The 54,730-nt window shown below is 69.6% G+C and carries 55 protein-coding genes (1 of these 55 cut by a window edge); 25 read left to right on the top strand and 30 right to left on the bottom strand.

Annotated elements, in window-relative coordinates:
* Positions 1-1,479: ATP-dependent helicase HrpB (hrpB, locus tag ABS73_RS02340; protein ID WP_286693388.1), on the bottom strand; the 1,479-nt coding region annotated here is incomplete at its 3' end.
* 116 nt (positions 1,480-1,595) lie between these two features.
* Between hrpB and ABS73_RS02345 the strand changes: the two genes are divergently transcribed.
* Together ABS73_RS02345 and ABS73_RS02350 are read left to right on the top strand one after the other, a co-directional pair.
* Entirely contained in the window at positions 1,596-2,963 is a 1,368-nt protein-coding gene (locus tag ABS73_RS02345; protein WP_277020513.1) for a YcjX family GTP-binding protein, read from the top strand.
* 50 nt (positions 2,964-3,013) lie between these two features.
* Positions 3,014-4,042, top strand: coding sequence for a YcjF family protein (locus ABS73_RS02350; RefSeq protein ID WP_277020581.1), 1,029 nt, complete (start codon positions 3,014-3,016; stop codon positions 4,040-4,042).
* On the opposite strand, the gene ABS73_RS02355 is transcribed toward ABS73_RS02350, so the two are convergent.
* Together ABS73_RS02355 and ABS73_RS02360 are read right to left on the bottom strand one after the other, a co-directional pair.
* Positions 4,039-4,482 (bottom strand): GNAT family N-acetyltransferase, encoded by a 444-nt coding sequence (locus tag ABS73_RS02355; protein ID WP_277020516.1) that lies wholly within the window; start codon positions 4,480-4,482, stop codon positions 4,039-4,041. The two genes, ABS73_RS02350 and ABS73_RS02355, sit on opposite strands and share 4 nt — an antisense overlap.
* Positions 4,482-5,924: an MORN repeat-containing protein gene (locus ABS73_RS02360; RefSeq protein WP_277020519.1), complete on the bottom strand. Its 1,443-nt coding sequence runs from the start codon at positions 5,922-5,924 to the stop codon at positions 4,482-4,484. Before ABS73_RS02360 ends, ABS73_RS02355 begins: the two co-directional genes overlap by 1 nt.
* 123 nt (positions 5,925-6,047) lie before the next feature.
* Here ABS73_RS02360 and ABS73_RS02365 point away from each other — a divergent pair, with 123 nt between their 5' ends.
* Complete coding sequence (locus ABS73_RS02365; RefSeq protein WP_277020522.1) at positions 6,048-7,706, top strand: NAD+ synthase; 1,659 nt, start codon at positions 6,048-6,050, stop codon at positions 7,704-7,706.
* 1 nt (position 7,707) lies between these two features.
* Here the strand turns inward: ABS73_RS02365 and ABS73_RS02370 are convergent, their stop codons facing one another.
* Both ABS73_RS02370 and ABS73_RS02375 read right to left on the bottom strand, forming a co-directional pair.
* Positions 7,708-8,403, bottom strand: a complete 696-nt coding sequence (locus tag ABS73_RS02370; RefSeq protein ID WP_277020525.1) for a hypothetical protein — start codon at positions 8,401-8,403, stop codon at positions 7,708-7,710.
* A gap of 67 nt (positions 8,404-8,470) precedes the next feature.
* A complete protein-coding gene (locus ABS73_RS02375) occupies positions 8,471-10,117 on the bottom strand; it encodes an MFS transporter (RefSeq protein ID WP_277020528.1) in 1,647 nt (548 codons plus the stop codon).
* A 363-nt stretch (positions 10,118-10,480) separates the two neighbouring features.
* Here ABS73_RS02375 and ABS73_RS02380 point away from each other — a divergent pair, with 363 nt between their 5' ends.
* From ABS73_RS02380 to ABS73_RS02390, 3 genes are all read left to right on the top strand, one after another.
* Positions 10,481-11,422 (top strand): L,D-transpeptidase, encoded by a 942-nt coding sequence (locus ABS73_RS02380; RefSeq protein ID WP_277020530.1) that lies wholly within the window; start codon positions 10,481-10,483, stop codon positions 11,420-11,422.
* Between the two features lie 141 nt (positions 11,423-11,563).
* Positions 11,564-12,586, top strand: a complete 1,023-nt coding sequence (locus ABS73_RS02385; protein ID WP_277020533.1) for a hypothetical protein — start codon at positions 11,564-11,566, stop codon at positions 12,584-12,586.
* Between the two features lie 53 nt (positions 12,587-12,639).
* The gene (locus ABS73_RS02390; RefSeq protein ID WP_277020536.1) at positions 12,640-13,575 is read left to right on the top strand and encodes a lytic transglycosylase domain-containing protein; all 936 of its coding nucleotides are present in this window, start codon (positions 12,640-12,642) and stop codon (positions 13,573-13,575) included.
* On the opposite strand, the gene ABS73_RS02395 is transcribed toward ABS73_RS02390, so the two are convergent.
* Entirely contained in the window at positions 13,576-15,774 is a 2,199-nt protein-coding gene (locus tag ABS73_RS02395) for a primosomal protein N' (protein ID WP_277020539.1), read from the bottom strand.
* Positions 15,775-15,893: 119 nt separating this feature from the next.
* Here ABS73_RS02395 and fsa point away from each other — a divergent pair, with 119 nt between their 5' ends.
* Genes fsa through ABS73_RS02420 form a run of 5 tightly spaced genes read left to right on the top strand, consistent with a single transcriptional unit; the run spans position 15,894 to position 19,681 of the window.
* Positions 15,894-16,547 carry a fructose-6-phosphate aldolase gene (fsa, locus tag ABS73_RS02400; RefSeq protein WP_136854729.1) on the top strand — a complete coding sequence of 218 codons (654 nt, stop codon included), beginning with the start codon at positions 15,894-15,896 and terminating at the stop codon, positions 16,545-16,547.
* A 24-nt stretch (positions 16,548-16,571) separates the two neighbouring features.
* Positions 16,572-17,252 carry a DUF484 family protein gene (locus ABS73_RS02405; RefSeq protein WP_277020542.1) on the top strand — a complete coding sequence of 227 codons (681 nt, stop codon included), beginning with the start codon at positions 16,572-16,574 and terminating at the stop codon, positions 17,250-17,252.
* Positions 17,249-18,184 carry a tyrosine recombinase XerC gene (locus ABS73_RS02410; protein WP_277020545.1) on the top strand — a complete coding sequence of 312 codons (936 nt, stop codon included), beginning with the start codon at positions 17,249-17,251 and terminating at the stop codon, positions 18,182-18,184. The genes ABS73_RS02405 and ABS73_RS02410 overlap by 4 nt, the downstream gene beginning before the upstream one ends.
* A gap of 52 nt (positions 18,185-18,236) precedes the next feature.
* Positions 18,237-18,812 carry a peptide-methionine (S)-S-oxide reductase MsrA gene (gene msrA, locus ABS73_RS02415; protein WP_136854732.1) on the top strand — a complete coding sequence of 192 codons (576 nt, stop codon included), beginning with the start codon at positions 18,237-18,239 and terminating at the stop codon, positions 18,810-18,812.
* Complete coding sequence (locus tag ABS73_RS02420; RefSeq protein ID WP_277020549.1) at positions 18,812-19,681, top strand: 50S ribosomal protein L11 methyltransferase; 870 nt, start codon at positions 18,812-18,814, stop codon at positions 19,679-19,681. The genes msrA and ABS73_RS02420 overlap by 1 nt, the downstream gene beginning before the upstream one ends.
* Before the next feature lie 88 nt (positions 19,682-19,769).
* Here ABS73_RS02420 and ABS73_RS02425 read toward each other — a convergent pair whose 3' ends face one another.
* Positions 19,770-19,964, bottom strand: a complete 195-nt coding sequence (locus ABS73_RS02425; RefSeq protein WP_136854734.1) for a DUF1127 domain-containing protein — start codon at positions 19,962-19,964, stop codon at positions 19,770-19,772.
* A gap of 191 nt (positions 19,965-20,155) precedes the next feature.
* Entirely contained in the window at positions 20,156-20,875 is a 720-nt protein-coding gene (locus ABS73_RS02430; RefSeq protein WP_277020553.1) for a 16S rRNA (uracil(1498)-N(3))-methyltransferase, read from the bottom strand.
* Positions 20,876-20,890: 15 nt separating this feature from the next.
* Here ABS73_RS02430 and ubiA point away from each other — a divergent pair, with 15 nt between their 5' ends.
* From ubiA to ABS73_RS02445, 3 genes are all read left to right on the top strand, one after another.
* Positions 20,891-21,829: a 4-hydroxybenzoate octaprenyltransferase gene (gene ubiA, locus ABS73_RS02435; RefSeq protein ID WP_277020557.1), complete on the top strand. Its 939-nt coding sequence runs from the start codon at positions 20,891-20,893 to the stop codon at positions 21,827-21,829.
* A 61-nt stretch (positions 21,830-21,890) separates the two neighbouring features.
* Positions 21,891-24,056 carry an OmpA family protein gene (locus ABS73_RS02440; RefSeq protein WP_277020560.1) on the top strand — a complete coding sequence of 722 codons (2,166 nt, stop codon included), beginning with the start codon at positions 21,891-21,893 and terminating at the stop codon, positions 24,054-24,056.
* A complete protein-coding gene (locus tag ABS73_RS02445) occupies positions 24,053-24,382 on the top strand; it encodes a hypothetical protein (RefSeq protein WP_277020563.1) in 330 nt (109 codons plus the stop codon). The genes ABS73_RS02440 and ABS73_RS02445 overlap by 4 nt, the downstream gene beginning before the upstream one ends.
* A gap of 18 nt (positions 24,383-24,400) precedes the next feature.
* On the opposite strand, the gene ABS73_RS02450 is transcribed toward ABS73_RS02445, so the two are convergent.
* From ABS73_RS02450 to smpB, 3 genes are all read right to left on the bottom strand, one after another.
* On the bottom strand, positions 24,401-25,582 hold the full coding sequence (locus tag ABS73_RS02450; protein ID WP_277020567.1) for an amino acid aminotransferase: 1,182 nt from the start codon (positions 25,580-25,582) through the stop codon (positions 24,401-24,403).
* Positions 25,582-26,433 carry a 3-mercaptopyruvate sulfurtransferase gene (sseA, locus tag ABS73_RS02455; protein WP_277020570.1) on the bottom strand — a complete coding sequence of 284 codons (852 nt, stop codon included), beginning with the start codon at positions 26,431-26,433 and terminating at the stop codon, positions 25,582-25,584. Before sseA ends, ABS73_RS02450 begins: the two co-directional genes overlap by 1 nt.
* A gap of 62 nt (positions 26,434-26,495) precedes the next feature.
* A complete protein-coding gene (gene smpB / locus ABS73_RS02460) occupies positions 26,496-26,969 on the bottom strand; it encodes an SsrA-binding protein SmpB (RefSeq protein WP_136854741.1) in 474 nt (157 codons plus the stop codon).
* Between the two features lie 97 nt (positions 26,970-27,066).
* Here smpB and ABS73_RS02465 point away from each other — a divergent pair, with 97 nt between their 5' ends.
* The 4 genes from ABS73_RS02465 (at position 27,067) to ABS73_RS02480 (ending at position 31,728) form a co-directional block, all read left to right on the top strand.
* The gene (locus ABS73_RS02465) at positions 27,067-28,725 is read left to right on the top strand and encodes a thiamine pyrophosphate-binding protein (RefSeq protein ID WP_277020575.1); all 1,659 of its coding nucleotides are present in this window, start codon (positions 27,067-27,069) and stop codon (positions 28,723-28,725) included.
* Positions 28,722-29,711 carry a P1 family peptidase gene (locus ABS73_RS02470; RefSeq protein WP_277020578.1) on the top strand — a complete coding sequence of 330 codons (990 nt, stop codon included), beginning with the start codon at positions 28,722-28,724 and terminating at the stop codon, positions 29,709-29,711. Before ABS73_RS02465 ends, ABS73_RS02470 begins: the two co-directional genes overlap by 4 nt.
* A gap of 190 nt (positions 29,712-29,901) precedes the next feature.
* Positions 29,902-31,374 carry an NAD-dependent succinate-semialdehyde dehydrogenase gene (locus ABS73_RS02475; RefSeq protein ID WP_286693394.1) on the top strand — a complete coding sequence of 491 codons (1,473 nt, stop codon included), beginning with the start codon at positions 29,902-29,904 and terminating at the stop codon, positions 31,372-31,374.
* A 99-nt stretch (positions 31,375-31,473) separates the two neighbouring features.
* Positions 31,474-31,728, top strand: coding sequence for a GlsB/YeaQ/YmgE family stress response membrane protein (locus ABS73_RS02480; RefSeq protein ID WP_136854745.1), 255 nt, complete (start codon positions 31,474-31,476; stop codon positions 31,726-31,728).
* 161 nt (positions 31,729-31,889) lie between these two features.
* Here the strand turns inward: ABS73_RS02480 and ABS73_RS02485 are convergent, their stop codons facing one another.
* A complete protein-coding gene (locus ABS73_RS02485) occupies positions 31,890-32,648 on the bottom strand; it encodes a DUF1013 domain-containing protein (protein ID WP_277020164.1) in 759 nt (252 codons plus the stop codon).
* A gap of 188 nt (positions 32,649-32,836) precedes the next feature.
* On the opposite strand from ABS73_RS02485, the gene ABS73_RS02490 reads away from it, so the two are divergent.
* A complete protein-coding gene (locus ABS73_RS02490; RefSeq protein WP_277020161.1) occupies positions 32,837-33,472 on the top strand; it encodes a ribonuclease T2 family protein in 636 nt (211 codons plus the stop codon).
* Here the strand turns inward: ABS73_RS02490 and ABS73_RS02495 are convergent.
* Both ABS73_RS02495 and ABS73_RS02500 read right to left on the bottom strand, forming a co-directional pair.
* Complete coding sequence (locus ABS73_RS02495; protein ID WP_277020158.1) at positions 33,469-34,455, bottom strand: NAD(P)H-quinone oxidoreductase; 987 nt, start codon at positions 34,453-34,455, stop codon at positions 33,469-33,471. The genes ABS73_RS02490 and ABS73_RS02495 overlap by 4 nt on opposite strands.
* Positions 34,456-34,464: 9 nt before the next feature.
* Positions 34,465-35,118, bottom strand: coding sequence for a COQ9 family protein (locus tag ABS73_RS02500; protein ID WP_277020156.1), 654 nt, complete (start codon positions 35,116-35,118; stop codon positions 34,465-34,467).
* Between the two features lie 92 nt (positions 35,119-35,210).
* On the opposite strand from ABS73_RS02500, the gene rpsU reads away from it, so the two are divergent.
* On the top strand, positions 35,211-35,417 hold the full coding sequence (gene rpsU / locus ABS73_RS02505) for a 30S ribosomal protein S21 (protein ID WP_081994671.1): 207 nt from the start codon (positions 35,211-35,213) through the stop codon (positions 35,415-35,417).
* A gap of 83 nt (positions 35,418-35,500) precedes the next feature.
* On the opposite strand, the gene ABS73_RS02510 is transcribed toward rpsU, so the two are convergent.
* Positions 35,501-36,154 (bottom strand): hypothetical protein, encoded by a 654-nt coding sequence (locus tag ABS73_RS02510; protein ID WP_277020149.1) that lies wholly within the window; start codon positions 36,152-36,154, stop codon positions 35,501-35,503.
* Positions 36,155-36,221: 67 nt separating this feature from the next.
* Positions 36,222-36,683, bottom strand: a complete 462-nt coding sequence (locus ABS73_RS02515) for an Lrp/AsnC family transcriptional regulator (RefSeq protein WP_277020148.1) — start codon at positions 36,681-36,683, stop codon at positions 36,222-36,224.
* A 132-nt stretch (positions 36,684-36,815) separates the two neighbouring features.
* On the opposite strand from ABS73_RS02515, the gene ald reads away from it, so the two are divergent.
* On the top strand, positions 36,816-37,934 hold the full coding sequence (gene ald, locus ABS73_RS02520; RefSeq protein WP_277020146.1) for an alanine dehydrogenase: 1,119 nt from the start codon (positions 36,816-36,818) through the stop codon (positions 37,932-37,934).
* A 4-nt stretch (positions 37,935-37,938) separates the two neighbouring features.
* Here ald and mscL read toward each other — a convergent pair whose 3' ends face one another.
* The 3 genes from mscL to ABS73_RS02535 form a co-directional block, all read right to left on the bottom strand.
* Complete coding sequence (gene mscL / locus ABS73_RS02525) at positions 37,939-38,385, bottom strand: large conductance mechanosensitive channel protein MscL (protein ID WP_277020144.1); 447 nt, start codon at positions 38,383-38,385, stop codon at positions 37,939-37,941.
* Between the two features lie 105 nt (positions 38,386-38,490).
* The gene (locus ABS73_RS02530; RefSeq protein WP_277020142.1) at positions 38,491-39,108 is read right to left on the bottom strand and encodes a DsbA family protein; all 618 of its coding nucleotides are present in this window, start codon (positions 39,106-39,108) and stop codon (positions 38,491-38,493) included.
* Positions 39,109-39,137: 29 nt separating this feature from the next.
* Positions 39,138-39,662 carry a DUF721 domain-containing protein gene (locus ABS73_RS02535; RefSeq protein ID WP_277020168.1) on the bottom strand — a complete coding sequence of 175 codons (525 nt, stop codon included), beginning with the start codon at positions 39,660-39,662 and terminating at the stop codon, positions 39,138-39,140.
* An 85-nt stretch (positions 39,663-39,747) separates the two neighbouring features.
* Between ABS73_RS02535 and ABS73_RS02540 the strand changes: the two genes are divergently transcribed.
* From ABS73_RS02540 to ABS73_RS02550, 3 genes are all read left to right on the top strand, one after another.
* The gene (locus ABS73_RS02540) at positions 39,748-40,773 is read left to right on the top strand and encodes an A/G-specific adenine glycosylase (protein WP_277020141.1); all 1,026 of its coding nucleotides are present in this window, start codon (positions 39,748-39,750) and stop codon (positions 40,771-40,773) included.
* A gap of 10 nt (positions 40,774-40,783) precedes the next feature.
* Positions 40,784-41,917, top strand: coding sequence for an alkane 1-monooxygenase (locus ABS73_RS02545; RefSeq protein ID WP_277020139.1), 1,134 nt, complete (start codon positions 40,784-40,786; stop codon positions 41,915-41,917).
* Positions 41,918-42,189: 272 nt separating this feature from the next.
* On the top strand, positions 42,190-42,633 hold the full coding sequence (locus ABS73_RS02550) for a BLUF domain-containing protein (RefSeq protein WP_277020138.1): 444 nt from the start codon (positions 42,190-42,192) through the stop codon (positions 42,631-42,633).
* Between the two features lie 105 nt (positions 42,634-42,738).
* On the opposite strand, the gene ABS73_RS02555 is transcribed toward ABS73_RS02550, so the two are convergent.
* From ABS73_RS02555 to ABS73_RS02575, 5 genes are all read right to left on the bottom strand, one after another.
* Complete coding sequence (locus ABS73_RS02555) at positions 42,739-43,869, bottom strand: site-specific DNA-methyltransferase (RefSeq protein ID WP_277020136.1); 1,131 nt, start codon at positions 43,867-43,869, stop codon at positions 42,739-42,741.
* Positions 43,870-43,958: 89 nt separating this feature from the next.
* A complete protein-coding gene (gene rnhB, locus ABS73_RS02560; protein ID WP_277020134.1) occupies positions 43,959-44,585 on the bottom strand; it encodes a ribonuclease HII in 627 nt (208 codons plus the stop codon).
* Positions 44,585-45,064 carry an ureidoglycolate lyase gene (locus ABS73_RS02565; RefSeq protein ID WP_277020132.1) on the bottom strand — a complete coding sequence of 160 codons (480 nt, stop codon included), beginning with the start codon at positions 45,062-45,064 and terminating at the stop codon, positions 44,585-44,587. The genes rnhB and ABS73_RS02565 overlap by 1 nt, the downstream gene beginning before the upstream one ends.
* Positions 45,065-45,074: 10 nt before the next feature.
* Positions 45,075-46,775 (bottom strand): glycosyl transferase family 90, encoded by a 1,701-nt coding sequence (locus ABS73_RS02570; RefSeq protein ID WP_277020131.1) that lies wholly within the window; start codon positions 46,773-46,775, stop codon positions 45,075-45,077.
* Positions 46,772-47,980 carry an MFS transporter gene (locus ABS73_RS02575; protein ID WP_277020129.1) on the bottom strand — a complete coding sequence of 403 codons (1,209 nt, stop codon included), beginning with the start codon at positions 47,978-47,980 and terminating at the stop codon, positions 46,772-46,774. The genes ABS73_RS02570 and ABS73_RS02575 overlap by 4 nt, the downstream gene beginning before the upstream one ends.
* 196 nt (positions 47,981-48,176) lie before the next feature.
* Here ABS73_RS02575 and ABS73_RS02580 point away from each other — a divergent pair, with 196 nt between their 5' ends.
* Entirely contained in the window at positions 48,177-48,932 is a 756-nt protein-coding gene (locus ABS73_RS02580) for a GntR family transcriptional regulator (RefSeq protein WP_277020127.1), read from the top strand.
* A gap of 4 nt (positions 48,933-48,936) precedes the next feature.
* On the opposite strand, the gene ABS73_RS02585 is transcribed toward ABS73_RS02580, so the two are convergent.
* The 6 genes in view from ABS73_RS02585 to ABS73_RS02610 are tightly spaced (at most 4 nt apart) and all read right to left on the bottom strand, a layout consistent with a single transcriptional unit that may run on beyond the window.
* The gene (locus ABS73_RS02585) at positions 48,937-50,439 is read right to left on the bottom strand and encodes a class I adenylate-forming enzyme family protein (RefSeq protein WP_277020126.1); all 1,503 of its coding nucleotides are present in this window, start codon (positions 50,437-50,439) and stop codon (positions 48,937-48,939) included.
* Positions 50,436-51,245, bottom strand: a complete 810-nt coding sequence (locus tag ABS73_RS02590; RefSeq protein ID WP_136854763.1) for an oxepin-CoA hydrolase, alternative type — start codon at positions 51,243-51,245, stop codon at positions 50,436-50,438. Before ABS73_RS02590 ends, ABS73_RS02585 begins: the two co-directional genes overlap by 4 nt.
* Positions 51,242-51,640, bottom strand: coding sequence for a PaaI family thioesterase (locus ABS73_RS02595; protein WP_277020124.1), 399 nt, complete (start codon positions 51,638-51,640; stop codon positions 51,242-51,244). Before ABS73_RS02595 ends, ABS73_RS02590 begins: the two co-directional genes overlap by 4 nt.
* A complete protein-coding gene (locus ABS73_RS02600; protein WP_277020122.1) occupies positions 51,637-52,635 on the bottom strand; it encodes an acyl-CoA dehydrogenase family protein in 999 nt (332 codons plus the stop codon). The genes ABS73_RS02595 and ABS73_RS02600 overlap by 4 nt, the downstream gene beginning before the upstream one ends.
* 4 nt (positions 52,636-52,639) lie before the next feature.
* Positions 52,640-53,821: an acyl-CoA dehydrogenase family protein gene (locus tag ABS73_RS02605; protein WP_277020120.1), complete on the bottom strand. Its 1,182-nt coding sequence runs from the start codon at positions 53,819-53,821 to the stop codon at positions 52,640-52,642.
* Positions 53,821-54,730, bottom strand: the 3' portion of a protein-coding gene (locus tag ABS73_RS02610; protein WP_277020119.1) for an acetyl-CoA C-acyltransferase. The gene runs 266 nt beyond the window's last position; the window shows 910 of its 1,176 coding nt (coding positions 267-1,176); its start codon lies beyond the right edge, outside the window — the gene reads right to left on this strand; the stop codon is at positions 53,821-53,823. The genes ABS73_RS02605 and ABS73_RS02610 overlap by 1 nt, the downstream gene beginning before the upstream one ends.

A 54,730-nucleotide genomic window follows, 5' to 3' on the forward strand; every position in this document is an offset into this window, starting at 1 on the left:
CCCCCCGCCGTCGCGGGACGCAACCAGCCGCCTCAGCCGCTTGGCCTCGGCCCTGATCCTCTCGATGCCCTGCCGGTTCACTTCGAACGCCGCCCGCGCACCCGGAGCCTGGATCGCGCGCAGCCGATGCTCCAGATCCGCCCCCGCACCCCTTAGCGGATCGCGATCCGACAGCAGCGCCGCCAGATCGGCGGCCGCAGGCCCGGCCAGCGCCAGCATATGCGCCAGACGCGGATGCAGTGGCAGCCGCGCCAGCACCCGCCCATGCGCCGTGATCCGCCCGTCCCCGTCCAGCGCGCCCAGATCGCCCAGCAGCGCCCGCGCCTCGGCCAGCGCAGCGTCGGGCGGCGGGGTCAGGAACGCCAGATCGGCCGCCCGCGCCCCCCAGACCGCCAGTTCCAGCGCCAAGCCGGTCAGGTCGGCTACGGTGATCTCGGGCGGGGCAAAGGCGGGCAGCGCCCCCTCCTCGGCCCGCGCCCACATGCGGTAACAGATCCCCGGCGCCACCCGCCCCGCGCGGCCGCGCCGCTGCTCGGCCTCGGCGCGGCTGACGCGCTCGGTCACCAGCCGCGACATGCCGCTGCCCGGATCGAACCGGGCACGGCGCGCGCGCCCCGCATCCACCACCACCCGCACGCCGGGAATGGTCAGCGAAGTCTCGGCGATGGCTGTCGCCAGCACGATCCGCCGCACCGCCCCCGGAGGTGCCAGCGCCGCCCGCTGCGCCGCCGCCGGCAGCGCGCCATACAGCGGCACCAGATCGCAGCCCGTCCCCGACAGGGCCGCCGTCACGCGGCGAATCTCTGCCTCTCCGGGCAGAAAGGCCAGGATGGTGCCGCCCGTGTCGCGCGTCTCGGCCTCGGCCCGCGCGATCAGGCGCGCGGCATCATCCGCCAGCCGCCCACCCGCGGGCAAGGGCCGGTCCAGCCAGCGCGTCTCGACCGGAAAGGCCCGCCCCTCCGACGTCACGACCGGCGCGTCGTCCAGCAGCGCCGCCACCGGCCCCGCATCCAGCGTGGCCGACATGACCAGCACCGCCAGATCCTCGCGCAGCGCGCCCCGCGCCTCCCAGACCAGCGCTAGGCCCAGATCCGCATTCAGGCTGCGTTCGTGAAACTCGTCAAAGATCACGCAGCCGATCCCCTCCAGCGAAGGGTCGGTCTGGATCATCCGCGTCAGGATGCCCTCGGTCACCACCTCGATACGGCGGCCCGGAACCGACTCTCCGCGCATCCGGTATCCGACCTGACCGCCCACAGCCTCGCCCAGGGTCTGGGCCAGACTTTCTGCGGCGGCGCGGGCGGCCAGGCGGCGCGGTTCCAGCATCAGGATGCGGCCCGCGACCTGATCCATCAGCGCCAGCGGCACCCGCGTCGTCTTGCCCGCGCCCGGCGAGGCCACCAGCACCGCGCGGCCATGGCTGCGGATCGCCGCGCACAGCGCAGGCAGGGCGTCGTCGATGGGCAAGGCATCCGTCATCCCCGCCTTCTAGCGTTGCAGGGCGGGCCGGCACAATCGCGACGCTACACTTCCGCCCGTCGCGGACCTATCTTCCGACGGCGGCGTTAGGTCTCGCGGCAAGAACAGGGGTGAACATGGGCATCGGCAGCGACGTGATGGAGGGCCTGGGCCTGGGCGACCCGGTGGTGCGCATCGGCGTGACCGGCCTGTCGCGGGCCGGCAAGACGGTGTTCATCACCGCGCTGGTGGCGAACCTGCTGGAACGGGGCCGCATGCAGGGCCTGCGCGCGGCCGCAGACGGGCGGCTCAAGGCCGTGTGGCTGCAGCCCCAGCCCGACGACACCATCCCGCGGTTCGATTTCGAACGTCATCTGGCGGCGCTGACCGGCCCCGACCCGCACTGGCCCGACGGCACCCGCCATGTCAGCCAGTTGCGCCTGTCGCTGCGGCTGGAAGGGGGCGGGTTCCTGGGCCTGCGCGGCACCCGCAACCTGCATCTGGACATCGTGGACTATCCCGGCGAATGGCTGCTGGACCTGCGCCTGATGGAGCGCGATTTCGCCCAATGGTCGGCCGAGGTCCTGGACCGCATGCCGGGCCGCCCCGGCGCCGACCGCTTTCAGGCGGCGCTGGCGGCCCAGTCCCGCGACGACAGCTTTACCGAACCGCAGGCGCAGGGCCTGGCCGACATCTATACCGCGCATCTGAACGCGGCGCGCGATGCGGGCTGGTCCGATTGCACGCCCGGCCGCTTTCTGATCCCCGGAGAGCTGGCCGGATCGCCCGCGCTGACCTTCGCCCCCCTGCCGCCCGACCTGCAGGCCACGCGTCTGGGGCGCGAATTCCGCCGCCGCTTTGACTCCTATAAATCGCGGGTGGTGCGGCCCTTCTTTCGCGACCATTTTGCCCGGATCGACCGTCAGGTCGTGCTGGTCGATGTGCTGGGCGCGATCCATCAGGGCCCCCGCGCGGTCGAGGACATGCGCCGCGCCATGGCCGACATCCTGTCGGCGTTCCGCCCCGGTCGCGCGGGCTGGCTGGGCCAGCTGCTGGGCACGCGCCGGGTGGAGCGCATCCTGTTCGCGGCGACCAAGGCCGACCACCTGCATCACGTCCAGCACAACCGCCTGACCGCGATCCTGGCCGCGATGCTGCGCGAGGCCCGCGACCGCGCCGATTTCCAGGGCGCCCGGACCGAGGCCATGGCCATCGCCGCCCTGCGCGCCACGACCGAGGACATGATCGCGCAGGAGGATGGCGACCTGCCCGCCGTGCGCGGCCGCCTGCTGGACGGGCGTCACGCGGCCTTCTTTCCGGGCGAACTGCCCGCCGATCCGGCCGTGCTGCTGCATCCGGCGCGGCAGGGGGCGCAGGCCTGGCTGGACGCCGATTACGCGATCATGAACTTTGCCCCCGCGCCGCTGACCACGCGCCCCGGCGACGGCCCGCCCCATATCCGGCTGGACCGCGCTGCCGAATTCCTGATCGGAGACCGCCTGTGACCGACACCACAAAGACGGACGCCCCCAAACGCCCGCGCGGCCCGGTCCTGATGCCGCTGGACGAGGCCGGGTCCGGCCCCACGCGCCCGCCCCGCAGCGAGACCCGCGCCGACGATCCCCCCAACCCCGCCGACGCCCCCGCCATCGACGAGGGCACGGCCCCCCTGCCGCAGCCGCGCACCATGCAGATGGTGGCGCGGCTGGTGGGGCGGCCTCCGTCGCGGCTGACGCGGCTGTTCCTGAATGCGGGGGCGGCGCTGTTCACCTTTCTGCTGGGGGTGATGGCGCTGGATTTCATCAACGGGCTGCTGACGCGCTATCCCTTGCTGGGGTGGGTGGCGGTGACGCTGTTCGCGATCTTCACCGTCGCGGCCCTGGGCATGGCGCTGCGCGAATGGCGGGCCTGGCGGCGCATGGCGCGCATCGACGCGCTGCAGCGTCAGGCGGGCGCCGCGCTGGCGCAGGACAGCCTGGATCAGGCGCGCGCGGTCACCGACGGTCTGGTGGCGCTCTACGCCAAGCGCCCCGAGATGGAATGGCAACGCCAGCGCCTGGCCGAACGGCGGGCCGAGACCTTTGACGCCCAGACCCTGCTGACCCTGGCCGAGGCCGAGCTGCTGGCCGGCCTGGACCAGCAGGCCCGCCGAGAGATCGAGGCCGCGGCCCGTACCGTCGCCGCCACCACCGCGCTGATCCCGCTGGCCCTGGCCGATGTGGCCGCCGCGCTGGCCGCGAACCTGCGCATGATCCGCCGCTTGGCCGAGATCTATGGCGGGCGCGCGGGGGCGGTCGGCGGCTGGCGGCTGGCGCGCACGGTGATGACGCATCTGATCGCCACGGGCGCGGTGGCGGCGGGCGACGACCTGATCCAGACCGTCGCGGGCGGGGGCATGCTGGCGAAACTGTCGCGCCGCTTTGGCGAAGGGCTGGTGAACGGCGCCCTGACCGCCCGCGTGGGCATCGCCGCGATGGAGGTCTGCCGCCCCCTGCCCTTCCTGGCGCAACCGCGCCCCCGGGTCGGCAACCTGGTCAGCCGCGCGCTGAAGGGGTTGTTCACCAGCGACGACCGCGCGGCCTAGACGAGGGTCAGCTTGTATCCCAGATGCGACGGGACAAAGCCCAGCCCGTCATAGAAGCGGTGCGCGTCAGGCCGCGCCCGGTCGGTCGTCAGCTGCACCAGCGCGCAGCCACGGTCGCGGCATTCCGCGATGGCCCAATCCATCATCGCCCGGCCCAGACCCGCGCCGCGCTGGTCGCGGGCGACGCGCACGGCCTCGATCTGACCGCGCAGCGCCCCGCCGCGCGACAGCCCCGGAATGAAGGTCAGCTGCAGCGTGCCCACCACGCGGCCCGCAACCTCGGCGATGGCCAGCAGTTGCGCGGGGTCGGCGTCGATCTGGTCGAACGCCGCGCGATACCGCGCGATGTCGGCCGGGTCCTCGCGCGCCGCGCCCAAGGGGTCGTCGGCCAGCAGCGCCAGGATCGCGGGCAGGTCCGTGACCCGCGCCCTGCGCATCATCACGGCGCCTCGGCCGGCAGGTCGGGGGTGGCCTCAGCCGGGGCGGCATCGGGCGATCCCTGATCGGCCTCGATCAGGCGGTTGTCCTGCCATTCTCCCGATGCGACCTGGCCCGTGGCATAGCGCATGACACCTTGGCCCTGCCGCTTGCCTGCGGCGAACGTGCCCTCATAGCGGTCGCCATTGGCATAGGTCGCGACGCCCGTGCCGTCGATCTCTCCGGCGCGCCAGCCGCCCTCATAGATGAAGCCGTCGGGCGTGGTCAGCCGGCCCTGCCCCTCGCGCAGGCCATCGACGAAACCGCCGGTATAGACCGTGCCGTCGGGATAGGTGGCCTGCCCCTCTCCGTGGCGCTGGCCGTCCTTCCAGGCGCCGGAATAGACATAGCCGTCGGGATAGGACATGCGCCCCTGCCCCTCGTTGCGGGCGTTGCGGAAGCCCCCCTCATAGACCATGCCGTTGGCATAGGCGGCGCGACCCTCGCCCTGGATGACGCCCTCGGACCATTGCCCCTCATACGTCGATCCGTCGGCATAGGTGATCTTGCCGGTGCCGTCGGGGCGGTCGGCGCGCATCTGGCCCAGATAGACCGACCCGTCGGGATAGGTGATCTGGCCGCGGCCCTCCATCCGGCCCTGCGCCCATTCGCCCACATAGACATAGCCGTCCGCGCCGGTGAAGGTGCCCTGCCCGTGGCGGCGGTCATTGGCGAAATCGCCGTCATAGACATCGCCATTGGCATAGGTCGCGACACCCCGGCCCTGACGGCGCCCGGCCTCCAGCTGACCCTCGTAGCGATCGCCCGTGGCCTGGACCAGAACGCCGGTGCCCGACATTTGCCCCCCGGCCCAGATGCCGTCATAGGTCAGCCCGTCGGCCATCACCAGCCTGCCCCGCCCGGCCCGCTGTCCGGCCATCATCGCCCCCTCATAGGTGGCGCCGTCGGGATAGGTGATCTTGCCCTGCCCCTCCTTGACCCCGGCGCTCCAGTCGCCCTCATAGCGGTATCCGTTGGTCTGGGTCAGCACGCCCTGTCCCTGGTGCAGCCCACCCTCAAAGCTGCCCTCATAGACCGAGCCATTGGCATAGCGGGCGATGCCCTGGCCGGTGATCTCACCCTCGACCCAAGCGCCCTCATAGGTGCCGCCATCGGCATAGGTGATGGTGCCCTGGCCGTCGGGCTTGCCGCGCGCGAACTGGCCCTCATAGACCGAACCGTTGGGAAATTCTGCCCGGCCCTGGCCCATGATCTGGCCCTCGACCCAATCGCCCTCATAGCGATAGCCGTTGGGCAGGACATAGCTGCCCTGACCGTGCTGCAGCCCGTTGCGGAAGGTGCCCTCATAGACGCCGCCATCGTCATACTGCTTGGTGATCACCTGGGCCGCCAGGGGGGCCGCCAGGATCGCCCATGCCAGAACCGTGCCGATTGCCGCTTTCATCGCCTGTCGCCCCTTACGGTGTTTTGCCGCAGGTTTACCCCGGATGGCGGCCCGGCGCAAAGCCCGACTTTTCCTCTCGGTCACGATCCGCTATCCCCGGGGCATGACACGGGGGAACACCGCATGACCGACCGCTTTCGCCTGACCATCGGCCAGCTGAACGCCACCGTGGGCGACCTGCCCGGCAATGCGGCACGCGCCCGCGCGGCCTGGGAGCAGGCGCGCGACGCAGGCGCCGACATGCTGGCCCTGCCAGAGATGTTCATCACCGGATACCAGACCCAGGACCTGGTGCTGAAGCCCGCCTTCGTCGTGCAGGCCGAGGCCGCGATCATGGAGCTGGGCCAGTCGCTGACCGGCGGCCCCGCCATCGGCATCGGCGGCCCGTGGCGCGACGGCGGGCGGCTGTACAACGCGTGGTGGGTGTTCCGGGACGGCACGCTGGTCGCGCGGGTGCTGAAGCATCACCTGCCCTACAAGCAGCTGTTTGATGAGCTGCGCCTGTTCGACAGCGGCCCGATCAGCGGCCCCTATCCCGTCGGCGCGGCCCGCATCGGCAGCCCGATCTGCGAGGACAGCTGGTACCCGGACGTGGCCGAGACCCTGGCCGAGACCGGGGCCGAGATCCTGGTCGTGCCGAACGGCAGCCCCTATCACCGCGACAAGCTGGACCTGCGCATGGGCCACATGGTCGGCCGCGTCGTGGAAACCGGGTTGCCGCTTGTCTATGTGAACATGGTCGGCGGCCAGGACGACCAGATCTATGACGGGGCCAGCTTCGTGCTGAACCCCGGCGGCCACAAGGTCGTGCAGCTGCCCGCCTTTCAGGAGGCCGTGGTGCATGTCGATTTCACCAACGGCCCCGACGGCTGGCGCGCCGAGCCCGGCCTGATGGCGCCGCAGCCCGACGCGTGGGAGCAGGATTACCACGCGATGATGCTGGGCCTGCGGGATTACCTGCGCAAGTCGGGCTTCCGCAAGGTGCTGCTGGGCATGTCGGGCGGCATCGACAGCGCCCTGGTCGCGACCATCGCCTGCGACGCGATCGGGCCGGAAAACGTGCGCTGCGTGATGCTGCCATCGGAATACACCTCGCAAGCAAGCCTGGATGACGCCGCCGATTGCGCCACGCGGCTTGGCGCGCGGCTGGACACGGTGCGCATCGACGGCGCGCGCGACGCGGTGGGGGATGCCTTGGCGCATCTGATGGAGGGGACCCAGCCCGACATCACCGAAGAGAACATCCAGTCCCGCCTGCGCGGCGTGATGCTGATGGCCTTATCCAACAAGTTCAACGAGATGCTGCTGACCACCGGCAACAAGTCCGAGGTCGCGGTGGGCTATGCCACCATCTATGGCGACATGGCGGGTGGCTATAACCCGATCAAGGACCTGTACAAGATGCGGGTGTTCGAGACCTGCCGCTGGCGCAACGCCAACCACCGCGACTGGATGATGGGCGCGCCCGGAGAGGTGATCCCCCCGCAGATCATCACCAAGCCGCCGTCGGCCGAGCTGCGCCCCGACCAACGCGACGATGACAGCCTGCCGCCCTATGAGGTGCTGGACGCGATCCTGGACGGGCTGGTGGAACAGGACCTGTCGCTGGCCGATCTGGTCGCGCAGGGGTTCGACGCCGACACCGTCCGCAAGGTCGAGACCCTGCTCTATGTTAGCGAATGGAAGCGGTATCAGGCCGCCCCCGGCCCGCGGATTTCGACCCGGGCGTTCTGGCTGGACCGGCGCTATCCGCTGGTGAACCGCTGGCGCGACCGGCTGTAGGTCAGAACTCCAGCCAGGTGCCCAGCCTGACGGCCTGTTCGGCGCGCCCGGTCAGGGGTTGGACCACGCCCAGCTCGATCTTGATTGGGCCTGGCGCGTCAAAGACCAGCGAGGGGGCCAGGCGGGCGGCAAAGCCCTCATCCTGGCGGTCCTCCAGCCACAGGCTGTTGATGACCATCAGCCCGTCGCGCGGGCGCAGGCCCAGGGTCAGGTCGGCCTTGACCACCCGCTTGGCCGTCAGAAAGCTGGCGGCAAGGGATGGCATGTCTGGGCCGCGCGGATCGGGCGCGCCGCCGGTCATGCGCGCCAGGACCTGCGCGGTCATCCAGCCGCCGCCCCACCGGTCGAACCCCCGCCCCCAGGACAGCGCCCCCTGCGCCAGCGGCAGCAGGTCGTCGCCGCGCCGCACCGCCCCCACCCCCGATTGCAGCGCGATGCGGTGGACCCCTTGGCCGTCATCCAGCGCGCGTTGCCACCACAGGATCGCGGTCGTCTCACCCGTGGTGCGGCCCAGCTCCACCCCCAGGGTGGTGCGCGGGGTCAGCCCGTATTCGCCATAGGCCGAGGCATAGCTGGCCCCGGCGCGGTTGCGTTCGCCCGACAGCGACAGAAAGACCTGCCCGACCTCTCGCGGCCAAGGCCCGGCCTGCGCGGACAGGGGCAGCAGCAGCGCCAGCATCAGGACGTATCGGATCATCGCAGCCCTCCGGGGATCGGACCAGCCTGCCACAACCCGCGCGTGCAATCGAGGCGCAATCGCGGGCCTAGGGGATCTCGATCTTGCCGACCAGGGGGACGTCGTCCTGGGGGCCGACGCTGTGGCGTTCGATCATGCGGTGGACCAGCGGATCGCTGTCGCCCTGATGCAGCGCGCGCAGGGCCACGGCGACCTCGGCGTCGGATTTGGTGCGGCGCAGGTTGTGGCGGACATATTCGTCCCAGGTGGCGATGTGATAGCTTTCGCTCCACTGGTCGGGATGCTCCAGATCGCGCAGCAGCGCCCAGTTGCGCGCCCCGTCGCGCCTGCGGATGTTACGGCGGCGCTGCATCAGGCGCAGGAATTCCGGCACGTCGGCCTGGTCGATGCGGTAATCGACCATGACCATGATCGGCCCCGACCGGCCGCGCAGGTCCAGCATCAGCGCGGGTTCGCGAAAGCGGTTAACCGGGTCCAGATCGACCGTGCCGAATTCCGGCGCCCGCAGCCACAGCCCGATCAGCGCGCCCGCCAGCAGCACCAGCCCCGCCGCCGTCAGCGCGGTGTCCAACCCCTGGGCGCCCGCCACCATGCCCCAGATCCAGGCGCCCGCCGCCATGCCGCCAAAGGTCGCCATCTGATACAGCGCAAGCGCGCGGGCCACGACCCATCGCGGCGTCGACAGCTGCACCGTCACGTTGAACAGCGACAGCGCCAGCACCCAGGCCGCCCCCGCAGGCAGCATTGCCGCCGCGTGCAGCCAGACCGACTGGGTCTGGCCCAGGACCAGGGCCGAGACCGCAAAGCCCGCAAAGGCCATGCGCACGACGTTCTCGTTGTTCAGCCGGGCGCGGATGCGGGGGTTCAGCAGCGCCCCGCCGATCGCGCCTATGCCATAGCATCCCAGCAGGCCGCCAAACAGCAGCGACCCCCCCTCGGGGTGGCTTTTGGCGACCAGCGGCAGCAGCGCCAGCACGGCGATGGCGGCAAAGCCGAATAGCGCGCCGCGCGACATCACCCGCAGCAGGTTGGGCGACAGCGCGACATAGCGCAGGCCCGCCCCCATCGCGGCCATGAACGGCTCTGGCGTGGTGACGCGCGGCGCCAGCTTGGGCTTCCATTGCGACATCGCCCCCAGCAGCGGCAGATAGCTGATGGCGTTGACCGCAAAGGCAGCCGACGCGCCCAGCGTGGCCACGATCAGGCCGCCCGCCGCGGGCCCCACGCTGCGCATCAGGTTGAAGCCCACGGAATTCAGGCTGACCGCCGCGGGCAGGTCCTTCCGGTCGACCAGATCGCCCATGCTGGCCTGCCAGGGCGGGTTATAGACCGCCTGCCCCGCCCCCAGCAGGAAGGTGAACCCCAAGAGCAGCCAGGGCGTCAGCCCGCCGCTCCAGGCGACCACGGCCAGCGCCAGCGACACCGCCGCCATGAACAGCAGCGACCCCATCAGCAGCGCCTTGCGGTCGAAGATGTCGGCCAGCGCGCCCGACCCGATGGCCAGCAGCATGATCGGCAGGGTGTTCGAGGCCTGGACCAGCGCGATCAGCGTGGCGCTGTCGGTCAGCTGGGTCATCAGCCAGGCCGCCCCCACCGCCTGCACCAGGCCGCCGAAATTCGACACCAGCGTCGCGCTCCACAGCAGGCGGAAATCGGGATAGGAGAGGGGCGCCAGGGCTGCGGGGCGGGCGGGGTCTGGGGACGGGCGGGTCACGAAGTCAGCCTCCTGGAACGCGGTCGGCAGGGGCAGACTAGGCCCCCCGACCGGGGGCTGCAACGGCACATCCCGCGTGAAAAATGCGGATATTCGCATCCGGGGGTGCAACCCGAATACACGCCAAGTTGTTCAACCCACGCACAAAGGTGATTCACCTGACGCCGTTTCGCCACATAGGCTGGACGCAGACGGCGAACCGACCGTGTGACGGGTGGCGCGGGGTTGACGACGCTTTGCGGTCGGCCTCATGGAAGTGCATGCGAATCGTGCCCGACCCCGGTCCGGGCGCCAGAGAATATAGATGCTGCCTCGGGCCTGCCTCTGCCGGTGGGTCCGACGATGAACAAGGAACATGCAACGATGCGCCTCGCTTCCCTTTTCGCGGCGCTGGCCCTGGGGCTGGCGGCTTGCGGTCCCACGCAGGAAACCGCCGCCCCCACGACCCAGCAGCCGGTCCAGATCCCCGAGATCTATCAGGCCCGCACCGATACCGGCCCCAACGGCGAGCCCATTCCGATCCAGGCCGTCCGTGCGGCCTATCTGAACGACCGCAACCGCCGTCAGCTGGTGCCCTATAACGGGTCCGAGGCCGCGGGCACGATCGTCGTCGATCCCTATGCGCGGGTGCTGTATCACGTGCAGCCCGGCGGGCAGGCGATGCGCTATGGCGTGGCCGTGGGCCGCGCGGGCCTGACCTTCGAAGGCCGCGCCACCATCGCGCGCAAGGCGTCCTGGCCCAGCTGGCGCCCGACCGACAACATGCTGCGCACCGAGCCGCAGCTGTATGGCCAGTTCCGCAACGGCCTGCCCGGCGGCATGCAGAACCCCCTGGGGTCGCGCGCGCTGTATCTGTATCAGGGCAGCGTCGACACCTATTACCGCATCCACGGCACGCTGGACCCCTCGTCCATCGGCAAGGCGACCTCGGCGGGCTGCATCCGCATGTTCAACCAGGACGTGATGGACCTGTTCGAGCAGATCCCGACCGGCACCCAGGTCATCGTCCGCTCTCAGGCCGAGAGCGTGCGCATGGAAGGCCCGATGATCGAGACGCCCGAGGGCTATGTCGTGCCCGCGACCGCCGTTGCCGACCCGGCGATGGACCCGGCTGCGGCGCCCATGGCCGCCCTGCCCATGCAGACGGCGATGGCGCCGGTCGCCTCGGCTCAGCCGGTGATGGACCCCTATGCCGCGATGTCGGCGGTGCCCGCCGCAGGGTCGATCCAGCCCGCGCTGGTCAGCGACCCCTTTGCCTCGGGCGCGTTCGTGTCGCCGGTCGAAAGCGCGGTTCCGGCCCGCTGATCGGTCCTCCGCCGCGACCTGCGGCGCTTATGCACATGGTTCATGGCCCTGGTTTCGACCGGGGCCTTTCCAATTGCAAAATCCCGCATTCCTGCGCAATGTCATGCGCGACAGCCCTCCCGCCCTGCCGAAGGTCCCGCGATGCCCAATTACGCCAAGCGCGAACAGGAAACGCTGAGCGCCGACCAGCTGAGGCTGGCCGAGCAAAGCCGTCAGCCCGTGCTGGGCGGACTGGACGATCCGACCCTGCTGGCGCTGATTCTGGCGCTGCGCGCGGCGCGCCGGGAGGCCCAGACAGGCGACCGTTCGGGCGATCCCGGCCCCGCCGAAATGCTGAACGCCGCCCTGCGCCGCGCCGACATGGAGCGGCGCAAGCGTGGCCTGCGCCTGCCGGCCGCCACGGACGCATCGCCCGAGCCCGGTCCCGCGCCCCCCAAGCCCGCGCCCGCTGCGGCCATCGCGGTCCCGCCCAAAGCCGTCACCGCGCGGCGCAAGCCCGCGACGCTGCCGCGCACCCCCGCAGGGCGCAAGCCCGCCGAGGCGCGCAAGACCGATCTGCGCACCGAACCCCATCGTGTGCCCAAGCGCCGGGCCAAGCCGGACGTGGCACAGACGCCCCCCTCCCCCACCGATCCCGTAACGAGGAACTCTGTCATGAGCGACGACCAGGCCCAGAAGACCGCAAAGCAGGCGGCCCGCAAAGCCCTGAAGGACGCCGATAAGGCTGCCGAAAAGGAGGCCGCCAAGGAAGCCCGCAAGGCCGAGAAGCAGGCCGCCAAGCAGGCCGAGAAAGACGCCGCCAAAGCCGCCCGCCAGGCTGAGAAGGAGGCCGAAAAGGACGCGCGCCGCGCCGCCCGCAAGGCCGAGAAGCAGGCCGAAAAGCAGGCCGCCAAGGCCGCTGGCACTGCGCCAAAGCCGAAGGATGCCGGCAAGGCCAAGGATGCCAAGCCCGCCTCCGGCAAGGCAAAGGCCGCCACTGACACCGGCAGCCAGGATCAGGCTGTCGCCGACAAGCCCAAGGCCGGGTCCGGCAAGGCAGCCGCTGGCAAGGCTGGCGCTGGCAAGGCTGGCGGCAAGGCGGGGGCGGCCAAGGCAGGCGGCGGGAAAGCCGCCTCGGGCAAGGCGGGCGCGGGCAAGCCCGGCGCCGCCAAGAAAACCAAGTGAGGTCTTGGCCTGCGCCCTGACCTGGGCGCAGGCAGCTCCGTTATGATGCCCGCATGATCCGCCCCCTTCTGCACGCCGTCCTGGTTCTGGCCCTGGGGTTCGTCCCGGCGTCAGAGCTGTCGGCGCGCCCGGCGGTCGACGCGCTGCATGGCCGTCCCGCCCCCCAGGTGACCGAGGACCGGCGCTGTTCGGATGACGGGCGCGATTGCATCGACCGCGACAGCTATGCCGCCGATGTCTGCAAGCTGATCGAGCGCAACGCCGCCGATCACGGGCTGGACCCCGCCTTCCTGGCCCGCCTGCTGTGGAAGGAGAGCCGGTTCGAACCCTCGGCCGTCAGCCCGGCGGGGGCGCTTGGCATCGCGCAGTTCATGCCCGGCACCGCCGATCTGTACTGGCTGGACGACCCGTTCAACCCCGCGCAGGCGATCAGCAAGGCGGCGTGGTATCTGGCCCATCTGCGCGACCGGTTCGGCAATATCGGCCTGGCCGCCGTCGCCTATAACGGCGGAGAGAACCGCGCCGCGCGGTTCATCGGCCAGATGACGACCCTGCCCTATGAGACCATCGACTATGTCGAATCGATCACCGGGTTCAGCGCGCATCGCTGGCGCGACAACCCGCCCGCGCCCGGAGAGCTGCGTCTGGCGCTGGCCCCGGACCAGCCGTTCCGCCCCGCCTGCGAACGCATGGCCGGAGAGCGGTCGCTGCGCGAGTTCAACACCCAGCCCCCGGCGATGCCCTGGGGCGTGGTGGTGGCCAGCCATCCCAGCCAGGCGGGGGCGGCCCAGCAGGTCGCGCGGCTGAACCGCACCCTGCGCCCGATCCTGGAGGACGGCGCCCGCGTGGGTTACGTCCGCAAGCGGATGAACGGCATGCCGCGCGCGGTCTATACCGCCCAGATCGGCTATGGCAGCCGGGCCGAGGCCAACCGCTTTTGCGCCCGGTTCAAGACCCTGGGCGGGCGCTGCATCGTGCTGAAGAACTGATCACAGAAAGCTCTGCGGGTCGATATCGACCGACAGGCGCAGGTTGGTGGGCAGCTTGATCCCCGCCAGCCAATCCGTGATCGCCGCCTGGATCGGTGCCTGACGCGGCGCGCGGATCAGCATGCGCATGCGGTGCCGCCCCCGGACGCGCGCGATGGGCGCGGGCGCGGGGCCCCACAGCTCTGCCCCGACCTCGGCCAGGGGGGCGGCGCGACCGGCCAGATGGCGCGCGAAATCGGCGACGGTGGCCAGGTCGGGATGGGACAGGATGATCCCCGCCAGCCTGCCGAATGGCGGCATGCCCGCCGCCTGACGGCCCGCGGCCTCGGCGTCCCAGAAATCCTCGTCGCGGCCCGACAGGATGGCGCGGATCACCGCGTGATCTGGCTGGTGCGTCTGCAGCAGCGCCAGCCCCGGCGCGGCACCGCTGATGCGCCCGGCGCGCCCTGCCACCTGCCGCATCAGCTGAAAGCTGCGTTCCGCCGCGCGCAGGTCGGCGCCCTGCAGGCCCAGATCGGCATCCACCACCCCCACCAGCGTCAGGCGCGGAAAATTGTGCCCTTTGGCCACGATCTGCGTGCCGATGATGATGTCAGTGTCGCCGTCCGAGATCTGGGCGATGGTCTCCTTCAGCGCGCGAGCGGAATGGAACAGGTCGGATGACAGCACGGTGGCCTTGGCGTCGGGGAAACGGGCCGCGACCTCCTCGGCGATGCGTTCGACGCCGGGGCCGATGGGGGCCAGCTTCCCCTCGACCCCACAGGAGGGGCAGGCGGTGGGGATGGGGCGCGTTTCGCCGCATTGGTGGCAGACCAAGCGGTTCTGGAACCGGTGTTCGACCATCCGCGCGTCGCATTGATGGCACCCGATCTGTTCCCCGCAGGCGCGGCAGACGGTGACGGGCGCGAACCCGCGACGGTTCAGGAAGATCAGCGACTGTTCGCCCTTGGCCAGCCGGGCGGTGACCGCCTGCGCCAGCGTGGGGGAGATCCAGCGCCCCTGCTCCATCGCCTCGGCCCGCAGGTCGATGGCGGCCATCTGCGGCAGCTCGGCCTCGCCATAGCGCGACCGCAGGTCCAGCCGCGCATATTTACCACTGGCCGCGTTCACCCAGCTTTCCAGGGACGGCGTGGCGGATGCCAGCACCACCTGAGCGCGGTTGATCGAGGCGCGCAGCACCGCCATGTCGCGGGCGCTGTAATAGACGACATCCTCCTGCTTGTAGCTGCCGTCATGCTCCTCATCGACGACGATCAGGCCCAGATCGGCGAAGGGCAGGAACAGCGCCGACCGCGCGCCGACGACCAGGCCCACCTGTCCCCGCCCGGCCATGTGCCACAACCGGCGGCGTTCGGTGCGGGTGATGCCGCTGTGCCATTCGCCGGGCCGCGCGCCGAACCGCGCCTCGACCCGGTCCAGGAATTCGGCCGACAGCGCGATTTCGGGCAGCAGGACCAGCGCCTGCCGCCCCTGCGCCAGGCATTCGGCCACGGCCTCAAGATAGACCTCGGTCTTGCCCGACCCGGTGACCCCGCGCAGCAGCGTGGTGCCGTATCCGCCCGCCCGGATCGCGCCGCGCAGCGTGTCGGACGCCGCCTGCTGGTCGGGGGCGAGGGGCTTGCCGGAGCGCGTGGGGTCCAGCGTGGGATAGGGCAGATCGCGCGGCGCCTCGATCTCGGCCAAGGCGGCGCTGGCCACCAGCCCCTTGACCACCGAGGTGCCGACCCCCGCCAGCTGGGCCAGCTCGGACGCGGCAAAGCTGGCGCCGCCGTGATCGGCCATGACCTGCAGCACGCGGGCGCGGGCCTCGGTCGCGCGGCCGGGCTGGCCGGTGCCCGGCACGATGATGCGCCGCGCGGCGGGCGGCTGGTCGATGTCGGGGGCGCGCGTCGCCATGCGCAGCATCAGGGGCAGCGGCGTCAGGGTGTATTCCGCCGCTCGGGTCAGGAAATCCAGGAACCCCGCGTCAAAGGGCTGCGCGTCCAGCACGCGGGCGACCGCGCGCAGCTTGGCCAGGTCGAAATCGCCGACCCCCGGCCCCCAGACCAGCCCCAGCACGCGGCGCGGCCCCAGGGGAACCAGCACCAGCTGACCCTGCCGCACGCCGTCATCGGGGGACAGATAGTCCAGCACGCCGACCGTTTCGGCGGTCAGCACCGCGATGCGGGCGCGGGGGGGGAAGAACTCGGGTGGGGTCATGATGGCGCGATAAAGACGGGGCGTGGTCCGGGTTGCAAGCCCCCGCATGGGTTGTGCCCCTTCCCGCCCGGCCCCATCTGCAGTATCACCCAGACAAACGCACCCTGAGGAGACGGGCCATGAAATTCTTTGTCGACACCGCCGATATCGCCGCGATCAAGGAACTGAACGACCTGGGGATGGTCGACGGGGTCACCACCAACCCGTCGCTGATCCTGAAATCGGGCCGCGCCATCGCCGAGGTCACCGCCGAGATCTGCGCCATGGTCGAGGGCCCGGTCAGCGCCGAGGTCGTGGCCGAGAAGGCCGACGACATGATCGCCGAGGGCCGCCACCTGGCCAAGATCGCACCCAATGTCTGCATCAAGGTGCCGCTGACCTGGGACGGCCTGAAGGCCTGCCGCGTGCTGTCCGACGAGGGCCACAAGCTGAACGTCACGCTGTGCTTCAGCGCTGCGCAGGCGATCTTGGCGGCCAAGGCGGGCGCGACCTTCATCAGCCCCTTCATCGGGCGGCTGGACGACATCCACATGGACGGCATGGACCTGATCGCAGACATCCGTGAAATCTATGACAATTACGGCTACGAGACCCAGATCCTGGCGGCCTCGATCCGCACGGTGAACCACATCGTGGACGCGGCCAAGATCGGCGCCGACGTCATCACCGCGCCGCCGTCGGTCATCAAGTCGATGGCGAACCATGTCTTGACCGACAAGGGCCTGGCGCAGTTCAATGCGGACTGGGCACAGACCGGCCAGAAGATCCTCTGACCGCCACGGCCCCCGGAGGACCGCATGACCGACGCGCTGGACCCTGAAACCCGCGACCGGCTGCTGGCCGATCCGGGGGCCATCTTGGCCGACCGCGACCTGATGCGCGCCCTGGTGGCCGCGCGCGAGGCCGAGGTCGGAGAGAATGTCATCGACATCCGCGGCCGCGCCATGCAGGTCCTGGAGACCCGGCTGCAGCGGCTGGAATCCACGCATGAAAGCGTGATCGCCGCCGCCTATGACAACCAGTCCGGCATGGCGGTGATCCACCGCGCCGTGCTGGGCCTGCTGGAAACGGCCGATCTGGCCGATTTCACCGCCGCCCTGCAGTCCGACATCGCGCCGCTGCTGCGCGTCGAGACCCTGCGCCTGGTGGTCGAGGAAGCCCCCCCGCTGGACCTGCCCCCCGACGTGGTGATCGCGCCCGTGGGCACGCTGGACCGCATCCTGACCGCCGGGCGGCGCGCGCCGCGCGGCGACGACATCGTGCTGCGCGCGGCCCTGGTGGTGACGCGGCCCCTGCATGGCCGGACCGTCGCCTCGGAGGCGCTGCTGCCGGTCGATCTGGGGGCGGAGCGTCCGCGCGCCGTGCTGCTGATGGGCAGCGCGGATGCCGACCGCTTCATGCCCGCGCATGGCACCGACCTGCTGCGCTTTTTCGGGCAGGTGTTCCGACTGGCGCTGCTGGCGCGGCTGCCCGCATGACGGATGACCCCTGGGGCGGCCTGCTGTCCCCGGCCATGGCCGAGGCCCTGGACCGCTGGCTGCTGACCGAGGCGGCGACCCGCGACCGATCCGTCCAAACCGTCACCGCCTATCGCGCCGACCTGCTGGCCTTTCTGCATTTCCTGGCGCTGCATTGGGGCGAATCGGTGCCGCCATCCGGCCTGGCGCGGCTGCGGCAGACCGACATGCGCGCCTTTGCGGCCTCGGAACGCACGCGGGGCCTGGGGGCGCGGTCGCTGGCGCGGCGCATGTCCGGGGTGCGGTCCTTTCTGCGCTGGACCGCCGACCGCGAGGGGCTGGACGTGTCCGCGGCCCTGTCCACTCGCAGCCCGAAATACACCCGCAGCCTGCCCCGCCCCCTGACCCCCCTGCAGGCGCAGGACACGCTGGACCGGGTCGCGGATCACGGCACGCCTTGGGTCGGCGCGCGCGATCTGGCGGTGCTGACGCTGCTGTGGGGGTCGGGGCTGCGCATCTCCGAGGCCCTGGCCCTGGACGGCACCGACTGGCCCTTCCCCGAGGGGCTGGTGATCCGCGGCAAGGGCGGGCGCGAACGTCAGGTGCCGGTGCTGGATGTCGCCCGGCAGGCGGTCGCGCGCTATCTGGACCTGTGCCCCTGGGGCCATCAGGCCGACCGCCCGCTGTTTCGCGGCATCCGCGGCGGCCGCCTGACCGCCGGCGCGGTCGAGGCCGCGATGCGTCAGGCCCGCGCCGCCCTGGGCCTGCCCGCCAGCGCCACGCCCCATGCGCTGCGCCACAGCTTTGCCACGCATCTGCTGTCGGCGGGCGGCGATCTGCGCACGATCCAGGAACTGCTGGGCCATGCCAGCCTGTCCACCACCCAGGTCTATACCGGGGTGGACAATGCCCAGCTGATGGCCGTTTATCACGCCGCCCATCCGCGCGGGTGAACCCTGACCCCGCCTTGCGCGTTCGCTCCATCATCTAGACACGAGGCCCCCGATGACCGACCACGCCATCTTTCACCGCCCCCTGGGTGCCACCCCGCCTGCCGGTTACGATCAGGCGATCTTTGGCATGGGCTGCTATTGGGGGGTCGAACGCCTGTTCTGGAAGCAGAGCGGCATCTGGCTGACCGAGGTCGGCTTTGCCGGCGGCGATGTCCAGAACCCCACCTATGACCAGGTCAAGCGCGGCGATACCGGCCATGCCGAGGTGGTGCGGGTGATCTATGACAGCTCTCTGGTCAGCTATGACCACCTGCTGCAGCTGTTCTGGGAAAACCACGACCCGACGCAGGGCGACCGGCAGGGCAACGACGTGGGCAACCAGTATCGCAGCCTGATCATGACCTTCACCGACCTGCAGGAAGCCGCGGCCGAGGCGTCCAAGATCGACTATGACAACCGCCTGGCCGTTCAGGGTCTGGACAAGATCACCACCCAGATCGTCCCTGCGGGCCCGTTCTGGCTCGCGCATGAGGCACATCAGCAATATCTGGAAAAGAACCCCGACGGTTATTGCGGGCTGAAGGGCACCGGCGTACAGGCCAGCATTCCCAACCCGGACCCGATCTGATGCCCACATACACCGCGCTGACCCATCTGAAAGGCCGCGAGGCCGCCGAGGCCCTGGCCGAAGCCTGCGAGGATCTGACCCCCGAACCCGTCGGCACCGGCATCTTCGAGATCGAGGATGGCAGCGAGCGGTGGGAGGTCGGCGCCTATTTCACCGAGGCCCCCGACGAGATCACGCTGGCGATCCTGGCGGCCGCCTATGGCGCGAACCCCTTTGCCATCTCGGAACTGCCCGAGGTGGACTGGGTCGCCCATGTCAAACGAGAGCTGACCCCCGTGCGCGCGGGCCGGTTCTATGTGCATGGCAGCCACGATGCCGACGATATCCCCGAGGGCGTCGAGGCGCTGTGGATCGAGGCCGCGATGGCCTTTGGCACCGGCCATCACAACACCACCAAGGGCTGTCTGGAGGCGCTGGACCGCCTGGCCACCGACGGGTTTCAGGCAACCCGCATCGCCGATATCGGCTGCGGCACGGCGGTGCTGGCGATGGCCGCCGCGCGGCTGTGGCCGGTCACGGTGCTGGCCAGCGACATCGACCCGGTCGCGGTCGATACCGCCGCCGCCAATGTCATCGCGAACGGGCTGGACGGTCGGGTGGAATGCCTGGAGGCCGCCGGCTTTGACCACCCGATGCTGGAGGGGGCGGCGCCCTATGATCTGGTGCTGGCCAATATCCTGAAGCAGCCGCTGATCGACCTGGCCCCCGACATGGCCCGCCACGTGGCGCCCGCCGGGCGGGTCATCATGTCGGGCATCCTGACCACACAGGCCGATGAGGTCGTGGCCGCCTATCGCAAGGCGGGCTTTGCGCCCGACCGGCGCGACGACATGGGCGACTGGACCACGCTGGTCATGACCCGCGCCTGATCCCGCCCGCCGGACATCGACAAGCCGGACATGGAAAACCCCCGCAAGCGCAAGCTTCGGGGGTTTGATCGTCATGGGGTGCGGGCTGTCAGACGCCGCGCGCAATCCGCTCGATGTCGCCGCGGCACAGACCGATATCGTCCAGCTCGCGATCCGACAGACGGCTCAGTTCGCGGCGCGTCACGCGGGTTTCCCGCCAGGACGCCACCAGAGACACGATATGCGCGACGACGTTGCCCACGCCTCCGACAGCCACGCTGCGGTTCGTTTCGATCGTCGACATCAGTTCACCTGTTTTCATTTTGCCCGACCTTCGGGCAGATTTCCGATGAACAGGAGATAGTTTGGGCAGCCCACAAAGAGTAGCCGTGAAACCGGCAACCCCGCCATGCGCTTTCTGCAACAGCGGGGGCCGATTCTGTCGCAAAAAGGCCACGAATAGCCGTTGGCGGTGATTCGCCTAAGGAACCGTGGTTAACGCCAGTCGCCCAAGCCCGCCTGCCACAGCGCCAGCGCCGCGACCGCCGCCGTATCGGCACGCAGGATGCGCGGACCCAGGCTGACCGGCGTCACGAAAGGCAGGCGCGACAGACGCGTCCGTTCCCCGGCCGAGAACCCGCCCTCGGGGCCGATCAGGATCGCCCAGGGACCGGGGGGCAGCCCGGCCAGCGTCTGCGCCGGGCCCGCGCGCGATTCGTCGGCCCAGAGGATGCGCCGCGCGGGGTCCCACCCGTCCAGCAGGCGCGACAGGGGTGCCAGATCGGCCACTGGGGGCACGAAGGTGCCGCCGCATTGCTCGGCGGCCTCGATTGCGTGCGCCTGCAGGCGATCCTGGCGGATGCGGTCGGAATTCGTGTGGTCGGTCTGCACCGGCAGGATGCGGGCGGCGCCCATCTCGGCGGCCTTTTCGACGATAAAGTCGGTGCGCGCCTTCTTGATAGGCGCAAAGATCAGCCACAGGTCGGGCGGGTCCTGCTGGGGCGCCGTCTGCGCCATCACGGTCACGCTGCCGCCGCGCTTGCCCGCCTCCTGCAGGCTGGCCTGCCATTCGCCGTCGCGCCCGTTGAAGACGGCCACAGCATCGCCCTGCCGCAGGCGCATGACGCCCGACAGGTAATGCGCCTGGCCCGCGTCCAAGGGGACGGCTTGTCCTGCAACCAGCGGGTGATCTATGAACAGTCTGATCTTAGCCATGATGGGCGCGACGCTATGCAAAGCCAGACCGAAAGGCCAGATGCCGTCTTTGACGCGCCGCCCGACAATTGGGTGGACCGCTTTGCGCCGCCCGCCGCCCGCCCCTGGCTGCGCCTGAGCCGCGCCGACCGGCCCATCGGGACATGGCTGCTGCTGATCCCCTGCTGGTGGGGGATCGGGCTTGCGATGATGGCGGATGGGCCGCGGCTGTTCGATCTGTGGATCGCGCTGGCCTGCGCCATCGGCGCCTTTGTCATGCGCGGCGCGGGCTGCACCTGGAACGACATCACCGACCGCGACATCGACGCGCAGGTCGCGCGCACCCGGTCGCGGCCGCTGCCCTCGGGGCAGGTCAGCCTGCGGGGGGCGTATTTCTGGCTGCTGGCGCAGGGGTTGGTGGGGCTGGTGATCCTGGTGACCCTGGGCCGGGCGGCGGTCTGGATGGGGGTGGCGTCGCTGGCGCTGGTCGCGATCTATCCCTTTGCGAAACGCTTTACCTGGTGGCCGCAGCTGTTTCTGGGCTTTGCCTTCAACTGGGGGGTGATGCTGGCCTATGCCGCACATATGGGGCGTGTCGATCCGGCGCCGGTGGTGGCCTGGCTGGGCGCCATCGCCTGGACGATCTTTTACGACACGATCTATGCCCATCAGGATGCCGATGACGACGCGCTGATCGGGGTGAAATCCACGGCCCGGCTGTTCGGCGACCGCAGCCCGGCGATCCTGGCGGGCTTTGCGCTGGTCTCGGTCGCGGTGCTGGCGGTGGCAGTGGCGCTGACGGGTCGCAATCTGTTGATGGCCTGGGCGGGGGTTCTGGCCTTTGGCCTGCATCTGTTGTGGCAGCTGCGGAATTTCCAGCCCGATCAGGGGGATGTCTGCCTGCGCCTGTTCCGGTCGAACCGCGATGCGGGGCTGATCCTCGCGCTGTTTCTTGCTGTTGCGGGGCTGGCATGATTGCACCGCAGCGACCCCCTCGCTAGACGTGACCCGCTTGCAACAGCACAAGGTTTCCCGCATGGCCCGATCGCGCCGTCTTTCGACCTCATTGGCAACCGTCCTTGTCCTGGCCGGGGCGGGCGGGTTGTCCTGGATGGGCGCCGAGGCTGCCGCCACCTATATCGAGACGCGATCGGCGGGTGCGGTCGCGGCGGCGCTGCAATCGGGCGGGCATGACTGGGCACAGGTGCAGACCGACGGGCTGCGCGTCACCCTGACCGGCACCGCCCCCTCCGAGGTCGAGCGGTTCCGCGCCCTGGGTCAGGCCGGCACGGCGGTCGATGCCAGCCGCCTGCAGGACGCGATGACCGTCGCCTCGATCGAGGCGATGACGCCCCCCGACTTCAAGGTCGAGATCCTGCGCAGCGACGAGGGGCTGTCCCTGATCGGCCTGGTGCCGGCCGCGACGGACCGTGACGCGATGCTGCGCGACCTGCGCCCGGCGGGCAATGTAGTGTCCGATCTGCTGGAACAGGCTGACCACCCCGTCCCCGAAGGCTGGCCCGAGGCGCTACGCCTTGGGCTGCAGGCGGCGGGCATGACCGAACAGGCCAAGATCTCGGTGGCGCCGGGCCAGGTCACCGTCGCGGCGCTGGCCGCCGACCGTGACGACCAGATCCGGCTGGAGACCGCGCTGCGCCGCGCGGCCCCGCCGCAGGTGACGCTGGATCTGCAGATCACCGCGCCGCGCCCGGTCATCGCGCCCTTTACCCTGCGCTTTGTCATCGACCAGACCGGCCCGCATTTCGACGCCTGCGTGGCCACCGACGACGATGACCGCGCCCGCATCACCGCCGCCGCCCAAGCGGCGGGCATGGCCGCCGTGCCGTCCTGCACCCTGGGCCTGGGCGCGCCGTCCGAGGATTGGGCCGATGCGGCCACCGCGGCCATCGCGGCGGTCGCCGAACTGGGTCAGGGCCAGGTCACCCTGTCGGACGAGGATGTCACGCTGAACGCCCCGGCTGCGGTTCCGCGCGCCCTGTTCGACCAGGTGACCGGCCAGCTGGAACGTGCCCTGCCCGCGACCTATCACCTGCAGGCCCAGCTGGAGCAGGCCGAGGTCGCCCAGACCGCCCCCATCGAATTCCAGGCCACCCTGCCCCCCTCGGGCAGCCTGTCAATGCGGGGCCGCATCGCGGATGCGCAGATGCGCCAGGCGGTCGACAGCTTTGCCCGGTCGCGGTTCACCGTGGCGCAAAGTGGGCTGCGCACCGACCCCGCGGTGCCCTCAGGCTGGACCGTCCGCGTGATCGCCGGGCTGGAGGCGATGGGCACGCTGCAGGCGGGCGAGGTTCGCGTGACGCCCGACCTGATCGACCTGCGCGGCGTCTCTGGCGACCCGCAGGCCAGCGACCGCGCGGCGGCCCTGCTGTCGGAACGGCTTGGCACCGGGGCGCGCTATCAGCTGACGATCACCTATGACCGCCGCCTTGACCAGGCGTTGGGCCTGCCCAGTGGCGAGGAATGCGTCGCCCGCCTGAACATTATCATGTCCGAGAGCGAGATCGGGTTCGAGCCCAACCGGTCGTCCATTGCGGGCAACCCGGAACAGACGATGGACCGCTTTGTGCGCGCCATGGCCGATTGCAGCGATTTCCAGATCGAGGCCGGGGGACATACCGATTCGCAGGGCTCGGAGGCGTTCAACGCCGAACTGTCGCGTTCGCGCGCGCAGGCCATCGTGTCGGCCATGGCCGAGGCCGGGATCAGGGTCGCGAACATGACCGCCCGCGGTTACGGCGAAAGCCGCCCCGTCGCCACCAACCAGACCGAGGAAGGCCGCGAGATCAACCGCCGGATCGAGTTCCGCCTGCTGTCCCCGCATCCGCTGGATGCGACCGGCCTGCCTGCCCCCGTCACCGTGTCGGGCGTCACCGGAGAGACCACTGAGCCCGATCCCGCCCCCGAACCCACACAGGGCCCGCAGCTGCCGCCGATGCAGGGGCCGGACCTGCCCGCCTCGACCGCGCAGATGCAGGGCCCGCAGCTGCCGCACAGCCGCGAGGCATCCGGCATGGTGCCGATGACCGTGGGTGTGGCCGAAGAGTTCCAGACGCTGGACGAACGCGAGGAAAACCTTAGGGTGCCCGTGCTGACGCCCGATGATGACACCCCCCGTCCCGGTCCCCGCCCCGACAGCGTCGCGGCCCGGTCCGGTGGCCAAGACGAAGCGACAGACGAATGAGCAGATCAGAATTCATCGCCGTGACCGCCCTGATCCTGTTCGGGGCCTTTGTCCTGGGCTGGATCGCCAGCTGGCTGGTGCATCGCGTGGCCCGCCCCGCGCGCGCCGACATGTCCGAGCTGGACCGCATGGCCCAGCAGCTGCACGAGGCTGAGGATCAGCGCGACGCCGCAACCGCCGCCCTGCAGGAGCGAGAGGCCGCGCTGACCGCGCGCTTGGCGGGCACCCAGGCCGAGCTGCGCGCGGCGATGGACGGGCTGCGCGACAGCCGCACCGAGGTCGAGGAATTGCGCGATTACATCGAGCAGGCGCTGGCGCGCCGATGACGCGCCAGTCTGCCCGGATCAGATCCCGGCGTCGATGATCGCCCGGGCCAGCACCGGCACGGTGTCGCGGTTCAGGCCCGCGATGTTCAGCCGCGAATCGCCCACCATATAGATGGCCGCATCGGTTTTCAGCTTGGCCACCTGTTCGGGCGTCGCGCCAAGGCGCGAGAACATGCCGCGATGGTGGCGGATAAAGTCGAACCGGTCGCTGCCCGACAGATCGCGCAGTTCCGCCGCCAGCTGGTCGCGCAGGCCCAGCATGGTGCCCCGCACCTCCTCCAGTTCGGCCGCCCAATCGGCGCGCAGGGCGTCGTCCATCAGGATGGTGCTGACGATGCGCGCGCCATGATCCGGCGGGAAGGAAAAGTTCTGGCGGTTCAGGAAGGCCATCGACCCCTGCGCCAGATCGCGGCCCTTGGTGTTGTCGGCCAGCGCGATCAGGATGCCCGTGCGTTCTCGATAGATGCCGAAGTTCTTGGAGCATGAGGCCGCGATCAGCACCTCGGGCAGGCTGCGGGCGACCAAGCGCGTCGCCTCGGCATCCGCGTCCAGCCCGTCGCCAAAGCCCTGATAGGCCAGGTCGATCAGCGGGATCGCGCCCGATTTTTCCAGGATCGCCACGACCTCGGACCATTGATCCAGGGTCAGGTTGGCGCCGGTCGGGTTGTGACAGCAGCCGTGCAGCAGGACGATGTCACCCTTGCCCGCCTGCGCAATATCGGCCTTCATGCCGTCGAAATCGACGCCGCGGGTTTCCGCGTCGAAATAGCGGTATTCGGTATAGGGCAGGCCCATGAAAGCCATGATCGACAGGTGGTTCGGCCAGGTCGGGTTCGACACGAACACCCGCACGCCCGGGTTGGCCAGCCGCGCCAGTTCCAGCGCCTGACGGATCGCGCCCGTGCCACCGACCGACGCGACCGAGGCCAGACGGTCCGCGGGCAGATCGCCCAGCACCATCGTGGCCAGCGCGTTGCGATAGTCGGCCTCGCCCGCCAGCCCGGTATAGGCCTTGGTGGTCTGCGTCTCCCAGATGCGCTGTTCGGCGGCCTTGACCGCACGCATGACCGGGGTGACGCCCTGCGGGTCCTTGTAGACGCCCACGCCCAGGTCGATCTTGCCCTGTCGGGTGTCGGCCTTGAACTCCTCGATCAGCATCAGGATCTTGTCGGGGCTTTGGGCTTTCAGGTCGGTCAGCATCAGGCGTCTCCGGTTGCGATGTTCAGGTCGGCGAAACTGCCCCATTCGGTCCAGCTGCCGTCGTAAAGCGAATGGTCGCGGTGGCCTGCCCGTTCCAGCGCAAAGGACAGGGCCGCCGCCGTCACGCCGCTGCCGCAGGTGGTGATGACCGGGCGCGACAGGTCGATGCCGGCGTCCGCAAAGGCCGCGCGGATCGCATCCGGCGCGATCATCGTGCCGTCGGTGTTGAACAGCCGGCCAAAGGGCAGGTTGCGCGACCCGGGGATGTGACCGGCGCGCAGGCCCGCGCGGGGTTCGGGCTGATCGCCCCGGAACCGTTCCGGGCTGCGCGCGTCCACGATCTGCGGAACGCCCAGCTTGCTGGCGGCGGCCACCTGCGTCACGTCGCGCACCAGGCCTGCCTGCCGCTGCACGGTGATGTGGCGGTCACGCATGACGGGGGGCATGTCCTCGGTCGCGCGGCCCTCGGCCAGCCATTTGGCCAAGCCGCCATCCAGCACGGCCACGTCGGTCTTGCCCATCAGCCGGAACGTCCACCACACGCGAAACGCGCTGCGCACGTCGGAATTGTCATAGATGACCACCTGATGCCCGTCGCCCACGCCCATCGCGCGCAACCGGCTGATGAACATTTCGGGCGGGGGGGCCATGTGCGGCAGGGTCGAGCGTTTGTCGCTGATCGCGTCGATATCAAGGAACCGCGCACCGGGGATGTGAGCGGCATCGTATTCCGCGCGTGCATCGCGGCCCGTGGCGGGCATGTGCCAGCTGGCGTCAATGACGCGCAGATCGGGGTCGCCCAGATGCGCCGCCAGCCAGTCGGTCGAGACCAGTGTCTTCGGATCGTCCATGGCCCGCCCCCCTTGTTGCGCCGCGCCCCGATTTACAGGGGCGGGGGCGGGGCTGCAATGGCCTATCCCTGCTTCAGCAGGCGCGCCTTCTGACGATTCCAGTCGCGGGCGGCGCTGGTTTCGCGCTTGTCGTGGTTCTTCTTGCCCTTGGCGACGGCGATCTTCAGCTTCACGATGCCGCGGTGGTTGAAATACATCACCAGCGGAACCAGCGTCATCCCCTCGCGCGCGGTGGACTGCCACAGCCGGGCCAGCTCGCGTGATTTCACCAGCAGCTTGCGGCGGCGGCGTTCCTCGTGGCCGAACACGCCTGCCCGCGACAGGGCCGCGATATAGCTGTTGATCAGCCACAGCTCTCCGCCCTCGACCGAGGCGTAGCTTTCGGCGATGTTGGACTGTCCCACGCGCAGGGACTTGACCTCGGAGCCTGTCAGCATGATGCCCACCTCAAGATCGCTCTCGATGGCATAGTCGTACCGGGCGCGCCGGTTCTCGGCGATCACCTTGTAGTTCTTGCTGTCGTCATCCTTGGCCATGGCTGGTCAGATAGGCGCGGCGGGCGCCTGTGTAAAGGCATGCGTTGCGCAGCCGGGGCGCGTCGGGTTACCTCTGATGCAACAAAGGGGGGCCACGATGCGGCATGGCGGACAGATCCTGGTGCAGGCGCTGCGCGACAACGGCGTATGCCGGGTGTTCTCGGTTCCCGGAGAGAGCTTTCTGGCGGCGCTGGACGGGCTGCATGACAGCGGCATCGCCAATGTCGTCTGCCGCCAGGAGGGCGGCGCGGCCATGATGGCCGAGGCGGCGGGCAAGCTGACCGGCAGGCCCGGTGTGGCCTTTGTCACGCGCGGCCCCGGTGCCACCAATGCCAGCGCGGGCGTGCATGTCGCGCGCCAGGACAGCACGCCGATGATCCTGTTCGTGGGCCAGATCGCGCGCGGCGACACCGACCGCGAGGCCTTTCAGGAGGTCGATTACCGCGCCATGTTCGCGCCCCTGGCGAAATGGGTGGCCCAGATCGACGCGACCGACCGCATCGCGGAATACGTCGCCCGCGCGTTCCATGTCGCGATGTCGGGCCGCCCCGGCCCCGTGGTCCTGGCCCTGCCCGAGGACATGCTATCGGGCCGGTCCGACGCGCCCGACCTGCCGCCCGCGCGCCCGGCCCTGCCGCATGTGGCGCCGGATGCCGTGGCGGCGGTGGCCGCGGCCCTGGCCGGGGCCAGCCGCCCGCTGGTCGTGGCGGGGGGCAGCCAGTGGTCGCAGCAGGCCGCCGACGATCTGGGGCGGTTCGCGGCGGCGTGGGATCTGCCCGTGGCGGTGCCGTTCCGCCGGCAGGACCGGATGGACAACACCCTGCCGCATTACGTGGGCGATCTGGGCGTGGGCATGAACCCCGCCCTGGGGGCCGCGCTGCGCGAGGCGGATGTGATCGTGTCGCTTGGGTCGCGATTGGGGGACACGCTGACGGGGGGATACACGCTGATGGACCCGGCGCGGCCCCATGCGCGGGTGGTGATGGTCCATCCCGACCCCGACCAGCTGGGCGTGCTGTGGCGCGCCGATCCGGGCGTGGTCGCCGACCCGCGCCGGATGGTCGCCGCGCTGGCCGACCTGCCCGCCCCCGCCGCGTCCTGGAGTGCCTGGCGCGAACGGCTGCGCGCCTCGTATGAAGACTGGCAGCAGCCGCGCCCGACGCCCGGTCCGCTGCGGCTGGAATGCGTGATCGACTGGCTGGCGCGGAACCTGCCGCCCGATGCCATCGTGACCAATGGCGCGGGGAATTATGCGTCCTTCCTGCATCGCTATTACCGCTGGCGCTGCTATGGGACGCAGCTGGCGCCGACCTCGGGGTCGATGGGATACGGCCTGCCTGCCGCGATCTCGGCCAGCCTGGCGCGGCCCGACCGGATGACCGTCTGCCTGGCGGGCGACGGCTGCCTGCAGATGACCGTGAACGAGCTGTCGACCGCCGCCCAATATGGCGCGACCCCCATCGTCATCGTCGCCAACAACGGTCGCTATGGCACGATCCGCATGCACCAGGAGCGTCACTATCCCGGCCGCGTGTCGGGGACCGACCTGTTCAACCCTGATTTTGCGGCCCTGGCCCGCGCCTATGGCGGCCACGGAGAGCTGGTCGAACGCGATGCCGATTTCGCCCCCGCCTTCGAACGCGCGCGCCTGTCCGGCCGCCTGTCGGTGATCGAGCTGCGCCTGAACCCCGAGGCGCTGACCCCCGGCGCGACCCTGACCCAGACCCGCGATGCGGCCCTGGCGGCGCAGGCATGATTGCCGGCCCGCGCAACCTGATCACCGATGTGGCCGGGCTGCGCGTGGGTCACGCGCAGGATGCCACGCTGCGATCGGGGGTGACGGTGCTGACGGCGGATGCGCCCTTTGCGGCCTCGGTCCATGTGATGGGCGGTGCGCCGGGCACGCGCGAGACCGACCTGCTGGCCCCCGACAAGCTGGTGCCGGGCGTCGATGCGCTGACTCTCTCGGGCGGGTCGGCCTTTGGGCTGGCGGCCTGCGACGGGGTGATGGCGGCGCTGCATGCGGCGGGGCGGGGCTTTGCGGTGGGACCGGCGCGGGTGCCGATCGTGCCGGGGGCGATCGTCTTCGACCTGCTGAACGGCGGCGACAAGGCCTGGGACGCGAACCCCTATCCCGTGCTTGGGGCGGCGGCCTGGACGGCGGCAGGCGCCGATTTCGCCATCGGCACGGCGGGCGCGGGCTGGGGCGCGCTGACCGGCACGCTGAAGGGCGGGGTCGGCTCGGCATCGGCGGTGCTGGAGGGGGGCGCGACCGTGGGGGCGCTGGTCGTCGTCAACGCACTGGGACAGGCGACCGTCGGCGATGGCCCGCATTTCTGGGCCGCCCCGTGGGAGCTGGGGTCCGAATTCGGGGGGCTGGGCCTGCCGGACCGCTTTCCGGCCGCTCATGAACCCTCGCCCGCCAAGCGCATGGGCGAGGCCACCACCATCGCCATCGTCGCGACCGATCTGCCGATGGACAAGGCGGGCCTGCAGCGGCTGGCCGTCGCCGCGCATGACGGCATGGCCCGCGCCCTGGTGCCCAGCCACACGCCGCTGGACGGCGATCTGGTCTTTGCGCTGTCCACCGGCGCGCGGGTGCCGGTCGATGCGGTGGGGGATGCCTTTGCCCTGGGTCACGCGGCATCCTGCGTTCTGGCGCGGGCGATTGCGCGGGCCGTCCATGCCGCGACCCCGCAGCCCGGCGATCTGCAGCCCTGCTGGCGCGACCGTTTCGCATAGGAAAAGGGCGGCGCGACCTGCGCACCGCCCCCGAGAGATCGCCAAGAGGGACAGCTCAGCGATTGGAGGTGCAACGCCAAAGGCGCCCGCCGGTTGCGCCCGTCCGTTCACATTCGCGGCATCGGCTGCGCTTTGACTTCCCCCTGCCGGGCATGGTCTCATGGCCCGACGCAATCACCCCGAGGATGCCATGACCGATCACCAGACCGACCTGAAAAGCCTGCTCAGCGATCCGTCGCTGCTGGAGACCCGTGCCTTCGTCGCGGGCGAGTGGGTCGATGCCGATGACGGCGCGACATTCGAGGTCAGGAACCCCGCCCGCGGCGACGTCATAGCCCGCGTCGCCGATGTGGGACGCCCCGAGACCGCCCGCGCCATCGACGCCGCCGCCGCTGCCATGAAGGATTGGGCCGCGCGCCCGGCCAAGGAGCGCGCCCAGGTGATGCGCAAATGGTTCGACCTGATGATGGCCAATCAGACCGACCTGGGCACCATCCTGACCGCCGAACAGGGCAAGCCCCTGGCCGAGGCCAAGGGAGAGATCGCCTATGGCGCCAGCTTCATCGAATGGTTCGGAGAGGAGGCCAAGCGCGTCTACGGAGAGACCATTCCCGGCCATCAGACCGACAAGCGCATCAGCGTCATCCGCCAGCCCATCGGGGTCGTGGGCTCGATCACGCCGTGGAATTTCCCGAACGCGATGATCGCGCGCAAGGCGGGCCCGGCGCTGGCCGTCGGCTGCGGCTTTGTCGCGCGGCCCGCGACGGAAACGCCGCTGTCGGCGCTGGCCATGGCGGTGCTGGGCGAACGCGCGGGCCTGCCCAAGGGCATCCTGTCGGTCGTTCCATCCTCGCGCGCCAGCGACATCGGCAAGGAGTTCTGCGAGAACCATCTGGTGCGCAAGCTGACCTTCACCGGCTCGACCGAGGTGGGCCGGGTGCTGCTGCGCCAGGCCGCCGATCAGGTCATGAAATGCAGCATGGAGCTGGGCGGCAACGCGCCCTTTATCGTCTTTGACGACGCCGATCTGGATGCCGCGGTCGAGGGCGCGATGGCATCGAAATTCCGCAACAACGGCCAGACCTGCGTCTGCGCCAACCGCATCTATGTGCAGGCCGGGGTCTATGACGCCTTTGCCGAAAAGCTGGCGGCGGCGGTGGACAAGCTGTCGGTCGGCGACGGGTTGCAGGACGGCACCACCACCGGCCCGCTGATCAACGAAAAGGCCGTGGACAAGGTCCGCGACCACATCCGCGACGTGCTGGAGGGCGGCGGTCAGGTGCTGACCGGCGGCAAGCCGATGGAGGGGCTGTTCTTTCAGCCCACCGTCGTCACCGGCGTCACCCGCGCCATGAAGGTCGCGACCGAGGAGACCTTTGGCCCGCTGGCGCCCCTGTTCCAATTCGACACCGAGGAGGAGGCGGTCAAGGCCGCCAACGACACCATCTTTGGCCTGGCCTCGTATTTCTATGCCCGCGACATAGGCCGCATCACCCGCGTCCAGGAGGCGCTGGAATACGGCATCGTCGGCGTGAACACCGGCCTGATCTCGACCGAGGTCGCGCCCTTTGGCGGGGTCAAGCAGTCGGGCCTGGGCCGCGAAGGCAGCCATCACGGATTGGAGGACTATCTGGAGATGAAGTATATCTGCCTCTCGGTGTGACATTTTCGCAGGGCCTGCGGGAACCCCGGACGAAAGACGACGTTGCGATGCCAGAAGGTGCCGACCGACAGGGTCGGCCAAGGTCTTAAGGAGAGTAACATGGGCTGGCTTGCAGCAATCATCGTCGGGGGCATTGCCGGTTGGCTTGCCGAGCAATTCATGAAGTCCAACATGGGTCTTCTGGCGAACATCCTTCTGGGGATCGTCGGTGCGGTTCTGTTCAACTTCATCTTCGGCTCGCTTCTGGGCCTGTACGCTGCGGGCGCAAGCTTCAGCTTTGCCTATCTGCTGGCCGGCTTTGTCGGCGCGTGCATCCTGATCGCCATCGCGCGTGCAGTGCGCGGCCGCGCCTGATCGCAAGACCGGTCGTGTTTGGGGCCGCGTCGGGGAAACCCGGCGCGGCCTTCTTCATAACCGCCCGCAAGGCAGGCCGGTTGCCTGACCGACAGGCGGCATCCACGCCATAAAAAAGGCCGGGCAAATCGCCCGGCCTTTTGCATCATGATGCGTGGGGATCAGCGGCGGCGGCCCTGACCCTCGTCCTCATCATCCTCGTCATCCGTATCCGGCAGGTTGAAGAACGTGTCCTTGTCCAGCTCCCGCTCGGGCTTGTCCTCGTCGCGCGACAGGCTGAAATTCTCCAGTCCCGCGATCGAGCTGGGCAGGCGCGGCTCGTCCGACATGGCCAGCGAGGTTTCGGTGCTGACCAGCTTGCGGCGTTCGTCGTCGGTCATCACGCCACCCTCGGCGGCCTTCTTCTTGGCGGCCTTCTGGACGGCGGCGTCCAGCTCGGTCTGGCGGCACAGGCCCAGGGCGACCGGGTCGATCGGCTGGATGTTCTGGCTGTTCCAATGCGTGCGCTCGCGGATCGACGCGATCGTGGGCTTGGTCGTGCCGACCAGCTTGGCGATCTGCGCATCGGCCAGCTCCGGGTGGAACTTGACCAGCCACAGGATCGCGGCGGGGCGGTCCTGACGCTTGGACAGGGGGGTATAGCGCGGGCCGCGACGCTTCTCCTCACCCTCGGATGCGGGGTTGTGCTTCAGACGCATGCGATAGATCGGGCTGCCTTCGGCGCGCTTGATCTCTTCGGGGTCCAGCTGGTTGGATGCGATCGGGTCGAAACCCTTGACGCCCGCGGCCACGTCGCCATCGGCGATGCCCTGGACCTCAAGCTCGTGCAGACCGCAGAAATCGCCGATCTGCTTGAAGCTGAGCGTCGTGTTGTCGACCAGCCAGACGGCGGTGGCCTTGGCCATCAGCGGCTTGCTCATGTCAGTCTCCTTCGCGTGTCTCTTGGTCCCGAACATGGGGGTGAGGGCCGGAAAAACGGCTTCGGCTTGCGCCATTCCTCGTTTTCGGGGGGAATTGGCAGGTCATATACCGATTTCAGGGGCCGGGGAAAAGAGGATTCGCACGATTGTCCGATGCGCGCGCGCGCAGGCGTCGCTATTGTGGCAGGATGCGCATCCTGATCCTGTCTCTGGCTATCCTTTTGTCCCCCCTGGCTTTGGCGGCCCGCGACGTGGCCGGGCGGTTCGATTACTATGTCCTGGCGCTGTCCTGGCAGCCCGCCTGGTGCACCCGGACCGGCGACGGACGCGATGCGCCCGAATGCCGCGCAGGCACCGGGCGCGATTTCACCACCCACGGATTATGGCCGCAATACGAACGCGGCTGGCCGCAGGATTGCACCACGTCCGAACGCGACCCCGCGCGCCGCGAGACGGCGTCGATGGAGGATATCATGGGGTCGGGCCGCCTGGCCTGGCACCAATGGCAAAAGCACGGGCGCTGCACCGGCCTGTCTGCGGCCGATTACTATGACGCGACCCGGCGCGCGACGGCGGCGATCACCATTCCTGCCGTCTTCGACGACCTGGCGCGCACCATTACCCTGCCCCCAACCGTGATCGAAGAGGCGTTCCTGGAGGCCAATCCCGACCATGAGGCCGACGGCATCACCGTCATCTGCCGCGACGGCGCGCTGACCGAATTGCGCATCTGCCTGACGCGAGACCTGGAACCGCGCGCCTGCGCCCCTGACGTGCGGCGCGACTGCAGCCAGCCGCGCCTGCTGATGGAGGCGGTGCGCTAGCCCGCCACCTTCAGGACGATCTTGCCGATATGGTCGCTGCTTTCCATGCGGCGGTGGGCGTCGGCGGCCTCGGCCAGGGCGAGTTCTCTGTCGATGGTGACGGCCACCGACCCGGCGGCGATCATCGGCCACAGCTGCTTGCGCAGGGCGTCGGCGATCTCGGCCTTGGCGACGTCGGATTGCGGGCGCAGGGTCGATCCGGTGATCGTCAGGCGGTTCACCATGATCTGGGCAAAGTTCAGCTCGACCTTGGGGCCTTCCAGAAAGGCGATCATGACCAGCCGCCCGTCCTGGGCCAGCGACTTGATGTTGCGGGGGATATAGCTGCCGCCGACCATGTCCAGGATCAGGTCGGCGCCGCCCGCCTCGGCCAGGATCTTGGTGAAATCCTGGGTCTTGTAATTGATGGCCGTTGCGCCAAGCGCCGTGATGGCCGCGCATTTGTCATCGCTGCCCGCAGTGGCAAAGACGCGCGCCCCCAGGGCCCGCGCGATCTGGATCGCCATCATCCCGATGCCGGAGGTGCCGCCATGGACCAGGAACCGCTCTCCTCCGGTCAGGCCGCCGCGCTGCACCACGTTCGACCAGACGGTGAAGGCCGTTTCCGGCAGGCAGGCCCCCTCGCGCAGGGACAGGCCCTTGGGGATGCGCAGCGCGTGATCGGCGTGGCAGACCGCGTATTCGGCATAGCCCCCGCCCGGCAGCAGGGCGCAGACCTGCTCGCCCTTCTTCCAGCGGGTGACGCCCGCGCCCAAGCCCACAATCTCGCCCGAGGCCTCCAGCCCCGGCAGGTCGGAGGCGCCTGGCGGGGGCGCATAGCTGCCCGCGCGTTGCAGCACGTCGGGGCGGTTCACGCCCGCATAGGCGATCTTGATCAGGATCTGATCGTGGCAGGGCACCGGTACGGGCCGGGTGGTGGCGCGCAGCTGATCGGCGGCGCCGGGGGTGGCGATCTCGATCGCGGTCATCTGGTCGGGGAACATCGTCTCTCCTCAGCGGCTACGGCCGGGCAGGGCGCGGTCGCGCGGCGCGCGCACCCAGCCAAAGGCCGCACGGGTCAGGCGGCCCGCACCGGGCAGCTTGCCCAGGCTGGCCTTCAGCGTCTCGATGGACATGACGCCGTCGATGCGGCGGTCGATGAAGGCGCGCGTGTCGGCCCGCCCCTCGGACTCGTCGCCCAGCCAGAACAGCACCGTGGCCGAAATCACCGCCGTCAGCGTGGCGCGTTTCGAATACCAGTTCACGTCCTGCGACCGGTCGCCCAGACCCGTCCAGATGACGTCCGCCGTCTCCCAGATCAGGCGCGCGGCCAAGGTCGCGTTCTGCGGCAGGGCCAGCGTGGACGCGCCCGCGCGCACCAGTTCGGGGTCCGACAGCTGCAGTCTGCGCCACACGGCCTCGGCCACGCGGTCGCGGAACCGGCCCTCGGGCGGGGTCTCGGACAGCGCCTGGCGCAGGGCCGCGTCGGCGCGACGATGATAGGCCGCGGCCAGCCCGGCGCCGCCCTGGGGGAACAGCACCCGGACCAAGGCCGCGTCCATGCCGATGTCGCGGGCGCCGGCCGCCAGGGCCAGGTCGTTCATCCCCTCGAAGGCAACATGGATCAGCGCGGCATCCAGAAGCGCGTCTCGGTCGGTCTGGGTCATGCATACCTCGTCTGGACAAATGCGCCCGGCTTTGTTAGGGGGACGCTTCCTGCAATCTATCAACTCTAACCTAGGAAGGTGGTGACAACCACATGCAGGTCAATGTTCGCGACAACAACGTCGAACAGGCGCTCCGTGCTCTGAAGAAAAAACTTCAGCGCGAAGGTGTCTTCCGCGAAATGAAGCTCAAGCAACATTTCGAGAAGCCGTCGGTCAAGAAAGCCCGTGAAAAGGCCGAGGCCGTTCGCCGTGCCCGCAAGCTGGCCCGTAAAAAGGCACAGCGCGAAGGCGCGCTGTAAGACGACGCGATCTTGTGTCATTTGAAAACCCCCGCGGCGCCATGCCGCGGGGGTTTTCTCGTTCAATGGGACGATCCGGTCGATCAGCCCTCGCTGTCAGAGCCGCCATCCGATTCGCCACCATCCGAATCAGAGCCACCATCGGTGTCGGAGCCGCCATCTGCGCCTCCGTCAGCGTCACCGTCCGCGCCGCCATCGGCATCGCCGCCAGCATCCGTGCCCGTATCGGCGCCGGTATCGGCATCCGCGCCATCGGTGTCGGCACCCGCATCATCCGCGTCCGTGGCGTCGGTGCCGGTCCCCGACTGGCTGCCGGTCGCAGCACCGGTGATGTCGCCCGCGGACGAGCCTTCGGCATCGCGGCGCGTCTCGACCCCGTCAACTGATACCAAGCGCGCGTTGGCCGTGCTGTAGACCAGCTCGATCGGCACGCCGGCGCGCTGCGCGGTGATGGTCAGGATCGGGCCTTCGCGCTGGATGTAGATGTCGGAATAGCCCTGCGCCGAAAGGGTTTCGGCGATGGTCTCATAGTTCTCGATGCTTTCCAGCCGCGGATAGTCGCCCTCCAGGACGAAGCCCTGGGACGGTTCCTCCTGCAAGGCGGCGTCGGGAACGATCACGGTCGTTCCGGCGGGCGTCTCGACCTGCGTGGTCTGGGCGATGGCGGTGGTGGCCAGCAGGCTGGCCGCGGCGATCTGAGTGCCCACAAGCAGGGCCTTGAACGGAGTCTTCAGCATGGTGCATCTCCTGATGGGTTCTGGCTGCATAACGCGCCAGACGCCGTCAGGGGTCCGCGGGCGACCCTCAGACCGGAATCGCGGTCGTGCGGAACACCGTGCGCAGCGCGAAACTGGAATGCATCTGCGCCACGCCGGGCAGGCGCGACAGGTGCTGGCGGTGGATGCGGGCGAAATCATCCGTATCCTCGACCACGATCTTGAGCAGGTAATCGGCAGTGCCCGCCATCAGATGGCATTCCAGCACATCGGGAATCGCCCGCACGCCGCGCTCAAAGGCGTCCAGGACCTCGTCGGCCTGACCGGACAGGGTGATCTCGACAAAGACGGTCGTCTGGCGGCGCAGCGCGCGCGCATCCAGCAGCGCGACATAGCCCGCGATCACGCCCGCCTCCTCCAGCCGCTGCACGCGGCGGTGACAGGCCGAGGGCGACAGATGCACCCGGAGCGCCAGTTCGGCATTGCTGATTCGCCCCTCCTTCTGAAGGAGCGACAGGATTCGGCGGTCTATTGCGTCAAGGTCGGCCATGCGGGCAGATTCTTCGAACAGTGCCGCCGATGCCAGCGGATTCTTCGCCGCCGGGGCCGCGATCCGACCCATCTTCGCAGCACCTTGCGGCAGGGCGATGTCAGGATGGACGAAACGGTAAGGGACGACGCCATGAAGATCGGATGCCCGAAGGAGGTCAAACCGCAGGAATTCCGCGTGGGCCTGACGCCCGCCGCCACCGCCGAGGCCGTGGGCCGGGGCCATGAGGTCATCGTCCAGACCGGCGCCGGAGAGGGCGCTGGCTTTGAGGATGCCGACTATCAGGCCGCGGGCGCGACCATCGCCGCGGACGCCGCCGCCGTCTTTGACGCGGCAGAGCTGATCATCAAGGTCAAGGAACCGCAGCCCGCCGAGCGCAAGATGCTGCGCAAGGGCCAGATCCTGTTCACCTATCTGCATCTGGCGCCCGACCCGGACCAGACCCGCGACCTGCTGGACAGTGGCGTGACCGCCATCGCCTATGAGACCGTGACCGATGCGCGTGGCGGCCTGCCCCTGCTGGCGCCGATGTCCGAGGTCGCGGGCCGTCTGGCCCCGCAGGTCGGGTCCTGGGCGCTGCAAAAGGCCAATGGTGGGCGCGGCGTGCTGATGGGCGGCGTGCCGGGCGTGCGGCCCGCGAATGTCGTGGTGATCGGCGGCGGGGTCGTGGGCACGGCCGCCGCGCGGGTCGCCGTGGGGATGGGCGCGAACGTGACGGTCATGGACCGGTCGGTCCCGCGCCTGTCCTATCTGGACGACGTGTTCATGGGCCGCCTGACCACGCAATTCGCCAGCGCCGCAGCCACCGCCGAGATCATCCAGACCGCCGACATGGTGATCGGCGCGGTGCTGATCCCCGGCGCCGCCGCGCCCAAGCTGATCACCCGCGACCAGCTGTCCACCATGCGCCCAGGCGCGGTGCTGGTCGACGTGGCGATCGATCAGGGCGGCTGTTTCGAGACCTCGCGCGCGACCACGCATCACGACCCGATCTATGAGGTCGACGGCATCGTGCATTACTGCGTGGCGAACATGCCGGGGGCCGTGGCGCGGACCTCGACCCAGGCCCTGGGGAACGTGACCATGCCGCATCTGCTGGCCCTCGCCGACAAGGGCTGGCGCCGCGCGCTGAGCGATGACGCGCATCTGCGCGCGGGCCTGTCCACGCATGAGGGGCAGCTGACCTCGCCCCCGGTGGGCGAGGCCCTGGGCCTGGACGCGGTCACGCCCGAGGCCGTGCTGGGGCTGTGACCCCTCAAACGGGGTTGGCGCGATCCGCCAGCAGGTCGCGGATCTGCGCCAGCAGCTCCTCCTGGCTGGGGCCTGTGGGGGCCACGGCCTCCTTGGCCTCCTCCTCGCGCTTGACGGTGCGCTGCAGGCGGTTGACGCCCTTGACCAGCAGGAACACCGCCCAGGCCACGATCAGAAAGTTCAGCACCGCCATGGCAAAGGCGCCATAGGCAAAGATCGCCGCGCCCGAATCGCGCGCGACCGCCAGGCTGGCCCCGTCGGCGACGGTGCCGGACAGCACCACGTATTTGTCGGTGAAATCGATGCCGCCGGTCATCAGGCCCAGGATCGGGTTGATCAGGTCCACGACCAGCGAATTGACGATGGCCGTGAAGGCCGCGCCGATGATGATGCCCACGGCAAGGTCGATGACATTGCCGCGCGCGATGAAAGTCTTGAATTCCTGAATCATGACGCCCTGTCCCCGTGATGCGCGACGTTCGGTCGCGCCCCGATCCTGCGGCCACGGGCGGGGAAAATCAATCGCGCCCGGCAGCGGCTGCCGGGCGCGACGGCGTCATTCGGCGGGTGCGGCCTCGGCCAGTTTTTCGTCGATGACGGCCTTCATGCTGTCCCAGGCCTGGTTCGGCACCTTGTCGCCGCCGATGATGAAGGTCGGCGTCGCCTCGACCCCGTCGGCGGTGGCATTGGCCTGGAAGGTCGCGATCAGCTGTTCGACCTTGGCGGTGTCGTTCCAGCAGGCGGTCATCTGATCCTCGGTCATTCCGGCCTTGAGGCCGATGCGGCGCAGGTTCGACGCGATCTCGTCGCCCGAACCGCCGGCCAGCCAGGTCTGCTGCTCATCGAACAGCATGCCCGACACGGGATAGAATTTCTCGTCCCCGCCGCAGCGCGCCAGGATGCCGGCCCACAGGCCCGGCTGGTCGAAATAGACGTCGCGCTGCACGAAGCGGACCAGGCCCGTGTCGATATAGTCGGCCTTCAGCTGCGGATAGACATCGGTGTGGAAATTCGCGCAATGCCCGCAGGTATAGCTGACATATTCGATGATGGTCAGCGGCGCGTCCTCGGCCCCCAGGGCGATGTCTGGCAGGGTCTCGGGCGTGGCGTCCTGCGCCAGGGCGGGGGCGGCCAGGGTCAGGGCAATCGCGGTCGCGGCAGAGCGGAGATACATGGAAGGTCCTTTCAGGTCGGGCATGGGGGTCAGGTCCGGCGGCTGGCGACGTTCAGCGCCAATTGCGCCATGGCCTGCGCCAGGGTCGGGTCAGAGAATTGCGCCGCCACGCCCTGTGCCTGCGCCACGACGGCGGGGTCGGGGGCCTTGGGCGCGCGGGGGGCATGGGCAAAGGCCGCATGCCCTTCGGCAAAGCCGCTGGCGGCGGTTTGGGTCAGGGTGATCCGGCTGACCGCGTTATAGCCGTAACAGGCGTTCACCCGGTCGCGCAGCTGCGGCAGCTGCATCTCGACCATGGGGGCCATGGGGCCGGTGGTCAGCAGGGTCAGCGTGGCGCCGAAGCCGCTGCGGGCGTGGCTGATCTTGACCGGGCGCGTGACGGCGGCCAGCTGGGGACCAGCGATCTCGGACCAATGGGTCAGCAGGCGGGTGACGGCGAAACCCCGCCCCTCGGCCGCCTTCTGGACCCGGTCGGCCAACAGCGTGGCCGCCGCCTGAAAGCCGCGGCTGCGGCGACGGGGCGTGGTCTGGAAGGGTCGGGACGGGTGGGCCATGGCCGCCTTTGCTGCTATCACGCGCCCATCCTTAGCCAGCCATCCCCCCGGATGAAAGCGCGCCCTTCTGCAAAGGCCCACATAATTGCGTGAAAGCAAGGTGATCGCCCCCGACCTGCTGGACTGGTATGACCGCCACGCCCGCACCCTGCCCTGGCGCGTCCCGCCGGGCGAGCCGCCCGCCGACCCCTATCGCGTCTGGCTGTCCGAAGTGATGCTGCAGCAGACCACCGTGGCGGCGGTCAAGGCGTATTTCCTGCGCTTCACCGCGCTGTGGCCCACGGTTCAGGCGCTGGCCGGGGCCAATGACGCGGCGGTGATGGCCGAATGGGCGGGCCTTGGCTATTACGCCCGCGCCCGCAACCTGCTGGCCTGCGCCCGCGCCGTGACCGCAATGGGCGGGTTTCCCGACACGCGCGCGGGCCTGCAGGCGCTGCCCGGCATCGGGGCCTATACCTCGGCCGCGATCGCGGCGATCGCCTTTGGCCGGCCCGAGACGGTGGTGGACGGCAATGTCGAACGGGTGGTGTCGCGGCTGTTCGCGGTCCAGACGCCCCTGCCCCGCGCGAAGCCGGAACTGGTGGCGCTGGCGGACACGCTGACGCCGCAGGCCCGGCCCGGCGATTACGCGCAGGCGATGATGGATCTGGGCGCGACCATCTGCACGCCGCGCAGCCCGGCCTGCGTGATCTGCCCGCTGCAGGCGGTCTGCGACGCCCGCGCGCAGGGCATCGCGGCCGAACTGCCCCGCAAGACGCCAAAACCGGCGAAACCGCTGCGTCAGGGCACCGTCTGGCTGGCGCGGCAGGGAGGCGCCCTGCTGCTGGAGCATCGCCCGCCGCAGGGGCTGTTGGGCGGCGTCCTGGCCTTTCCCTCGGCCGGGTGGGACGGGCGCGACCTGCCGCCGCCGGGGCCTGCGGATTGGCGCGATCTGGGGGCGGTGCGGCATGTGTTCACGCATTTCACCCTGGATCTGACGGTCCTGTTGGGCGATCTGACCGGCAACCCCACGCGGGGGGAACTGACCCCCCTGCGGCAGATCGACCGCGAGGCCCTGCCCGGCCTGATGCGCAAGGTCTGGGATATGGCGCAACCCGCGCTGCGCGGCTAGCATTCGGGGCATGAGCGACTCATCCCCCCTGCCGTCTGCGGCTCCGTTCTGGCTGTCCGTGGCGCTGATCCCGCTGATCGCACTGGCGGCGTGGCAGGGCGGGGCGTGGTGGGCGCTGGTGCCGCTTTATGCCTGGTATCTGACCACCGCGCTGGACGGGGTGCTGGGCCTGAACGAGGCCAATCCCGACCCCGAGACCGCCCCCGACCAACTGTTCTGGCACCGCGCCGTGACGCTGATCTGGTTCCCGCTGCAGATCACCGCGATCATGGCCTGCGTCTGGCTGGCGGGGCGCACGGATCACCTGCCGGGCTGGGAATCGGTCGGGCTGTTCTTTGCCCTGGGGGTCGTGTCGGGCAGCGTGGGCATCGTCTATGCCCATGAATTGCTGCATCAAAAATCCCCGGCTGAACGCTGGCTGGGCGATCTGCTGCTGTCCTCGGTGCTGTATTCGCATTTCCGGACCGAACATCTGCTGGTGCATCATTCCTGGGTCTCGACCCCGCGCGATGCGGTCTCGGCCCGCTATAACGAGGGGTTCTACCGGTTCTTCTGGCGGGTGCTGACCGACGGGCCGCGCAGCGCATGGGCGGCCGAGACGCGGTTTCTGGCCCGCGCGGGCCGCAGCCCCTGGGACCGGCGCAACCCCTTCTGGCGCTACGCTGCGCTGCAGGGGATGATGCTGGTCGCCGCGCTGGCCCTGGGTGGGTGGACGGGGCTTTTGCTGTTTCTTTTCCAGGCCTTCATCGCCGTCTGGCAGCTGGAGCTGACCAATTACGTCGAACATTACGGCCTGTCGCGCAAGCATCTGGGCGAGGGCCGATACGAGCCCGCCCGCCCGCGCCACAGCTGGAACGCCAGCCACACCGCGACCAACTGGCTGCTGATCAACCTGCAGCGCCATTCCGACCACCACACCAAGCCCGACCGCCGCTTCCCGCTGCTGCAGACCTATTCCGAGGACGAGGCTCCGCAGCTGCCGATGGGCTATCCGGCCATGACCATGCTGGCGATGGTGCCGCCTTTGTGGCGGCGGCGGATGAACCCCCGGGTGCGCGCCTGGCGCAAGCGGTTCTACCCCGAGATCACCGACTGGGCCCCCTATACGCGGGGCGATCTGCCCATGCCGCGCAACGCTCTCTGACGCGCAACGCGCGGGGGCCCTGTGATGCGCAACGCGCGGTGATGCAGGGGCGGTCCCGCAACAGCGGCCGCGACACCCTGCAATTGCTGGCGATTCGGGTGCACGGGGGATGCACCGGACAGGCACCGTGCGTGCACAGGGCGTACACCGCTTGCGTGCATCACCTTCATGGTTCGTCAACCATGAAGGTAGATTCCCGCCCAGATCGCCCGGGCGACGCTTGCCCGGCCGTGGGCGGCTGAGGCATTCTGTCACAAGCCAAGGAGAGCGCGATGACCGACCAGCCGACCCTGCCGGATGCCGACCGGCACCCCGCCCCGGACGAACCGATCGGCTATCTGCTGTATCGCAGCGTGGCCCGGCCGGGGCTGGATCAGGACGACCTGGATCGGATCTTGGAACGGTCGCGGCGTTGGAACCGGTCGGTCGGCCTGACAGGCTGTCTGCACCACGAAGACGGCATGTTCTTTCAGTGGATCGAGGGGCCACGCCCCCGGCTGTTCCAGCTGCTGGAATGGCTGCGCGACGATGACCGGCACGTCAATGTGACGGTTCTGGATCAGGGCCAGCTGTCCAAACGCCTGTTCGATGACTGGGAGATGCGGTTTTCCGACCGGCAGGTGGCATCGCTGCTGGACTGGCTGGCGGCGCGGCGCGACCGGCCTGATACGGGCGACGCGCAGGGCGTGGCGGATTTCATGCGCACCCTGCGCTGACGCAGCGGCGCCTGTCGCGCATGAAAAAACCCCGCCATGCGGACATGGCGGGGCAAGGTGGTCCGGCCCGCAGGGTCGCGGGCGCGGACTGGCGAAAGAATGGGGTCAGTTCGGGCGGGGGGCGTCACCCTCCATCTCGGCGCGGATCTGCTGGCGCAGGATGTCCAGGGGGATCATCTTGCCCTCGCGCCGGAAATGCCAATAGGTCCAGCCGTTGCAGCTGGGCGCGCCCTCCAGCGCGGCGCCGACCTGATGGATCGAGCCCTTGACGTCATTGCCGATCAGGCTGCCATCGGCGCGGACCTTGGCCTTATGGCGGTTGCCCAGGGAATACAGCTCCTCTCCCGGGCGCAGCATGCCGCGTTCGATGACCTGGCCGAACGGGATGCGCACCTCGGCGCGTTTGGCGCGCGTGGTGGCGATGGCGTCGGCGTCCAGACGGCGGACGCGGGACAGGCGGCGGGTGGCGACCTCGCGATAGGTCTCCTCGCGCTCGATGCCGATATAGTCGCGGCCCAGCATCTTGGCGACGGCGCCGGTGGTGCCGGTGCCGAAGAACGGGTCCAGCACCACGTCGCCCGGATTGGTCGTGCCCAGGATCACCCGGTGCAGCAGCGATTCGGGTTTCTGCGTCGGATGCGCCTTGTCGCCCGCCGCGTCCTTCAGCCGTTCGCCGCCGTTGCAGATGGGCAGCACCCAGTCGCTGCGCATCTGGATGCCTTCGTTCAGCGACTTCAGCGCCTCATAGTTGAAGGTGTATTTCGACGATTCCGATTTCGCGGCCCAGATCAGCGTCTCATGCGCGTTGGTCAGCCGCTTGCCACGGAAATTCGGCATGGGGTTCGACTTGCGCCAGATGACGTCGTTCATGATCCAGAAGCCCTGATTCTGGATCTCGGCGCCGACGCGAAAGATGTTGTGATAGCTGCCGATCACCCAGATCGCGCCGTTCGGTTTCAGCAGGCGGCGGGCGGCGGCCAGCCAATCGCGGGTGAAGGCGTCATAGGTGGCAAAGCTGGAAAACTGGTCCCAATGGTCATCGACCGCATCGACCTTGGAATTGTCGGGACGGTGCAGATCGCCCTTCAATTGCAGGTTGTAGGGCGGGTCGGCAAAGATCAGGTCCACGCTGCCCTCGGGCAGGCTGTTCATGATCTCGATGCAGTCGCCGCCCAGAATCTGGTTCAGCGGTAAGGGCCGCGCGGAATCCGCGCGTTTTTCCTTGGTTTTCGTCATGCTCTGCCTTTGGGGAATGCCGACTTTTGCCGGTCTGGTATCCCCCAAAGATGAGTCAGAAGTGATTCGGCGTCAATTTCTTTTTCGAATCAGAGTGTTACGGTTTCAGCTTTACACAAGATATTGTGGACGGGCTTGAAGGACCGCCTATGATGTGGGGTTATCCCCAGATCTAGCAGCGCGCGTTTATGCGCGGGCGTGGGGTAACCGGCATTCACATCCCAGCCATATCCGGGGTGCTGTTGCGCCAAATCCACCATGATGCGGTCGCGCAACACCTTGGCCACGATGGAAGCCGCCGCGATCGACAGGCAGCGCGCATCGCCCTTGACCACGGCCTGGGCGGGCAGGGTCAGGTCGCGGGGCAGCATGTTGCCGTCGATCAGCACATGGCAGGGCGTCTGGCGCAGACCCGCCAGCGCGCGGCACATGGCGACATGGCTGGCGCGCAGGATGTTCAGGACGTCGATCTCGGGCGGGTCGACATGGGCGACGGACCAGTCGCAGGTCGCCATGATCTGCGCGGCCAGCGCCTCGCGCCGGGCGGCGGTCAGGGCCTTGCTGTCGTTCAGGCCGGGGGGGATGGCCGTGGGGTCCAGGATCACCGCCGCCGCCGTCACGGGTCCGGCCAGCGGGCCGCGGCCGACCTCGTCCACGCCGGCGATCAGGCGCGCGCCACCATCCAAGGCGGCCTGTTCCAGCGCGTAATCGGGCATCAGGCGGTGATCCGCACGGCGGGGATGGTGATTTCCTGCAGGTTGGTGCCGGTGCCCTCGCGGTCCACGACCAGGAAATCGGCGGCGCGGTCCAGGGGCGTCAGGACGCCGTGCCAGACATTCGCGTTCAGGTTCACGCCGGTCCCGGCGGGCACCAGAAAGGCGCGCAGGGGGCCGGGCTGTCCGTCCCGGTCCGGGGCCACGACGGACAGCCAGGGGTCGGCGCCCAGGGGCATGAAGGCCTGCGAGCCCAGGGGGTGCCGCTCCAGCAGGGTGCAGTCATAGGGCAGGCTGACGGGGTCGCTGCGGAAGATGCTGATGATCGCCTCTCCACCGCCGCGTTCGACGGTGGCCAGGGCGTGGTGACGCTCGCAGCGGCCCGCATTGATCATGCGGTCGGGCGTGGCGCGGGGGGTCAGCACCTGGCCGAAGGGGGCGAAGGCTGCGGCGGTCAGGGGTTCGATGCGGATCTGGGTCATGGCCCGCCTTTTAGCGCAGCGCCGCCAGCCCGTCGAGGATCAGCCGGTGCAGCGCCCTGCGCGCGGCGGGGTCGCGCAGATGGGCGGCCTCACGGCGGGCGGCCTGCGACATCGCTTGGCATTCGGCCGGATGGGCGCGGGCCCAGGCCAGCTTGCCCGGCAGGTCGGTCAGGTGGCGGGCGACGGGGATGTAATGGACCCAAGGCCGGAAGCGGCCGGAATAGAACACCTGCCAGCCGTCCTCCTCGGCCAGCAGAACGCCGTTCTGGTCCAGCCCCGCGATGAAGTTCGAGCCGTGGTCATAGCCGGTCATGCACAGCTGATAGCGATAGGCGCGGAAGTCGCGCGACCCCATGCGCGGGCGGCAATAGGGCGCGATCAGCGGGTCATCGGCGAAATGGCGGAAGGCATGGGCCAGCACGAGGCCTGCGTCGATGTCGGGGTCGTCCTGATGCGCGCGCAGGAAGGCCATGCGGTTGGTGCGGCACAGACCGGCCCATGCGGCGTTGCGGTCGGCGGGGGTGGCGGCCTCGGCCAGGCGGGCCAGCCAGACATGGCTGGCGGGGCCGGGCTTGACGCCCTCGCGCATCTCGGAGCCGGATATCATGCCGCGCCAGACCAGGCGGTCCTGTTTCTCCTCCCACGGGATGTCGTCGGGCGGCGCCGCCGGGTCGAAGCCCGGCAGGCCCACCGCGTGCTGGTCGGGCAGCGGCCACAGGACCGCGTTCACGGCGCCCGCGCGGCGGTTGTGGCACAGGACCGGGCGGTCCAACGCGTCGCCCTGGGGGCTGCCGAACCAGCGGCTGTCCTCCATGTCGATCCAGACCGGGTCGCGGCGGTCCAGGGACAGGATGTCGTTGATGACGCCCTCGGCCCGGATCAGCTTGAAGGGGCGGCCCTCGCGGGTCAGAGCCATGGGGCGGCCGCCGGGGGGCGTCACCAGGGTCATCTGGCGCGGCGCACCCTTGGCGTCGGTCACCGCGCCCCGCCCGGCCAGCGTGCCGTCCCAGTGGCAGGCAAAGCCCGACAGGCCGTCCGGGCCGCCCGCCGCATGGGGGTCCAGCCCCGCCAGGCAAAAGCGCGCGACATCGGCGGCCCAATCCTCGGGCGCGGTCAGGGTGTCGGGCAGATCGGCCAGCGCGCCCAGCCCCGCCATCGGGTCGGGCAGCGGCCAGCGCCTGCGCGGCAGGACCGGCAGGGCCAGGTCGGGCGCCAGCCGGGCGGCCAGATCGGCGGGGGTGGTGGCGGACAGGTCCAGCGTGATCAGGCGCGGATCGTCTGCGAACAGCACCCGCATCGCGGCCAGGTGCTCCTCCAGATCGGCCTGCCAGTGGGGCGGCAGGGCGGCCGCGGGGTGCCCGCCCGCGGCCCGCGCAGGCGTAGCCGCGCGCCACAGCGCCCAGGCATCGGGCGGCGACACGGTCAGCAGAAAGCGCGCATCCGGCAGGCGGTCGCGCAGGAAGGCGGCGCAGCGCCAGGCCTCCAGCGGGGGGCGCCAGTGGGGTTTGTGGCGATAGAGGCCCGTGACCAGCCGCGCATCGGGCCAGTCGCGCAGGGGGCGGGTGCCATGCCCCATCGCATAGAGGATGTCGGCGGCCAGGCGCCCGCCCTCGTGACAGGCGACGGCGTGGCCATTGGCGCGAAACAGCGCCGCCAGCGCGTCGTCGGCGGGGCTGTCGGGGCCGATATGGATCAGCGGGCCTGCCGTCACGCAAGCGCCCGGCGCGGCAGCAGGATCGTCAGCAGCCCCAGCACCGGCAGCACCGAGCAGAGCAGGAACACCGACCGGATCCCCTGCGCATCGGCCAGCACCCCAAGCGCCGCCGCCGAGATGCCGCCCATGCCGAAGGAAAAGCCGAAGAACAGCCCCGCGATCATGCCGGTGCGCCCCGGCACCAGCTCCTGCGCAAAGACCACGATGGCGGGAAAGGCCGAGGCCAGGATCACCCCGATGGCCACCGCCAGCACGCCCGTCGCCACCAGCCCCACATGCGGCAGCGCCAGCGTCAGCGGCAGCACGCCCAGGATCGACACCCAGATGACCGTCAGCGGCCCGACCCGGTCGCCGATCACGCCGCCCAGCATCACCCCCGCGGCCATGCCCAGCAGGAACAGGAACAGCATGATCTGCGCGCCCTGGGTGGACAGGCCGAACTTGTCGATGGTGAAGAAGGTGAAATAGCTGCTGATCGAGGCGGTATAGATGTTCTTGGTGAAGACCAGCACCGCCAGCACCGCGATGGCGCGGATCACCACCGCGCGCGGCAGGCGCAGGGTCCGGTCGGGGCTGGCGGCCGAGGCGCGGCGGCGATCCTCGGCCCAGCTGCCCACGCGCCACAGGATCGCCACGCCCAGGGCGGCGGCCACCGCGAACCAAGCCACCGCCGGACGCCCCAGGGGCACCACGATGAAGGCCGCCAGCAGCGGCCCCATCGCCTGCCCGCCATTGCCGCCCAGCTGGAACAGCGACTGCGCCGTGCCGAACCGCCCCCCCGAGGCCAGCCGCGCCACGCGCGAGCTTTCGGGATGAAACACCGCCGAACCGATCCCGATCAGCATCGCCCCCGCTAAGAGCCAGCCATAGCTGTCCGCCAGCCCCAGCATCAGCACGCCGGTCAGCGTGGACATCATCCCGAAGGGCAGAGAGCGGGGCTGGGGATGGCGGTCGGTCGCCATGCCGATCAGCGGCTGCAAGAGCGACGCGGTAACCTGAAAGGCCAGCGTCATCACCCCGATCTGGGTATAGGACAGCGAGAATTCGACCTGCAGCAGCGGATAGATCGCGGCCAGCATCGACTGCATCACATCGTTGACCATGTGGCACAGGCTGATCGCCATCAGCACGCCCCAGGAGGTCAGCCGGGCCGCACCTGCCGCCGGTGCCACGGACGCCGCGGGGAAAATCTGGGGACGCATCGGATACCGCCTTGAGTATTGCACAGCATGCACTTACCAGAGATCCCATAAAAGAAAAGCACCCCGCGGGGTCGCGCACCGGCCCCTCCAGCGCCGGAGCGAGCGGTTTTTTGACGCCCTAGCCGTTAGGATAGCTATCTTTTATGCGCACATCATTTATTAAGACGGAAATAGTTCCCGTAAGAAGTCCGTCAAGATGGATAATATTTCACCGGTCCCCGTCGTGTCCTTCCGCTCCTCCGGAGCAGATGAGGGACGGCGACGGCTGAACACCTGGCAGGAGATCCGCGCCGATGTGCTGGCGCGCATCCGGTCGGGCGAATGGGCGCCCGGCGCCCTGATCCCCACCGAACAGGCCCTGTCGGTCGAGATGGGCTGCGCCCGCGCCACCGTGAACCGCGCGCTGCGCGAGCTGGCCGACAGCGGCATCATCCAGCGCCGCCGCAAGGTCGGCACGCGGGTGTCGGCCACCCCATCGCGGCGCACGGTGCTGTCGCTGCCGGTGATCCGGGACGAGGTCGAGGCCCTGGGCGCGCGCTATGGCTATCAGATGACGGATTGGGTCAGCTGCCTGCCCAGTGCGGCGGCGATGCGCACGCTGCAGGTGGATGGCGCGCAGATGCTGGTGCTGATCAAGTCGCGCTATCTGGCCGATGACCGTCCGCATTGCTGCGAGGCGATCTGGCTGAACCCGCAGGCCCTGGACCTGCCCGACCTGCGGGATTTCCACGACGAGCCGCCGCAGGAATGGCTGGCCCGCACCCTGCCTGTCACGCAGAGCCGGTTCTCGATCATGGCCGAGGGGGCGACGGGGTCCTGCGCGGTCAATCTGGGCGTCACCCCCGGCACCCCGGTCATGGTGATCGAGCGGGTGAACACGCTTGGCGGGCTGCCAGTGTCCTTCACCCGGCAGTTCTATCCCCCGATGCACCGCCTGGTGCTGGGCGAATAGGCCGTCAGCCGGCCGGGTCCTTCAACAGATCGGCGAAATGCTGGGTCAGGCGGTGTTTCAGCACCTTGCCCGTCGCCGCGGCAGGCAGCGGGCCGGTCAGTATGATCCGCGTGGGCCGTTTATAGGCCGACAGCCGTTCGGCGGCATGCTGCGCCAGCGCCTGCGCGGTCACCGCATCCGGCGCGACCAGCTGGCAGAAGGCCAGGATATCCTCGTCACCGCCCGCCCGCGGGCATCCGATCACGGCAGTCTGCAGGACGGCGGGGTGGTCGTTCAGCGCGGCCTCGACCTCGGGGGGATAGACGTTGAAGCCGCCGCGGATGATCAGCTCCTTGCAGCGGCCGACGATGTGCAGGCGCCCCTGCGCGTCGATGCGGCCCAGATCGCCGGTGCGCATCCAGCCGTCGCGCAGCACCTGCGCCGTGGCCGCGTCATTGCGGAAATAGCCGCGCATGATATGCGGGCCGCGGGTCAGGACCTCTCCGGTGCCGGGTTCGCGGCCGACCGTCTCATCCAGCGCGATGTCCACGCCGGGCAGCGGGTGACCGGCCGAGGGGTCGGGATCGCCGATGGCGTTGTTCGTGACGGTGACGCCCGCCGTGGTCTCGGTCATGCCATAGCCGTTCTGCAGCGCGATGCCGTAAAAGGCCTCGGCCCGGCGCTTCCAGTCGGGGTCCAGGGGCGCCGCGCCGCTGCTGACATAGCGCAGGGGTCGGGCCAGGCGGTCCAGGCCCTGGCCGCGCGCCTCGGCCATGATGGCGGCGTGCATCTGCGGGACGGCGGGCAGGACGGTCACGTCCGATTGCAACGCGGCCAGCGTCTGTGCGGCGGAAAAGCGCGGCTCCAGCCGGATATGCGCGCCCGTGGCCAGCCCCGCGGCCAGCATCGAGGTCAGTCCGAACACATGCGTCAGCGGCAGGACGCCCCAGATCACGTCATCTGCCTGCATCCCCCGCAACCGGGCCGAGCTTTCGCCGCCAAAGATCAGGTTGCCATGGGTCAGCATCACCCCCTTGGGCGTGCCCGTGGTGCCGGTGGTATAGAGGATCACCGCCGTCATCGCGTCCTGCGGCGCGACCTGTTCGGGCGCGACATCGAAGGGGCCCGCGACCTGCAGCGCGGCGCCAGCCAGGGTGATGGTCGGCGCATCGCCCGCGTGCAGGCGGGCCGGGTCGCTGACATCGGACAGAAAGATCGTCAGGCGCGGTTCGGTATGGGCGGTGATCTTGGCCAGCTCGGGCGCGGTCATGCGGGCGTTCACCGGGACCAGCACCGCGTCCATGCGGCTGGCCGCCAGCAGCAGAACCGGCACGGGGGCCGCGTTCTCGGCCACCACCAGCAGCCGGTCGCCGGGACGCAGGCCCATCGCCGCCAGGTCCCCCTGCGCGCGGCGGACCAGATCGTCCAGCGCGGCATAGGTCAGGCTGCGTCCCGACCCGTCGGTCAGGGCGGGACGGTCGGGATGGGCCGCGCGGGCGGCGTCGAACAGCTGGTGGATCCGGGTCATGAGTCCTCGCGTAGGCGGCGGAAATCGGGGGGGCGCTTGGCCAGAAAGGCGGTGATGCCCTCGGCCGCCTCGCGCGAGGCCAGCGCCGTGGCCATCGCGTCGCGTTCGGCGGTCAGCTGTGCCTCCAGGAGGGCGGCGCGGGCGCCGGTCAGCAGATGCTTGATCGCGGCCTGTGCCTCGGCGGGGCCTGCGGCCAGGTGGTCGGCCAGGGCCATCGCAGCCATGATCGCCTCTCCGGGGTCGGTCAGCTCATGGATCAGGCCCAGGGCATGCAGCCGTTCGGCACCCACGGGCTGGCCGGTCAGGGCCATGGACGCGGCCATCTGCGGCGGCAGGCAGGCGGTCAGCGCCGCCGTCAGCCCGCCATCCGGCACCAGCCCGGCATTCACATAGGCCGCCGTAAAGCGCGCATCGCGGGCCGACACGATCATGTCGCAGGCCAAAGCCAGCGACAGGCCCGCGCCGGCGGCACCGCCCTCGACCACGGCGATGACCGGGCGGGGGCAGGCCACGACCGCGCGGATCAGGTCGTTCAGCGCGTCGATGCGGGCGCGGCGCTGATCCTCGGGCATCTGCTGGGCCTTGATCAGCATGGTCAGATCGCCGCCCGCGCAGAAGAAATCGCCCTCGCCCATGATCAGCACGGCGCCGATGCGGGGGTTGTCGGTGGCCAGCTCCAGCGCGTGATGCAGGCCCTTGTAGAAATCGGGTGTCAGCGCATTGCGGCGGGCAGCGTTGCGGTTCTCGACCACCAGGCGGTCGCCCAGGTCGCTGATTTCGCAATGCGGGTTGGTAAGGTCGGTCATGGGGCGGCCCTTGTCTTGCGGAAGACGCCGGTCGCGGTGGCGATCAGCGTGCCGTCCTCATGCCGCAAGGCGCCCTCGATGAACAGGGTGGCGCGCCCGCCGCCGGTGACGCGGCCGGTGGCGATGACGCGCCCCGGATGGCCCGGCGCCAGATAGTTCACGGTCAGCGCCAGCGTGGTGAAGGGGTGACGGCCCGTGGCATCGACCGTCAGGCTGCCAGTGGCGCCCATCGCGCTATCCAGAAGGGTCGCGGCCAGCCCGCCATGCAGGATGCCCTGCCGGTTCAGGTGGCGGTCGTCCAGATCCAGCCAGCAGACCGCCCCCGCCCGGCAGCCCACATCCAGGACATAGCCGATCAGGGACTGGGTGCCGGTTTCCCCGTGGATCAGGGTCATGCGAAGGCGGGCTCGCCGCGCGCGAACCGCTCCAGGTGGAAATCCGCGTCGCCCATCGCGGTGTCGGCGGCCAGCAGGCGGCGGATCATGCCGCCCAGGGCATATTCCTCGGTCATGCCGATGCCGCCATGCAGCTGGACCGATTCCTCGGCGACCAGGCGGGCGGTGCGGCCCACGGTAACCTTGCAGGCCTGCAGGTGGCGGTCGCGCAGCGCCGGTTCCGCGTCCAGATGCGCCGCCAGGTTGGTCACGGCAGAGCGCGCCTGTTCGACCTCGACCGCCAGATCGGCGGCGCGATGGGCCAGCGCCTGGAACGCGATCAGCGGCTGGCCGAACTGCTTGCGCTGTTTCAGATAGTCCAGCGTCAGGTCGACCGCCGCGGTGATGCCGCCCAAGGCATAGGCCGCATGGGCCAGCACGCCCCGCGCCAGCGCGCCGTCGAAATCGGACAGCGCGCCAAGGCGGGTGGCGGGCGTGGCCTCCAGAATCAGGTCCGCGCCGCGCTGATCGTCCAGCAGCGGATAGGGCCGGATGGTCAGGCCCACAGCGTCCGAGGCCACAGCCCACAGCGCATCGGCGGTGGTGACGACGATGGTGCTGGCTGCCTCGGCTCCCGCCACCATCGTCTTGCGCCCGGTCAGGCGGTCGCCATCGGCGGCAATCGCCACGCCGCGATCATAGCGGGTGCCCGGCTCGGCATCGGCAAAGGCCAGCGCCGCGCCCTCATCCGCGGGCCGACCGGCGGCGGACAGGGCAGCGGCGGCGATCATCGCGCCGATCAGCGGCAGGGACGCCCCGGCACGGCCCAGTTCCTCAAAGACCAGCGCCACGGCGGCGCCCGATCCGTCGAACCCGCCCTCGGCCTCGGTCAGCAGGGCCTGGGGCACGCCCAGTTCGGTCAGGGCCGGCATCAGGTCGTCGCCCGCATGGCGGCCCAGCACGCCGCGCAGGCTGTCCTGCAGCATGCGCAGATCGTCGGAAAGCTGAAAGTTCATGGGCTTATCCTTTCGCCAGCGCGCCAGAGATGATGCTGCGCTGGATCTCGTTCGAGCCGCCATAGATCGACAGCTTGCGGTTGTTCAGCCAGGTGGCGGAGGCGGCCAGCGCGCCGTCCGCGCCGTCCGGGCCTTCGTTGCCCTCCAGCGTCAGGGCCATCGCCTGGCCGCCATAGGCGCGGCGCGTCAGGGCATCCAGGCGCTGGCGGATCTGGGTGCCCTTGATCTTGAGCATGCTGCTCTCGATGCCGGGGGCCTGACCCTGGGCCGCGGCGGACAGCATGCGCAGGTTGGTGGTGGACATGGCCATCAGCTCGATCTCGACGCCCGCCATCTCAGCGGCGAACAGCGGATCGTCGGACAGGGGCTGGCCGCGATGGCGCTGCGCCTTGGCCACGCGCTTGAGGTTGTCCAACGCAGCGGTGGCAAAGCCCACGCCCGCGATGTTCGTGCGCTCATGCGTCAGCAGGTATTTGGCATAGGTCCAGCCATCATTTTCCGTGCCGACGAGATTGGTCGCAGGGACGCGGACATTGTCGAACCAGACCTCGTTCACCTCGGCCGTGCCGTCCAGCAGCACGATGGGCCGCACGGTCACGCCCGGCGTGGTCATGTCGATCAGCAGGAAGCTGATGCCTTCCTGTTTCTTGCCGGTGGCATTGGTGCGCACCAGACAAAAGATCATGTTGGCGTGCTGACCCAATGTGGTCCAGGTCTTTTGCCCGTTGACGACATAGTGGTCGCCATCGCGTTTTGCCTCGCAGCGCAGGCCCGCCAGATCGGACCCGGCGCCGGGTTCGGAATAGCCCTGGCACCACCAGTCGTCACCGTTCAGGATGCGCGGCAGCCAATAGTCCTGCTGTTCCTTCGACCCGAATTTCTGCAGGACAGGCCCCAGCATGGCGATGCCAAAGGGCACGATGCGCGGCGCGTGCGCCCGGGCCGACTCCTCCTCGAAGATGTGGCGCTGGATCGCGGTCCAGCCTGCGCCGCCGAATTCGGTGGGCCAGTTCCCGGCCAGCCAGCCGCGCGATTGCAGCTTGGCGTGCCAGCCCTCCATCTCGGCCTTGGTCAGGTCGTGATGCAGGCGCACCTTGCGCGCCAGCGCCGGGTCCAGCTCGGTCTTGAGAAAGGCGCGGATATCGTCGCGGAACGCGATCTCGTCGGCGGTAAAGCTCATGTCCATCAGAAGATCTCCAGAAGTCCGGCGGCACCTTGGCCGCCCCCCACACACATGGTGACGACGCCCCATTTGGCACCCCGCCTGCGACCTTCGCGCAGCAGATGGCCCGCGGTGCGCGCGCCCGTCATGCCGAAGGGGTGCCCGATCGAGATCGCGCCGCCGTTGACGTTGTATTTCGCCGGATCGATGCCAAGCGTGTCGCGGCAATACAGACACTGGCTGGCGAATGCCTCGTTCAGCTCCCACAGGTCGATATCGTGCACCGACAGCCCGTGGCGCTCCAGCAGGCGCGGCACGGCAAAGACCGGGCCGATGCCCATCTCATCCGGCGCGCAGCCTGCGACGGCAAAGCCACGGAAGGCGCCAAGCGGCTCCAGGTTCAGCGATGCCGCCAGATCGGCCTCCATGACCAGCAGCGCCGCAGCGCCATCGGACAGCTGGGACGCGTTGCCCGCGGTCACGAACAGGTCTGCTCCGCGCACCGGCTCCAGTTTCGCCAGCGCCTCCAGCGTGGTGCCGGGGCGGTTGCCCTCGTCGGCGGCGATGGTCACGTCGCGGTCGCGGGTTTCGCCGGTCGCCTTGTCGGTGACGGACATGGTGACGGAGATCGGAATGATCTCGTCGTCGAAGACCCCGGCGGCCTGGGCGGCGGCGGTGCGGGCCTGCGATTCGACGGCATAGGCGTCCTGCGCCTCACGCGTGACGCCATAGCGGGAGGCGACGATATCGGCGGTCTCGATCATGGTCATGTAGAGGTCGGGGCGGTTCGCCTCGATCCATCCTTCCCGCGAATGGCGCACGGGCGGCTGGACCATCGAGATGCTCTCCACCCCGCCGACCAGCACGGCGCGGGCGCCCTCATGCGCGACCATCTGCGCGCCCATCGCCAGCGCCTGCAGGCCCGATGCGCAG

The organism is Paracoccus sp. SCN 68-21 (assembly GCF_001724535.1).
GTDB classification, from domain to species: domain Bacteria; phylum Pseudomonadota; class Alphaproteobacteria; order Rhodobacterales; family Rhodobacteraceae; genus Paracoccus; species Paracoccus hibiscisoli.

Coding starts and splice junctions, on each gene's coding strand:
- ABS73_RS02405 (WP_277020542.1), top strand. CDS start 16,572: ATGACCGACGCGCTGGACCCTGAAACCCGCGACCGGCTGCTGGCCGAT.
- ABS73_RS02355 (WP_277020516.1), bottom strand. CDS start 4,482: ATGATGCGCAGGGCGCGGGTCACGGACCTGCCCGCGATCCTGGCGCTG.
- rpsU (WP_081994671.1), top strand. CDS start 35,211: ATGCAGGTCAATGTTCGCGACAACAACGTCGAACAGGCGCTCCGTGCT.
- ABS73_RS02555 (WP_277020136.1), bottom strand. CDS start 43,869: ATGACGAAAACCAAGGAAAAACGCGCGGATTCCGCGCGGCCCTTACCG.
- ABS73_RS02465 (WP_277020575.1), top strand. CDS start 27,067: ATGCGGCATGGCGGACAGATCCTGGTGCAGGCGCTGCGCGACAACGGC.
- sseA (WP_277020570.1), bottom strand. CDS start 26,433: ATGGACGATCCGAAGACACTGGTCTCGACCGACTGGCTGGCGGCGCAT.
- ABS73_RS02535 (WP_277020168.1), bottom strand. CDS start 39,662: ATGGCCCACCCGTCCCGACCCTTCCAGACCACGCCCCGTCGCCGCAGC.
- ABS73_RS02430 (WP_277020553.1), bottom strand. CDS start 20,875: ATGGCTAAGATCAGACTGTTCATAGATCACCCGCTGGTTGCAGGACAA.
- ABS73_RS02590 (WP_136854763.1), bottom strand. CDS start 51,245: ATGACCGACCTTACCAACCCGCATTGCGAAATCAGCGACCTGGGCGAC.
- ald (WP_277020146.1), top strand. CDS start 36,816: ATGAAGATCGGATGCCCGAAGGAGGTCAAACCGCAGGAATTCCGCGTG.
- ABS73_RS02485 (WP_277020164.1), bottom strand. CDS start 32,648: ATGAGCAAGCCGCTGATGGCCAAGGCCACCGCCGTCTGGCTGGTCGAC.
- ABS73_RS02420 (WP_277020549.1), top strand. CDS start 18,812: ATGCCCACATACACCGCGCTGACCCATCTGAAAGGCCGCGAGGCCGCC.
- ABS73_RS02385 (WP_277020533.1), top strand. CDS start 11,564: ATGCCCAATTACGCCAAGCGCGAACAGGAAACGCTGAGCGCCGACCAG.
- ABS73_RS02370 (WP_277020525.1), bottom strand. CDS start 8,403: ATGATCCGATACGTCCTGATGCTGGCGCTGCTGCTGCCCCTGTCCGCG.
- ABS73_RS02510 (WP_277020149.1), bottom strand. CDS start 36,154: ATGCTGAAGACTCCGTTCAAGGCCCTGCTTGTGGGCACTCAGATCGCC.
- ABS73_RS02410 (WP_277020545.1), top strand. CDS start 17,249: ATGACGGATGACCCCTGGGGCGGCCTGCTGTCCCCGGCCATGGCCGAG.
- ABS73_RS02345 (WP_277020513.1), top strand. CDS start 1,596: ATGGGCATCGGCAGCGACGTGATGGAGGGCCTGGGCCTGGGCGACCCG.
- ABS73_RS02445 (WP_277020563.1), top strand. CDS start 24,053: ATGAGCAGATCAGAATTCATCGCCGTGACCGCCCTGATCCTGTTCGGG.
- ABS73_RS02475 (WP_286693394.1), top strand. CDS start 29,902: ATGACCGATCACCAGACCGACCTGAAAAGCCTGCTCAGCGATCCGTCG.
- ABS73_RS02600 (WP_277020122.1), bottom strand. CDS start 52,635: ATGAACTTTCAGCTTTCCGACGATCTGCGCATGCTGCAGGACAGCCTG.
- ABS73_RS02515 (WP_277020148.1), bottom strand. CDS start 36,683: ATGGCCGACCTTGACGCAATAGACCGCCGAATCCTGTCGCTCCTTCAG.
- ABS73_RS02440 (WP_277020560.1), top strand. CDS start 21,891: ATGGCCCGATCGCGCCGTCTTTCGACCTCATTGGCAACCGTCCTTGTC.
- ABS73_RS02395 (WP_277020539.1), bottom strand. CDS start 15,774: ATGACCCCACCCGAGTTCTTCCCCCCCCGCGCCCGCATCGCGGTGCTG.
- ABS73_RS02500 (WP_277020156.1), bottom strand. CDS start 35,118: ATGACCCAGACCGACCGAGACGCGCTTCTGGATGCCGCGCTGATCCAT.
- rnhB (WP_277020134.1), bottom strand. CDS start 44,585: ATGCCCGATTACGCGCTGGAACAGGCCGCCTTGGATGGTGGCGCGCGC.
- ABS73_RS02380 (WP_277020530.1), top strand. CDS start 10,481: ATGCGCCTCGCTTCCCTTTTCGCGGCGCTGGCCCTGGGGCTGGCGGCT.
- ABS73_RS02585 (WP_277020126.1), bottom strand. CDS start 50,439: ATGACCCGGATCCACCAGCTGTTCGACGCCGCCCGCGCGGCCCATCCC.
- mscL (WP_277020144.1), bottom strand. CDS start 38,385: ATGATTCAGGAATTCAAGACTTTCATCGCGCGCGGCAATGTCATCGAC.
- ABS73_RS02580 (WP_277020127.1), top strand. CDS start 48,177: ATGGATAATATTTCACCGGTCCCCGTCGTGTCCTTCCGCTCCTCCGGA.
- ABS73_RS02490 (WP_277020161.1), top strand. CDS start 32,837: ATGCGCATCCTGATCCTGTCTCTGGCTATCCTTTTGTCCCCCCTGGCT.
- ABS73_RS02470 (WP_277020578.1), top strand. CDS start 28,722: ATGATTGCCGGCCCGCGCAACCTGATCACCGATGTGGCCGGGCTGCGC.
- msrA (WP_136854732.1), top strand. CDS start 18,237: ATGACCGACCACGCCATCTTTCACCGCCCCCTGGGTGCCACCCCGCCT.
- ABS73_RS02550 (WP_277020138.1), top strand. CDS start 42,190: ATGACCGACCAGCCGACCCTGCCGGATGCCGACCGGCACCCCGCCCCG.
- ABS73_RS02565 (WP_277020132.1), bottom strand. CDS start 45,064: ATGACCCAGATCCGCATCGAACCCCTGACCGCCGCAGCCTTCGCCCCC.
- ABS73_RS02350 (WP_277020581.1), top strand. CDS start 3,014: ATGCCGCTGGACGAGGCCGGGTCCGGCCCCACGCGCCCGCCCCGCAGC.
- ABS73_RS02390 (WP_277020536.1), top strand. CDS start 12,640: ATGATCCGCCCCCTTCTGCACGCCGTCCTGGTTCTGGCCCTGGGGTTC.
- fsa (WP_136854729.1), top strand. CDS start 15,894: ATGAAATTCTTTGTCGACACCGCCGATATCGCCGCGATCAAGGAACTG.
- ABS73_RS02495 (WP_277020158.1), bottom strand. CDS start 34,455: ATGTTCCCCGACCAGATGACCGCGATCGAGATCGCCACCCCCGGCGCC.
- ABS73_RS02595 (WP_277020124.1), bottom strand. CDS start 51,640: ATGACCCTGATCCACGGGGAAACCGGCACCCAGTCCCTGATCGGCTAT.
- ABS73_RS02530 (WP_277020142.1), bottom strand. CDS start 39,108: ATGTATCTCCGCTCTGCCGCGACCGCGATTGCCCTGACCCTGGCCGCC.
- ABS73_RS02365 (WP_277020522.1), top strand. CDS start 6,048: ATGACCGACCGCTTTCGCCTGACCATCGGCCAGCTGAACGCCACCGTG.
- ABS73_RS02450 (WP_277020567.1), bottom strand. CDS start 25,582: ATGCTGACCGACCTGAAAGCCCAAAGCCCCGACAAGATCCTGATGCTG.
- ubiA (WP_277020557.1), top strand. CDS start 20,891: ATGCAAAGCCAGACCGAAAGGCCAGATGCCGTCTTTGACGCGCCGCCC.
- ABS73_RS02425 (WP_136854734.1), bottom strand. CDS start 19,964: ATGTCGACGATCGAAACGAACCGCAGCGTGGCTGTCGGAGGCGTGGGC.
- ABS73_RS02545 (WP_277020139.1), top strand. CDS start 40,784: ATGAGCGACTCATCCCCCCTGCCGTCTGCGGCTCCGTTCTGGCTGTCC.
- ABS73_RS02575 (WP_277020129.1), bottom strand. CDS start 47,980: ATGCGTCCCCAGATTTTCCCCGCGGCGTCCGTGGCACCGGCGGCAGGT.
- ABS73_RS02605 (WP_277020120.1), bottom strand. CDS start 53,821: ATGGACATGAGCTTTACCGCCGACGAGATCGCGTTCCGCGACGATATC.
- ABS73_RS02360 (WP_277020519.1), bottom strand. CDS start 5,924: ATGAAAGCGGCAATCGGCACGGTTCTGGCATGGGCGATCCTGGCGGCC.
- ABS73_RS02480 (WP_136854745.1), top strand. CDS start 31,474: ATGGGCTGGCTTGCAGCAATCATCGTCGGGGGCATTGCCGGTTGGCTT.
- smpB (WP_136854741.1), bottom strand. CDS start 26,969: ATGGCCAAGGATGACGACAGCAAGAACTACAAGGTGATCGCCGAGAAC.